Origin of the sequence: Schlegelella aquatica (assembly GCF_026013905.1) — a bacterium.
Taxonomy (GTDB): Bacteria; Pseudomonadota; Gammaproteobacteria; order Burkholderiales; family Burkholderiaceae_C; genus Caldimonas; species Caldimonas aquatica.
The window spans coordinates 1469557-1524849 of record NZ_CP110257.1 but is presented as its reverse complement, the minus strand read 5'-3'; the positions used below and the strand labels follow the sequence as shown (position 1 = coordinate 1524849).

54 protein-coding genes, 4 tRNA genes and 1 pseudogene (2 of these 59 cut by a window edge) are annotated in these 55293 nt (G+C 68.4%); 22 read left to right on the top strand and 37 right to left on the bottom strand.

Going from position 1 to position 55293, the window contains the following annotated elements; all coding sequences use genetic code 11:
• On the top strand, window positions 1-687 hold the end of the coding sequence (gene ligD / locus OMP39_RS06865; protein ID WP_264894214.1) for a DNA ligase D. It extends 1851 nt beyond the left edge of the window; the window shows 687 of its 2538 coding nt (coding positions 1852-2538); its start codon lies off the left edge, out of view; it ends in the stop codon at window positions 685-687.
• A gap of 39 nt (window positions 688-726) precedes the next feature.
• Here ligD and OMP39_RS06860 read toward each other — a convergent pair whose 3' ends face one another.
• The 3 genes from OMP39_RS06860 to OMP39_RS06850 all read right to left on the bottom strand — a co-directional run bounded on the left by OMP39_RS06860 (window position 727) and on the right by OMP39_RS06850 (window position 2127).
• Window positions 727-1140, bottom strand: coding sequence for an SET domain-containing protein (locus OMP39_RS06860; protein WP_264894212.1), 414 nt, complete (start codon window positions 1138-1140; stop codon window positions 727-729).
• Window positions 1141-1237: 97 nt separating this feature from the next.
• Window positions 1238-1834 (bottom strand): acyloxyacyl hydrolase, encoded by a 597-nt coding sequence (locus OMP39_RS06855; RefSeq protein WP_264894210.1) that lies wholly within the window; start codon window positions 1832-1834, stop codon window positions 1238-1240.
• An 86-nt stretch (window positions 1835-1920) separates the two neighbouring features.
• Window positions 1921-2127, bottom strand: a complete 207-nt coding sequence (locus tag OMP39_RS06850; RefSeq protein WP_264894209.1) for a hypothetical protein — start codon at window positions 2125-2127, stop codon at window positions 1921-1923.
• Between the two features lie 95 nt (window positions 2128-2222).
• On the opposite strand from OMP39_RS06850, the gene OMP39_RS06845 reads away from it, so the two are divergent.
• Window positions 2223-2299, top strand: a tRNA-Pro gene (locus OMP39_RS06845).
• Between the two features lie 88 nt (window positions 2300-2387).
• A complete protein-coding gene (locus OMP39_RS06840) occupies window positions 2388-2759 on the top strand; it encodes a hypothetical protein (RefSeq protein ID WP_264894207.1) in 372 nt (123 codons plus the stop codon).
• Between the two features lie 187 nt (window positions 2760-2946).
• On the opposite strand, the gene hrpA is transcribed toward OMP39_RS06840, so the two are convergent.
• Complete coding sequence (hrpA, locus tag OMP39_RS06835) at window positions 2947-6954, bottom strand: ATP-dependent RNA helicase HrpA (protein WP_264894206.1); 4008 nt, start codon at window positions 6952-6954, stop codon at window positions 2947-2949.
• A 76-nt stretch (window positions 6955-7030) separates the two neighbouring features.
• On the opposite strand from hrpA, the gene argA reads away from it, so the two are divergent.
• From argA to OMP39_RS06815, 4 genes are all read left to right on the top strand, one after another.
• Window positions 7031-8371 (top strand): amino-acid N-acetyltransferase, encoded by a 1341-nt coding sequence (argA, locus tag OMP39_RS06830; RefSeq protein ID WP_264894204.1) that lies wholly within the window; start codon window positions 7031-7033, stop codon window positions 8369-8371.
• 35 nt (window positions 8372-8406) lie between these two features.
• Window positions 8407-8679, top strand: a complete 273-nt coding sequence (locus OMP39_RS06825; RefSeq protein ID WP_264894202.1) for an oxidative damage protection protein — start codon at window positions 8407-8409, stop codon at window positions 8677-8679.
• A gap of 336 nt (window positions 8680-9015) precedes the next feature.
• A complete protein-coding gene (locus OMP39_RS06820; protein ID WP_264894201.1) occupies window positions 9016-10059 on the top strand; it encodes a Fe(3+) ABC transporter substrate-binding protein in 1044 nt (347 codons plus the stop codon).
• Window positions 10060-10260: 201 nt separating this feature from the next.
• A complete protein-coding gene (locus tag OMP39_RS06815) occupies window positions 10261-10566 on the top strand; it encodes an H-NS histone family protein (RefSeq protein ID WP_264894199.1) in 306 nt (101 codons plus the stop codon).
• Between the two features lie 70 nt (window positions 10567-10636).
• Here OMP39_RS06815 and OMP39_RS06810 read toward each other — a convergent pair whose 3' ends face one another.
• Complete coding sequence (locus OMP39_RS06810; RefSeq protein WP_264894197.1) at window positions 10637-11518, bottom strand: MBL fold metallo-hydrolase; 882 nt, start codon at window positions 11516-11518, stop codon at window positions 10637-10639.
• A 482-nt stretch (window positions 11519-12000) separates the two neighbouring features.
• On the opposite strand from OMP39_RS06810, the gene OMP39_RS06805 reads away from it, so the two are divergent.
• Window positions 12001-12390 (top strand): hypothetical protein, encoded by a 390-nt coding sequence (locus OMP39_RS06805; protein ID WP_264894195.1) that lies wholly within the window; start codon window positions 12001-12003, stop codon window positions 12388-12390.
• 157 nt (window positions 12391-12547) lie between these two features.
• Window positions 12548-13057, top strand: a complete 510-nt coding sequence (locus tag OMP39_RS06800) for a copper chaperone PCu(A)C (RefSeq protein ID WP_264894193.1) — start codon at window positions 12548-12550, stop codon at window positions 13055-13057.
• 300 nt (window positions 13058-13357) lie between these two features.
• Here the strand turns inward: OMP39_RS06800 and OMP39_RS06795 are convergent.
• The 8 genes and pseudogenes from OMP39_RS06795 to cysS all read right to left on the bottom strand — a co-directional run.
• A pseudogene (locus tag OMP39_RS06795) lies at window positions 13358-13573 on the bottom strand (transposase); the annotation flags it as partial.
• Between the two features lie 21 nt (window positions 13574-13594).
• Complete coding sequence (locus OMP39_RS06790) at window positions 13595-13984, bottom strand: VOC family protein (RefSeq protein ID WP_264894192.1); 390 nt, start codon at window positions 13982-13984, stop codon at window positions 13595-13597.
• Between the two features lie 454 nt (window positions 13985-14438).
• Window positions 14439-14531, bottom strand: a tRNA-Ser gene (locus OMP39_RS06785).
• A gap of 131 nt (window positions 14532-14662) precedes the next feature.
• Complete coding sequence (locus OMP39_RS06780; protein ID WP_264894191.1) at window positions 14663-15931, bottom strand: aspartate kinase; 1269 nt, start codon at window positions 15929-15931, stop codon at window positions 14663-14665.
• Window positions 15932-16045: 114 nt separating this feature from the next.
• Complete coding sequence (gene tilS / locus OMP39_RS06775) at window positions 16046-17413, bottom strand: tRNA lysidine(34) synthetase TilS (protein WP_264894189.1); 1368 nt, start codon at window positions 17411-17413, stop codon at window positions 16046-16048.
• Window positions 17413-18384: an acetyl-CoA carboxylase carboxyltransferase subunit alpha gene (locus tag OMP39_RS06770; RefSeq protein WP_264894187.1), complete on the bottom strand. Its 972-nt coding sequence runs from the start codon at window positions 18382-18384 to the stop codon at window positions 17413-17415. The genes tilS and OMP39_RS06770 overlap by 1 nt, the downstream gene beginning before the upstream one ends.
• Before the next feature lie 46 nt (window positions 18385-18430).
• Window positions 18431-19072, bottom strand: a complete 642-nt coding sequence (locus tag OMP39_RS06765; RefSeq protein WP_264894185.1) for a DNA-3-methyladenine glycosylase family protein — start codon at window positions 19070-19072, stop codon at window positions 18431-18433.
• Window positions 19073-19076: 4 nt separating this feature from the next.
• On the bottom strand, window positions 19077-20453 hold the full coding sequence (gene cysS / locus OMP39_RS06760; RefSeq protein ID WP_264894184.1) for a cysteine--tRNA ligase: 1377 nt from the start codon (window positions 20451-20453) through the stop codon (window positions 19077-19079).
• Between the two features lie 206 nt (window positions 20454-20659).
• On the opposite strand from cysS, the gene OMP39_RS06755 reads away from it, so the two are divergent.
• The 5 genes from OMP39_RS06755 (at window position 20660) to OMP39_RS06735 (ending at window position 24067) form a co-directional block, all read left to right on the top strand.
• Window positions 20660-21220, top strand: a complete 561-nt coding sequence (locus OMP39_RS06755) for a tetratricopeptide repeat protein (protein ID WP_264894183.1) — start codon at window positions 20660-20662, stop codon at window positions 21218-21220.
• A gap of 157 nt (window positions 21221-21377) precedes the next feature.
• Window positions 21378-21938 (top strand): peptidylprolyl isomerase, encoded by a 561-nt coding sequence (locus OMP39_RS06750; RefSeq protein ID WP_264894182.1) that lies wholly within the window; start codon window positions 21378-21380, stop codon window positions 21936-21938.
• A 2-nt stretch (window positions 21939-21940) separates the two neighbouring features.
• A complete protein-coding gene (locus OMP39_RS06745) occupies window positions 21941-22435 on the top strand; it encodes a peptidylprolyl isomerase (protein ID WP_264894180.1) in 495 nt (164 codons plus the stop codon).
• A gap of 25 nt (window positions 22436-22460) precedes the next feature.
• Window positions 22461-23279 (top strand): UDP-2,3-diacylglucosamine diphosphatase, encoded by an 819-nt coding sequence (locus OMP39_RS06740; protein WP_264894462.1) that lies wholly within the window; start codon window positions 22461-22463, stop codon window positions 23277-23279.
• Window positions 23279-24067, top strand: coding sequence for a M90 family metallopeptidase (locus OMP39_RS06735; RefSeq protein WP_264894179.1), 789 nt, complete (start codon window positions 23279-23281; stop codon window positions 24065-24067). Before OMP39_RS06740 ends, OMP39_RS06735 begins: the two co-directional genes overlap by 1 nt.
• A 20-nt stretch (window positions 24068-24087) precedes the next feature.
• Here the strand turns inward: OMP39_RS06735 and rlmD are convergent, their stop codons facing one another.
• From rlmD to surE, 6 genes are all read right to left on the bottom strand, one after another.
• Complete coding sequence (rlmD, locus tag OMP39_RS06730; protein WP_264894178.1) at window positions 24088-25452, bottom strand: 23S rRNA (uracil(1939)-C(5))-methyltransferase RlmD; 1365 nt, start codon at window positions 25450-25452, stop codon at window positions 24088-24090.
• An 8-nt stretch (window positions 25453-25460) separates the two neighbouring features.
• Window positions 25461-26249 (bottom strand): 3'-5' exonuclease, encoded by a 789-nt coding sequence (locus tag OMP39_RS06725; RefSeq protein WP_264894177.1) that lies wholly within the window; start codon window positions 26247-26249, stop codon window positions 25461-25463.
• Between the two features lie 71 nt (window positions 26250-26320).
• Window positions 26321-27361, bottom strand: coding sequence for an RNA polymerase sigma factor RpoS (gene rpoS, locus OMP39_RS06720; RefSeq protein ID WP_264894176.1), 1041 nt, complete (start codon window positions 27359-27361; stop codon window positions 26321-26323).
• Window positions 27362-27392: 31 nt separating this feature from the next.
• A complete protein-coding gene (locus tag OMP39_RS06715) occupies window positions 27393-28340 on the bottom strand; it encodes a peptidoglycan DD-metalloendopeptidase family protein (protein WP_264894175.1) in 948 nt (315 codons plus the stop codon).
• Window positions 28341-28450: 110 nt separating this feature from the next.
• Window positions 28451-29311 (bottom strand): protein-L-isoaspartate(D-aspartate) O-methyltransferase, encoded by an 861-nt coding sequence (locus tag OMP39_RS06710; RefSeq protein WP_425340672.1) that lies wholly within the window; start codon window positions 29309-29311, stop codon window positions 28451-28453.
• 32 nt (window positions 29312-29343) lie between these two features.
• Complete coding sequence (gene surE, locus OMP39_RS06705; protein ID WP_264894173.1) at window positions 29344-30102, bottom strand: 5'/3'-nucleotidase SurE; 759 nt, start codon at window positions 30100-30102, stop codon at window positions 29344-29346.
• A 137-nt stretch (window positions 30103-30239) separates the two neighbouring features.
• Here surE and OMP39_RS06700 point away from each other — a divergent pair, with 137 nt between their 5' ends.
• Both OMP39_RS06700 and OMP39_RS06695 read left to right on the top strand, forming a co-directional pair.
• Window positions 30240-31217, top strand: a complete 978-nt coding sequence (locus OMP39_RS06700) for an NADPH:quinone oxidoreductase family protein (RefSeq protein WP_264894171.1) — start codon at window positions 30240-30242, stop codon at window positions 31215-31217.
• An 83-nt stretch (window positions 31218-31300) separates the two neighbouring features.
• The gene (locus OMP39_RS06695) at window positions 31301-31999 is read left to right on the top strand and encodes a response regulator (protein WP_264894169.1); all 699 of its coding nucleotides are present in this window, start codon (window positions 31301-31303) and stop codon (window positions 31997-31999) included.
• Window positions 32000-32035: 36 nt separating this feature from the next.
• Here the strand turns inward: OMP39_RS06695 and OMP39_RS06690 are convergent, their stop codons facing one another.
• Together OMP39_RS06690 and OMP39_RS06685 are read right to left on the bottom strand one after the other, a co-directional pair.
• A complete protein-coding gene (locus tag OMP39_RS06690; protein ID WP_264894167.1) occupies window positions 32036-32242 on the bottom strand; it encodes a hypothetical protein in 207 nt (68 codons plus the stop codon).
• Between the two features lie 362 nt (window positions 32243-32604).
• Window positions 32605-33159, bottom strand: a complete 555-nt coding sequence (locus OMP39_RS06685; protein WP_264894165.1) for a DUF4124 domain-containing protein — start codon at window positions 33157-33159, stop codon at window positions 32605-32607.
• Between the two features lie 292 nt (window positions 33160-33451).
• Here OMP39_RS06685 and OMP39_RS06680 point away from each other — a divergent pair, with 292 nt between their 5' ends.
• Complete coding sequence (locus tag OMP39_RS06680) at window positions 33452-33640, top strand: hypothetical protein (protein ID WP_264894163.1); 189 nt, start codon at window positions 33452-33454, stop codon at window positions 33638-33640.
• Between the two features lie 409 nt (window positions 33641-34049).
• Here OMP39_RS06680 and OMP39_RS06675 read toward each other — a convergent pair.
• From OMP39_RS06675 to uvrC, 9 genes are all read right to left on the bottom strand, one after another.
• A tRNA-His gene (locus OMP39_RS06675) sits at window positions 34050-34125 on the bottom strand.
• Window positions 34126-34240: 115 nt separating this feature from the next.
• Window positions 34241-36124, bottom strand: coding sequence for a SurA N-terminal domain-containing protein (locus OMP39_RS06670; RefSeq protein WP_264894161.1), 1884 nt, complete (start codon window positions 36122-36124; stop codon window positions 34241-34243).
• A 214-nt stretch (window positions 36125-36338) separates the two neighbouring features.
• Window positions 36339-36414, bottom strand: a tRNA-Val gene (locus OMP39_RS06665).
• A 12-nt stretch (window positions 36415-36426) separates the two neighbouring features.
• Entirely contained in the window at window positions 36427-36699 is a 273-nt protein-coding gene (locus OMP39_RS06660) for an HU family DNA-binding protein (protein WP_264894159.1), read from the bottom strand.
• A gap of 207 nt (window positions 36700-36906) precedes the next feature.
• Window positions 36907-37998 (bottom strand): tartrate dehydrogenase, encoded by a 1092-nt coding sequence (locus OMP39_RS06655; RefSeq protein ID WP_264894157.1) that lies wholly within the window; start codon window positions 37996-37998, stop codon window positions 36907-36909.
• A gap of 89 nt (window positions 37999-38087) precedes the next feature.
• Window positions 38088-38933: a DMT family transporter gene (locus OMP39_RS06650; RefSeq protein WP_264894458.1), complete on the bottom strand. Its 846-nt coding sequence runs from the start codon at window positions 38931-38933 to the stop codon at window positions 38088-38090.
• A 41-nt stretch (window positions 38934-38974) separates the two neighbouring features.
• Window positions 38975-39541, bottom strand: coding sequence for a CDP-diacylglycerol--glycerol-3-phosphate 3-phosphatidyltransferase (pgsA, locus tag OMP39_RS06645; protein ID WP_264894156.1), 567 nt, complete (start codon window positions 39539-39541; stop codon window positions 38975-38977).
• A 157-nt stretch (window positions 39542-39698) separates the two neighbouring features.
• Complete coding sequence (locus OMP39_RS06640) at window positions 39699-40211, bottom strand: hypothetical protein (RefSeq protein ID WP_264894155.1); 513 nt, start codon at window positions 40209-40211, stop codon at window positions 39699-39701.
• A gap of 35 nt (window positions 40212-40246) precedes the next feature.
• A complete protein-coding gene (uvrC, locus tag OMP39_RS06635) occupies window positions 40247-42214 on the bottom strand; it encodes an excinuclease ABC subunit UvrC (RefSeq protein WP_264894153.1) in 1968 nt (655 codons plus the stop codon).
• 55 nt (window positions 42215-42269) lie between these two features.
• Between uvrC and earP the strand changes: the two genes are divergently transcribed.
• The 3 genes from earP to mnmC all read left to right on the top strand — a co-directional run bounded on the left by earP (window position 42270) and on the right by mnmC (window position 46042).
• Window positions 42270-43346, top strand: coding sequence for an elongation factor P maturation arginine rhamnosyltransferase EarP (gene earP, locus OMP39_RS06630; RefSeq protein WP_264894152.1), 1077 nt, complete (start codon window positions 42270-42272; stop codon window positions 43344-43346).
• Between the two features lie 84 nt (window positions 43347-43430).
• Entirely contained in the window at window positions 43431-43985 is a 555-nt protein-coding gene (gene efp / locus OMP39_RS06625; protein WP_264894151.1) for an elongation factor P, read from the top strand.
• Between the two features lie 116 nt (window positions 43986-44101).
• The gene (mnmC, locus tag OMP39_RS06620) at window positions 44102-46042 is read left to right on the top strand and encodes a bifunctional tRNA (5-methylaminomethyl-2-thiouridine)(34)-methyltransferase MnmC2/FAD-dependent 5-carboxymethylaminomethyl-2-thiouridine(34) oxidoreductase MnmC1 (RefSeq protein WP_264894149.1); all 1941 of its coding nucleotides are present in this window, start codon (window positions 44102-44104) and stop codon (window positions 46040-46042) included.
• A 21-nt stretch (window positions 46043-46063) separates the two neighbouring features.
• Here mnmC and OMP39_RS06615 read toward each other — a convergent pair whose 3' ends face one another.
• The 6 genes from OMP39_RS06615 to OMP39_RS06590 form a co-directional block, all read right to left on the bottom strand.
• The gene (locus OMP39_RS06615) at window positions 46064-47494 is read right to left on the bottom strand and encodes a DNA recombination protein RmuC (protein WP_264894457.1); all 1431 of its coding nucleotides are present in this window, start codon (window positions 47492-47494) and stop codon (window positions 46064-46066) included.
• 26 nt (window positions 47495-47520) lie between these two features.
• The gene (locus OMP39_RS06610; RefSeq protein WP_264894147.1) at window positions 47521-48543 is read right to left on the bottom strand and encodes a 2-hydroxyacid dehydrogenase; all 1023 of its coding nucleotides are present in this window, start codon (window positions 48541-48543) and stop codon (window positions 47521-47523) included.
• 64 nt (window positions 48544-48607) lie between these two features.
• Window positions 48608-50023 carry a sodium:proton antiporter gene (locus OMP39_RS06605; protein ID WP_264894145.1) on the bottom strand — a complete coding sequence of 472 codons (1416 nt, stop codon included), beginning with the start codon at window positions 50021-50023 and terminating at the stop codon, window positions 48608-48610.
• Between the two features lie 158 nt (window positions 50024-50181).
• Window positions 50182-50625, bottom strand: coding sequence for an acyl-CoA thioesterase (locus OMP39_RS06600; RefSeq protein WP_264894143.1), 444 nt, complete (start codon window positions 50623-50625; stop codon window positions 50182-50184).
• Window positions 50606-51565, bottom strand: a complete 960-nt coding sequence (locus OMP39_RS06595) for a histone deacetylase family protein (RefSeq protein ID WP_264894141.1) — start codon at window positions 51563-51565, stop codon at window positions 50606-50608. Before OMP39_RS06595 ends, OMP39_RS06600 begins: the two co-directional genes overlap by 20 nt.
• Before the next feature lie 270 nt (window positions 51566-51835).
• Window positions 51836-52816 (bottom strand): IS5 family transposase, encoded by a 981-nt coding sequence (locus OMP39_RS06590; RefSeq protein WP_028915768.1) that lies wholly within the window; start codon window positions 52814-52816, stop codon window positions 51836-51838.
• Between the two features lie 206 nt (window positions 52817-53022).
• On the opposite strand from OMP39_RS06590, the gene OMP39_RS06585 reads away from it, so the two are divergent.
• The gene (locus OMP39_RS06585) at window positions 53023-53574 is read left to right on the top strand and encodes a phasin family protein (RefSeq protein ID WP_264894139.1); all 552 of its coding nucleotides are present in this window, start codon (window positions 53023-53025) and stop codon (window positions 53572-53574) included.
• Window positions 53575-53785: 211 nt separating this feature from the next.
• On the opposite strand, the gene OMP39_RS06580 is transcribed toward OMP39_RS06585, so the two are convergent.
• Window positions 53786-54583, bottom strand: coding sequence for a patatin-like phospholipase family protein (locus OMP39_RS06580; RefSeq protein ID WP_264894137.1), 798 nt, complete (start codon window positions 54581-54583; stop codon window positions 53786-53788).
• Between the two features lie 295 nt (window positions 54584-54878).
• Here OMP39_RS06580 and OMP39_RS06575 point away from each other — a divergent pair, with 295 nt between their 5' ends.
• Window positions 54879-55293 carry the 5' portion of a sulfite exporter TauE/SafE family protein gene (locus OMP39_RS06575; protein WP_264894136.1) on the top strand. It continues 353 nt past the right edge of the window, so the window shows 415 of its 768 coding nt (coding positions 1-415); the start codon lies at window positions 54879-54881; the stop codon falls past the right edge of the window.

Here is a 55293-nt window from a genome sequence, read left to right as displayed (position 1 = left end):
GACGGTGTCGTGGCGGTCGAGGTGCCCTCCAGCGAGGGGCCCGACACCCAGGTGGCGGTCACGAGCATCGAGGGCGTGATCGCCCTCGCGCAGTACGGCAACGTCGAGTTCCACACCTGGGGCGCACGCATGCCCAGGCCCGATCGTCCGGACCGCCTCACCATGGACCTCGACCCCGACCCCGACCTGCCCTGGTCGTCGGTGGTCGAGGCGGCCCAGTTGACGCGCGTGCTGCTGGAGGAACTCGGCCTCGTGGCCTTCTTGAAGACCACCGGAGGCAAGGGTCTGCACATCGTGACGCCCATCCGGACCACCCGAGGCTGGGACGAGGTGAAGGCCTTTGCCAAGGCCGTGGCCTCGCGGCTGGCGACGGTGGCGCCCCAGCGCTTCACTGCCCGCCTCACCAAGACCAGGCGCGAAGGCCGCATCTTCGTCGACTACCTGCGAAACGGACGGGGGGCGACGGCCGTGGCGGCCTACTCGCTGCGCGCCAGGCCCGGTGCCCCGGTGTCGATGCCGCTCGCCTGGGAGGCTCTCGACCCGCGAGAGGACCTGCGCGGCGAGCACTTCAACATCCGCAATGCCCTCGCCCACGCACCCGGGGCCGATGCCGCTTGGGCAGCCTACGAAGAAAGCCGCCGCACCCTCACGGTGAACATGATGCGAGCCCTCGGACTCGACGGGTGATCGCCGTCGCTCTCGAGAGGCCGCCGACTCACGAGAGCCCTAGATGCGGCCCTGGCAATTGGGCGCGCCGCACCGGCACGGCAAGGTGCCTTCGTGATGGGTCTCGCCGTAGTTGGCGGTCAGCTCCTCCCCGGGAGCGATCGGGCGCAAGGCATAGAACTCGACCCGCCCCTGGCGAATGCGCAGCACGGTGTTGGGCGAGCATGAGTGGTTGGTGTAGCGCATGGCGTCTTGGGATTGCGACGCATCGATCGCCCGCTTGTCGGACACCTCGACGATCATGATGCGCTGCTGCCGCTTGGCTCGCCGACGCGCCTCCCGCACGCTGATCGACTCGCCACGCAACTCTCCGATCTTCTTGTACGCGGGGATCGGCTCCGCTGCGAACACGCCCATCCCGTCGATGGGACTCGGCTGCACGACGACGGCGAACTTCGGAACGGATGGATTCATGTCGGACAGGCTCCCGAGCGGCCCGGCACGGCCTTCGGGGGCCTCAGCGCATGCGCTCGTGCCGCGACGATAACAAACCGGCCGTGGCGTCGGTCGCTCAAAAAGCCCGGGTGTAGCGCAACTGAATGAAGTCCTCCCCGGGGTTGGGATGCCGGATGCCGCCATTGGAGACGTGCTGCACGCGCAGCGAGAGCTGATGCTCGCCCTGCCCTCCGAAATGGCGGCCCACGGCCAGCTGCTCGTTGAAGTTGAAGGTGGTACTGAACCGCTTGCGGGGATTGCGGTAGATGGGCGCGATGAAGGTGACGCCCACGCCGGCCTCGAAGAACCACGGCGAGCGGTCCTTCTGATAGCGGAACACCGGCGTGACGCCGAACTGCGTGACCCACGCGCGGTCTCGCCCGTCCGTGCCGTCGGTGCTCCAGCGGCCGAGCGCGGCCTCCCAGTATCCGGACCACGCGCCGCCGGCCCAAAGCCACGATGACCGCCAGGGCCAAAGGACGCCCACCGTCCAGGTGCGCGTATGCTGCTCCGCCCACCCACCTTGAAAGAACCACATGCGCGGCTGCCAAGTCTGCGCCTGGGCCGGCGCGGGGATGGCGCTCGCCAGCAGGGCGATCAGCACCGCCGCCGCGATCCACCTTGCTCGCACCGAGGCATGGACGAACCATCGCCAGGCGCAATACAGCCCCATGTCGACCTCCTCGAAGCGGCCCGCACCTCACCGGGCCCGCGCAAGCCACGGCAAGCCGCGTGCCGTGGCCTTGGCGCGAGCGAGGCTCAACGGTCCAGATCGAGGAAGGCCGCCAGGCCCGACGAGACGGCGGCAGCCGCGGGAATCGCCACCAGGGCGAGCAGCAGTTCCGGCATGGCCTCCTCGAGCGCGATGGCGATCAGGCCGAGCACCAGCCCCACCAGGGCCCCCAACTTCAGTCCCATGGTCCAGGTCCACATCGCCGTCTCCTCCATGCCGATGTTGGGAACCATCGTACGAAGCGCCGTGGCGTCGGCGCGTCGGTGCCCGAGGCGACCCTGCTGTCGGCGCCGTCCTACGCGCCGTGCGCCGTACAATGCCTTCCATGCGGGGTGTAGCGCAGCCTGGTAGCGCAACTGCTTTGGGAGCAGTGGGTCGGACGTTCGAATCGTCTCACCCCGACCATTCCCTTCGAGGGCCGACCGTCGTGGTCGGCCCTTTTTGCTTTCTGGGCGCGGCCTCGGTCGCGCCGGTGCAGCGGGAGTAAGACGCCATGGCGACGAACGACTTCGGCAACAGCCACTGGTCGATGATGATCGAGCAGTTCTCCGGCACCTCGCGCCCCGCCCCGGCGGCCAAAAGGCGCCCGTCCCCGCCGCGATCCCAGCGAGGGGCCGGTGCCGTCGAAGACGACACTGCCCCCGCGACCGCCGAGCAGGCATTGCGGCAGCGGCTGCTGACGGTGGTGCAGCACATGCGCCAGCGCCGGATGGATCTGATCGACGAAGGCGAACTCGGACCGCTGCTGGCACTGGACTGGCTCGAATGGCACGGCGGCGCACTGAAGCTCACCATCACCGGCCGCAACGTCTGCGACCAGATGCGGGCCTATGCCCCCGCCGAGGTCGAGGCAGACCCCGAGTGACGCACCCAGAGGGCGGCGGCGAGCCCCGCACCTCCACCCTCACCGGGCATGCCGGCCTCGGCAGCGATCCACGACCTCGAGGCCGCAACGAGCGCGCGCGTCCATGGGCGGCCTTATGTCTTTGCCCCCGGGGCGTGCGCCCTACCTCCCCCACGGGGGTCGCGGCCCGGCTTCGGGCGGCCGGGCCTCAGGTCGAGATCTGCGCCCAGACCTTCTCGAGCCGCTTGGCGGACACCGGTTGAGGTGTGCGCAGCTCCTGCGCGAAGAGGCTCACCCGCAACTCCTCCAGCAACCAGCGGAATTCCTCCAAACGCGAGTCGTGCTGGCCCTTGAGCTCCGCGAGGCGGCGCAGATACCGCTGCTCCAGGGGCCGCAGTTCGGCCATGCGCTGCGCGTCCCGGGCCGGATCGCTGCGCAGCTTGTCCAGCCGCATCTGCACAGCCTTGAGGTAGCGGGGGTAGTGCTGCAGCTGCGCATAGGGCGCCCCGGCCAGGAAGCGCTTGGGCATCAGACGCTGCAACTGCGCCGCCACGTCGTCCGCCACCTCCTTGGGGGGGCGCGCGTCCTTCAGCTTGCGCGCGGCGGCCTGGTATTCGGCCAGGATGGCGCCGGCGAGCCGGGCCACTTCCTGGGCGATCAGATTGAGCCGGGTGCGCCCTTCGTCCACCCTCGCCTTGAAGCTCGCCTCGTCATGCGGCAAGGGCTCCTGCAGGAACGCGCGGTCCATCGCCACCTCGATGATCTGGTCGCGCAATTCCTCGGCCGTGCCCAGCCCCATGTAGGCCACCGCCATCTTCTGCAAGTCGGGCAGGTTCTTCTCCAGGTACTTGAGCGGCTCGCGGATCTGCAGCGCCACGAGCCGGCGCAGCCCCGCGCGGTGTCGCGCGGCGGCCACCTCGGGTTCGTCGAACACCTCGATCTCGACATGCGTGCCCTTGTCCACCACCGCCGGGAAACCGACCATGCGGCCGATCTCCATCAGCTCGGGCAACTCGCCGAAGGTCCACGCCGTGTGGCGCGCGCTCGTCGCGCCCGCGGCTGGCGCGCGAGCAACCGCGGCCCCGGCGGCCTCGGCGGCCCCGGCGGGCACAGAGGTGCCGCCCGCCTTCGAGGACGACGAGGGCGGCGAGGCCGGGCGCTTCGCGGCGGGCGCCGCCTCGGGCACGTCGGCCGCCGGCTTCAGGCCCGCGACCTTGAGCGCTGCCAACGCCTGGAACGCGCTGCGCGCCTGCCCGCCCAGTTCGGCCTTCAGGGTGGCGAGCTGCCGCCCCATGCCCAACTGGCGTCCATGCTCGTCCACCACGCGGAAGTTCATGAACAGGTGCGGGCTCAGCGTCTCGAGCTTGAAGTCGGCGCGCTTGACGTCGAGCTGGGAGCGTTCGCGCACGGCCTTGAGCAGCGCCTCGATCAGGCTGCCCTGCCCGAACGGCACACTGGACAGGAACGCGTCCGCGAACTCGGGCAGCGGCACCAGTCGCGCACGCGGCTTCTGAGGCAGGCTCTTGAGCAGCGCGAGCACCTTGTCCTTCAGCATGCCGGGCACGAGCCACTCGCAGCGCTCCTCGCTCACCTGGTTGAGCGCGTAGATCGGCACGGTCACGGTCACCCCGTCCTTCGGGTCGCCGGGATCGTGCAGGTAGGTCGCAGAGCAGTCGACACCGCCGAGCCGGATCGTCTTCGGGAAGGCCGCCGTCGTGATGCCCGCCGCCTCGTGGCGCATCAGCTCTTCCTTCGTGAGCATGAGCAGCTTGGGCTGGCGACGGCTTTCCTCCCGGTACCAGCGCTCGAAGCCGTGTCCGCTGTGCACGTCGGCAGGCACCTGCTGGTCGTAGAAGGCGTAGATCAGCTCCTCGTCCACCAGCACGTCCTGCCGGCGCGACTTGTGCTCCAGCTCCTCGACCTGCCGCACGAGGTTCTGGTTGTGGGCGAGGAACGGCAGCTTGGTCTCCCACTCGCCGTGCACCAGCGCCTCGCGGATGAAGATCTCCCGCGCCGCCGCCGGGTCCACCTTGCCGTAGCTCACCCGTCGGTTGTTGTAGACCACCAGCCCGTAGAGCGTCGCGCGCTCGAGGGCCACCACTTCAGCGGGCCTCTTCTCCCAGTGCGGCTCCAGCAGTTGCTTCTTGAGCAGATGCCCAGCCACCCACGGAATCCACTGCGCCTCGATGGCAGCGATACCGCGCGCATAGAGCCGCGTCGTCTCGACCAGCTCGGCCGCGACGATCCAGCGGCCCGGCTTCTTCGACAGGTGCACGCCCGGGTGACGCCAGAACTTGATGCCGCGCGCCCCGAGATACCACTCGTCCTCGTCGCTCTTGACGCCGACGTTGCCCAGCAGCCCGGCAAGCATGGCGAGATGAATCTGCTCGTACGTCGCCGGCGTGGTGTTGAGGCGCCACCCGTGCTCGGCGACCACCGTGTGCAACTGCGAGTGGATGTCGCGCCATTCCCGCACCCGGCGCGGCGAGATGAAATGCTCGCGCAGCAGTTGTTCGTACTTGCGGTTCGAGAGCTTCGGGGCTTGCTCACGGGCGCCGGGCGCGACGTCCGCCCCTCGCGGGGCCCCGCCGCGCGACTCCTCCAGCCACTTCCACAGCTTGAGGTAGCCCATGAACTCCGACTTCTCGTCGTCGAATTTGCGGTGCTTCTCGTCGGCGGCCTGGGCCTGCTCCATCGGCCGGTCGCGCACGTCCTGGCCCGACAGGGCCGCCGCGATGATGAGAACCTCTGCGAGCGACTGGCGCTCGCGTGCCTCCAGGATCATGCGGCCCACCCTCGGGTCCAGCGGCAACTTCGCGAGTTCCCGCCCGATCGGCGTGAGCTCGTTGTTCTCGTCCACCGCATTGAGCTCGGCGAGCAGTTGGTAGCCATCGGCAATGGCACGCCGGGGCGGCGGCTCGAGGAAGGGGAAGTCCTCCACCGCGCCCAGGCCGAGCGATTTCATGCGCAGGATCACGCCCGCCAGCGACGAGCGCAGGATCTCCGGATCGGTGAAGCGGGGCCGGGAGGCGAAGTCCTGCTCGTCGTAGAGCCGGATGCAGATGCCGTTGGCCACGCGCCCGCAGCGGCCGGCACGCTGGTTGGCCGCCGCCTGGCTGATCGGCTCGACCTGCAGCTGCTCGACCTTGTTGCGGTAGCTGTAGCGCTTGACGCGTGCGAGGCCCGAGTCCACCACGTACCGGATGCCGGGCACGGTCAGCGAGGTCTCGGCCACGTTCGTCGCCAGCACGATGCGCGGCGCGGCACCCGGCTCGAACACCCGGTCCTGCTCCTGTTGGCTGAGGCGCGCGAACAGCGGCAGGATCTCCACCCCCGGCGGATGGTGCTTGCGCAGATGCTCCGCGGCCTCGCGGATCTCACGCTCGCCGGGCAGGAACACCAGGACGTCTCCCGGACCTTCGCGCCAGAGCTCGTCCACGGCGTCGGCGATGGCGTCGTTCAGGTCGTAGTCGTCCGAGCGGCCGGCCTTGGCCGAGGCGCCGGGCGCCTGCCCCGCGGGGCGGGCCGCAGCGTCCCACTCGAACGGCCGCCAGCGCAGCTCGACCGGATAGAGCCGCCCTGACACCATGATCACCGGCGCCGGCCCGCGCCGGCTCGCGAAGTGCTCGGCAAACCGCTCGGCGTCGATCGTGGCCGAGGTCACGATCACCTTCAAGTCCGGGCGCCGCGGCAGGATCTGCTTGATGTAGCCGAGCAGGAAGTCGATGTTCAGGCTGCGCTCGTGAGCCTCGTCGATGATGAGCGTGTCGTAGGCTCGCAGCAGCGGATCGGTCTGCGTTTCCGCGAGCAAGATGCCGTCGGTCATCAGCTTGACCGAGGCGCCCGGCGAGAGCCGGTCCTGGAAGCGCACCTTGTAGCCCACATGCTCGCCCACAGGCGTGCCCAGCTCCTGCGCGATGCGCTTGGCCACGCTCGCGGCAGCGATGCGCCGGGGCTGCGTGTGGCCGATGAGGCCCGCACCGCCCGCGCCCAGCCCCCGCCCCATCGCCAGCGCGATCTTCGGCAGCTGGGTGGTCTTGCCCGAGCCCGTCTCGCCGCAGACGATGACCACCTGGTGTTCGGCAATCGCCCGTGCGATCTCCTCTCGCTTGGCCGACACCGGCAGCGACTCGGGGAAGGTGATGGGGGGGACGGGATGGGCCTGCGCCGCACCAGGCCGCCGGGGCGGCCGCGAAGGCCGCACGCGCTCGTTCATCGGTGCCTATCGTGCAAAATCCCGCATTATTTCAAAGCCCCCCGGGGCAGGCTCGCCTCCCTTCCTCCGCATCCCCATGAGTCTGGTCTTTCCCCACACCTTCGTGCCGTGGTTCCGCGCGGTGGCTCCGTACATCCACGCCTACCGCGGCAAGACCTTCGTGGTCGCGATGTCGGGCGAAGGCATTGCCGCGGGCCGACTGAACGCCTTCGTGCAGGATCTGTCCATCCTGCACGCGATGGGCATCCACATCGTGTTCGTCTACGGCTTCCGGCCGCAGATCAACGAACAGCTCGCCGCCAAGGGCCAGACCTCGCGCTTCAGCCACGGCATGCGCATCACCGACGCCGTCGCCCTCGACTGCGCACAGGAGGCCGCCGGCCAACTGCGCTTCGAGATCGAGGCGTCGTTCTCGCAGGGGCTGCCCAACACCCCGATGGCCAACGCCGCCGTGCGCATCATCTCGGGCAACTTCCTCACCGCCCGCCCCGTGGGCGTCGTGGACGGCGTGGACTTCATGCACAGCGGCATCGTGCGCAAGGTGGACGCCGCAGCCATCCGGCGGGCCCTCGACACCGGTGCCATCGTGCTGCTGTCGCCCTTCGGCTTTTCCCCCACCGGCGAGGCGTTCAATCTCTCGATGGAAGACGTCGCCACCAGCACGGCGATCGCCTTGCAGGCGGACAAGCTCGTCTTCCTGACCGAAGTGCCCGGCATCCGCGAGAAGCTGGACGACCCGGAAAGCCCCATCGACACCGAACTGGCGCTGGCCGACGCCGAGCGGCTGCTGGCTTCGCTGCCCAATCCCACGCAGCCCACGGACACCGCGTTCTACCTGCAGCACTGCGTCAAGGCTTGCCGCGCCGGTGTGGAGCGCTCGCACATCCTGCCCTTCGCGGTGGACGGCGCGCTGCTGATGGAGATCTACACCCACGATGGCATCGGCACGATGATCGTCGATGAGAAGCTCGAAAGCCTGCGCGAAGCGACGGCCGATGACGTGGGCGGCATCCTCCAACTCATCGAGCCGTTCGAGCGCGACGGCACACTCGTCAAACGTTCTCGCACCGAGATCGAGCGCGACATCGGCTACTACACCGTGATCGAGCACGATGGCGTGATCTTCGGCTGCGCGGCGCTCTACCCCTACCCCGAAGCGCGAACCGGAGAGATGGCCGCGCTCACCGTCTCGCCCGAGGTGCAAGGCCAGGGCGACGGCGAGCGCATTCTCAAGCGCATCGAGCAACGCGCCAAGGCGATGGGCCTCGAGAGCATCTTCGTGCTCACGACGCGGACCATGCACTGGTTCATCCGGCGGGGTTTTCAGCCCGTGGATCCCGACTGGCTGCCCGAGGCCCGCAAGCGCAAGTACAACTGGGACCGCCGGTCCCAGGTTCTGGTCAAACGCCTGGTCTGAAGGCGACGACGACGAAACGACTCAAGGAGTTCCCCATGCCCCGCACCGTCCAATGTGTCTACCTCAAAAAGGAAGCCGAGGGGCTCGACTTCCCGCCGTATCCCGGCGAACTGGGCAAGCGCATCTACGAGAACGTCAGCAAGGAGGCCTGGCAGACCTGGCTGCGCCACCAGACCATGCTGGTCAACGAGAACCGCCTGAACCTCGCCGATGCCCGCGCCCGTCAGTACCTTGCTCGCCAGATGGAGCGCTTCTTCTTCGGCGAAGGGGCCGACCAACCCGCCGGTTACGTGCCGCCGTCCAACTGACCCCACGTCGGTACCGGACTCGACCCTCGCAGCGAGTCCGCCCCCTCGGCGCCCGCACAGTCCGCCCCCTTGGCGCCCGCAGGCCCCCCCTTGGCGCCCCGAAGGGTCCCCCACTTGGCGCCCGCTGGTGCGCCCTCTCGGCGCCCGCATCTGCCGCGGGCAACAGCCCTTCCGCCCAATACCAGGGTGCGGCCCCTCGTCGCCGCGAATTGCATGCCCCTGGCCGTACTGATCTGACGCAAAGCCGGCGTTCGCATTCCCCGCACAGAACGTCATGCTTTTGAGAATCATTCTTGTTCGCGGCTACAATCTCCTCGCCTTTATCGAGGAGTCTGCATGTTCCAACGTATCGTTGCCCCGTTGACCATCGTGGCCGCCGTCCTCGCCGCGGCCCCTGTGGCGGCCCAAGACAACAAGGTCCTCAACCTCTATTCGGCCCGCCACTATCAAACCGACGAAGCCCTGTACGACAACTTCACCAAGGCCACCGGCATCAAGATCAACCGCGTGGACGCCGACGACGCGGGCATCCTCGCTCGCCTCAAGAGCGAGGGCGCAGCGAGCCCGGCCGATGTCGTGTTGCTCGTCGATGCCGCGCGGCTCTGGCGCGCCGAGCAGGACGGCCTCTTCCAGCCGGTCAAGTCCAAGCTGCTGGAAGACCGCATCCCGGCCACCCTGCGCGGCGACGACAAGGGCCAGGGCTCCCAGTGGTTCGGTCTCTCGACACGCGCGCGCGTCATCGTCTACAACAAAGCCAAGATCAAGCGCGACGACGTCGACACCTACGAGGAACTGGCCGACCCGAAGAACAAGGGCAAGGTCTGCACCCGCTCGGGTTCCCACCCGTACAACCTCTCCCTCATCGGTTCGCTGATGGAGCACCTCGGCCCCGAGAAGACCGAAGCCTGGGCCCGCGGCGTCGTGGCCAACATGGCGCGTGAACCGAAGGGCGGTGACACCGACCAGATCAAGGCCGTGGCCAGCGGGGAATGCGGCGTCGCCATCTCCAACAGCTATTACGTCGCCCGGCTGATGCGCTCGAACAAGCCCGAGGATCGAGAGGTGATGGAGAAGGTCGCCGTCGTCTTCCCCAACCAGCAGAGCTGGGGCACCCACGTCAATATCGCGGGCGGCGCGGTCGCGCGGCACGCCAAGAATCGCGAAGCGGCGGTCAAGTTCCTGGAATATCTCGCCAGCGACCAGGCCCAGGTGTACTTCGCCAACGGTAACAACGAATACCCCGTCGTGAGGACGGTCAAGGCGCCCAATCCGGCGCTGGAGAGCCTGGGAGAATTCAAGACCGAACTGATCCCGATCTCGGTGGTCGGCGCCAACCAGGCCAAGGTCCAGCAAATCCTCGACCGGGTCGGCTTCAAGTAATCAGCCGCAAATCATCCGACGATTTGTGAATCGCAACGCCGGCCGCGGGCCGGCGTTCATTTTTCAGGGCTGCGGCTGAAGGTCTGTTCGGACTTACCCGCGTTTCGCCACAAGGGTCGCGCGCGGGTTGCCGTCGCGCGAATGGCTGGGATATTATCGGCGCGCGTTTATCCCCGAATCCCAACCCCTATTCGAGCGCATATGCCCACCTACCAGGAACTCCTCGCCCAGAAGGCCGAACTCGAAAAGCAAATCGAAGCGGCCCGCAAACAGGAATTGGCCGACGCGATCGCGAAGATCAAGTCTCTGATGGCGCAATACGGCATCACGCTTGCCGACCTCGGCGGCAAGGCCCCGGCCAAGCCCGCGTCCACCAAAGGAAGCAAGGTGCCCCCCAAGTACCGCAACCCCGCCACCGGTGAAACCTGGACGGGCCGCGGCCGTCAACCCAAGTGGGTCGAACAGGCCCTCGCCTCGGGCAAGAAGCTCGAGGATCTCGCCGTCTGAGTCCGCGCCTGTCTCTGCCTTGCCCCCCTCAAACCCCGCCGTCGCGGGGTTTTCGCATCCCGCAGCGCTCTCAGCCGTCCCACCCCGGTGCGCCGAAGGCATTCAGTGGCAACTTGAGGTAGCGGCGGCCGTTCGGCTCCCGCTCGGGCAACTCCCCCGCGCGAATGTTCACTTGGATCGAAGGCAGCAGCAACGCCGGCATCTCCAGGGTGGCATCCCGGGCCGAGCGCATCGCCACGAACTCGTCCTCGCCGATACCGTCGCGCACATGGATGTTGTGCGCACGTTGGGCCGCCACGGTCGTGACGCCGCAAGGCGCGCGCTCGCCCGGCGGGTAGTCGTGGCACAGAAACAAGCGGGTTTCTCCGGGCAAGCTCAACAGGCGCCTGATGGAGCGGTACAGCATGTGGGCGTCACCCCCGGGAAAATCCGCGCGCGCCGTGCCGACGTCCGGCATGAACAGCGTATCGCCGACGAATACCGCGTCCTCCACCCGGTAGGCCACATCGGCAGGAGTATGACCGGGCACATGCAGCACTTCGATGCGCAGCGGTCCTGCTTCCAGCACCTGGCCGTCGTGGAACAAGGCGTCGAATGGGCGCCCGTCAGTGGCAAAGCCGGGCCCCAGGTTGAAGATGCCCGCGAATACCTTCTGCACCCGGCAAATCTCCGCGCCGATGCCGACCCGTGCACCAAACCGTTCGCGCAGCCAATGCGCCGCAGAAAGGTGATCCGCGTGCGCATGGGTTTCGAGCACCCATTCCAGCCGCAGCCCCTTCGACTGCAGATAGCCGCTCAGCCGCTCCACCGACTCCGTCCACACCCGCCCCGATTTGGAATCGAAATCGAGCACGGGGTCGATCACGACCGCCTGCGGCGCATCATTGGTGTGCACCACGTAACTCCACGTCGAGGTGCGCGAATCGAAGAAGGGCTCGATGTGTATCGTCATGGTTGGCGGCTTCGGTCTTCAATAACGGGAATGTCGCTCGGCTGTGCACCCACCCCTGGCAGTCTAGCGGCCCCACCCGTGCTCTTCCTCGGGTTGGGTCAATACCGCCCCTCGCGCGGCCCAGCCGGAACGCGCCGACCGCAGACGGCAGCGACGGCGCACGGGCATGAGGGCCCATGATCGACCCCGCAAGCAGCAACGGTTCGTCCGCCGGCAGCGCAAGTCGCCGCGCCAAGGCGCTTCGGGACCAGCAACCCTCACTGAGGCTCGGCGCGCCGATCCGCTGGCGCAGCGACTCTCTGCGGGCACCAGGTCCGAGCATCTTCGATGCCCGACGAACAGAGGGCGCGAGGGCCTGCCGGACCGCTTCATCCGGATCGCGTCATCTCGAACGGGAGGCCTACTCCGGGCGGTACCCCGAGTGAGGCTGCAGCGGTTCCGGCAGTTCTTGACGGCGCGTTCTTTTCGGCACAATGGCAAGCGTGATCCGTCGTGCGCGTTCCACCCTGGCCCGCTGGGCCACTTGGCTGGCGTGCCTGCTCGTGTGGCAGGCGGCCATGCCGGTCCTCGCGGCAGCGGCGGCTCGTGCGCAAGGACAGCCGCTGGTCGAGGTCTGCACCGTCTATGGCGTCCGCCTGATCGCTCCCGCCGCCGGCAACGACGACTCGCAAGACCCTGCGCCGGACTCCGGCTCCTGGAGTGACCCCTGCCCGCTCTCGGTGCTGGTGCTCGCCCCTCCGTCGGCACCGCTCACGCGGGCCGCACCCCAGGCTGGGCCCGGCGAGTACCGGCTGCACTCTTGCCCCACGCAAACTCTCGATCGGGTGCGGGCCTGGATGGCCGGCCGCCAGCAAGGGCCGCCCGCGGCCTGATGCCACCGGCGTCGCTACGCCCGCGCGTGCGAGGCGTGCCGTCGCCTTCGGTGCAGTGCACCTCATCGCCTGCTGCGAGCCGGCCGTCGCGCGAAGCCCTCGTCGCGCTTCGCGCGTCGTGCCCCGCGTTCCTTGTCTTCCAATTCCACACCACGACATGAATTCTTCGTTCATCCGCCCCTTCCGCACCCTCGCCGTTGTCCTGGTCGCACTGCTCGCGACCCATTCGATGGCGCACAGCTACCGCGCCGGAGACATCGAGGTGGGCCACCCTTGGGCACGGCCGACGGTGCCCGGCCAGCGCGCCGGCGGCGCTTTCCTCAGCCTCACGAATCGCGGCACCAGCCCCGACAAACTGCTTTCCGCCGCTTCACCGGTCGCAGCGTCCGTCGAGCTGCACACGATGACGCTGGAAGGCAACGTGATGCGGATGCGCGAGGTGGGCGCCATCGACATCCCGGCGGGCCAGAACGTGAAGCTGCAGCCCGGTGGCCTGCACATCATGTTCATGGGCCTCAAAGCGCCTCTCAAGCTGGGCGAGAGCGTGCCGATGACGCTTCGCTTCGAGAAAGCAGGCGAGGTGACCGTGGAGGTCAAAGTGGAAATGCCCCAAGCCGAAAACGGTGCACCGGCGCCTGGCGCGCACGGCGATCACAAGCACCAATGAACAGCAAAGCTTCGGCCGCCGAGTTGACCCTCAGCGCCATCGAGCAGCCCAGTTGTCCAGCTGCTGCAGGCGGTCAAGGACCACCTGGGCGTGCCGCCCGAGCAGGCGCTGGCCGACACGGGCTACAAGGCCGAAGCGGTGTTCGAGGCTCGATGAAAGGTCGAGCGAGCCCAGGGCGGCGGGGCCCGCAGTCGCCGGACTGTCCCCCGGCGCAGGCCGGTGGCCGCCGCCTCCTCCTTGATGTCCGGCGCCTGCGCGCCCCACCGCCCTGGGCCGGCACCGTCGTGCTGACAGGGCCGCTCAAGTCCCGGCCATCACGGCGGTCACGGGCATGGGCCGCAGATTCAGCGCCAAGCACAGGAGCTTCCGCTGGACTCGCACGCGGTGCAGCCCGCGCAGGCTGAACTGCCGCAATCCCGGCACTTTCTTGATCCAGCCGTTCGGTGGCTCGGCGATCCACTTGCGACGTTGGTACGCGGCTTGGCCTTCGTCGGTCTGTAGCTGGGAGGCCGTGGCGCGGGGTGGCGCCAGACGGCTTCAGTCTCGCGCCTCAGCAGGCCGGGGCTGCACCAGGTGCGCAACCGCACCGGTCGGATCGGCGACGGCGCACACACGACCAAACGCTGGTACGTCATGCGGAGCTACCAGCGTCCTCCCACCCAATGCCTGGGCACGTCGAGCACATTCGTCGACATCGTCCACGGCAATGTAGGAGTGCCAATAGGAGCCGGAACCCGAGGTGTCAGGCGTCGGGTTCATCATCCCTGCGACATCCCGACCATCGCTCTGGAACAGCGTGTAGACGCCGAAGGGCCCTGCGTCTACTTCCCTGGAGGTCCAACCGAACAACTCGCGAAAGAAGCTTCCGCTCGTCGGCTGATCGGGAGTGACCAACTCATGCCATATGAAGGGCGTCTCGTTCGACATACGTGCTCCTTGATTCCGGGGAATGCGTTCACGGTACGTCGGGACACGACCACCTCATTGACGAACGGCAAACGCTCCCGACACCCCCGTGGGGGGTGGGGCGCCCCCCCGGGGGCAAAGATATAAGGACGAGCGCCGGCACGAACCAGTCAAGATGACATCCCGGACGCCTACGTTCGGGTGAACACCCGAAACAACCTATTGAACCTTCAAATCTAGGGCGTAGCGAGGCTTCCTTCTGCGCCGGTAGCATCGACCAGCCGGGAGGTCCGCCCCTGGGTTGCGCTCGAGGCCACAGGCCCGGGCGTACCGGAAAGCGCGCGTGCCGGTCTGCCCCTCTTGCTGCCGGGTGTCAAACAGCGCAGCGGTCAAACGCGCACAAAAAAGCCCCGTTCGTCGGGGCTCTTTTGTAGAGGGTCTGGCCGTCTGTCACGGTCATTGCCGCGTCCAGGGTTGGCGGAGACGGAGGGATTCGAACCCTCGATGGAGCTTTTGACCCCATACTCCCTTAGCAGGGGAGCACCTTCGGCCTCTCGGTCACGTCTCCAGCCGGAAATCGGCGTGAGTCGCACATTCTAACCGCGAAACTCGCAACTGCGAAACCGGTTCGTGAACGCTTGGCGTGTACAAGCAGGCCGAAGATGCGAGATCCACACCCTTGGACGCGGCGCGTCACCTTCAGGCGGCGTCCTGGTCGAGGTCGAAGGCCTTGTGCAGCGCGCGCACCGCCAGCTCCATGTACTTCTCGTCGATCACCACGCTCGTCTTGATCTCGCTGGTGGTGATCATCTGGATGTTGATGCCCTCTTCGCTCAACGCACGGAACATCGTGGCGGCCACGCCCACGTGCGATCGCATGCCGATGCCGACGATCGAGACCTTGCAGATCTTGGGATCGCCCACGACCTTCTCGGCGCCGAGCGCCGGGACCACCTTGCTGTTGAGCAGGTCGATGGTCTTGGCGTAGTCGTTGCGGTGGACGGTGAACGAGAAGTCGGTCTTGCCCTCGTGCGAGACGTTCTGCAGGATCACGTCCACGTCGATGTTCGCATCCGCCACGGCGCCGAGGATCTGGTACGCAATGCCGGGCTTGTCCGGCACGCCCATGACGGTGATCTTGGCTTCGTCGCGGTTGAAGGCGATGCCCGACACAACGGCTTTTTCCATTTTCTCGTCTTCCTCAAAGGTGATCAGGGTGCCCGACTTGGCCTCTTCCTCGATCGGGATGTCCCAGGGCGTGAAGCTGGACAGCACGCGCAACGGCACGCGGTACTTGCCCGCGAACTCGACCGAGCGGATCTGCAGCACCTTCGAGCCCAGGCTCGCCATCTCCAGCATCTCTTCGAAGCTGATCGTGTGCAAGCGGCGCGCCTCGGGCACGATGCGCGGGTCGGTCGTGTAGACCCCGTCCACGTCGGTGTAGATGAGGCATTCGTCGGCCTTCATCGCCGCGGCGACGGCCACCGCGGAAGTGTCGGAGCCGCCGCGTCCCAGCGTGGTGATGTTGCCCTGCGCATCCACGCCCTGGAAGCCTGTGATGATGACGATCTTGCCCGCGGCCAGGTCTGCGCGCACCCGCGCGTCGTCGATGCTCTCGATGCGCGCCTTGGTGTAGGCGGAGTCGGTCTTGATCGGCACCTGCCAGCCGGCATAGCTCACCGCCTGCAGGCCCTCGGCCTGCAAGGCGATCGACAGCAGGCCCACGGACACCTGCTCGCCGGTGGCGGCGATCATGTCCAGCTCGCGGGCGTACTCGGTGGTGTGCGTGGCGGGTGCCAGCTCTTTGGCCAACGCCAGCAGCCGGTTGGTCTCGCCGCTCATGGCCGAGGGCACCACGACCATCTGGTGGCCGGCACGGTGCCACTTGGCGACCCGCTTGGCAACGTTGCGGATGCGCTCGGTCGAGCCCATCGACGTGCCGCCGTATTTGTGAACGATCAATGCCATGGGAGTTGGGTGCGCGGATGGGTGGACGAAGGGGTTCGCGCCGCGGTCGCGAACCGGCAATTGTAGCCTTGCAGTGCAGCAATCCAGCTGACGCGAGGCTGGCGCTCGGGCACGCTAGTCTTGCCCGAAGGGCTCCCAAGCGATGCACAGCCGGTGGGGACCGGGCAACGCCGCGGCCCGGGCGTCCACGCCGAGACCGGGGACGAACACCAGCAGATCGCCGGCATAGACCAACGGAGCCCGCCGCGCCCAGGCGGGCACGCCCGCCGCCTGGTACTGCTTCTTCAAGCTGCGGGGGGGGCGGCCCGGGCCGAGCTGGAACGTCTCGCCGCCTTGCCGGGGCCGAAGCTCCACGGTCTCGAGCAGCTCGCGCGGCACGCTGAGGGCCTTGTCCCCCTCGTCGCGCGGCGTGCTGACCGTCAGCCGCGCCACCCACTGCGGTAAGTCCACACTGCCCTGCGCCGCCAAGGGGACCTGCATCGGCAGCCCCGCTGCCGGTTCCAGCGCACGGTCGCTCCCACTCGCCGCGGCAGAAGCACCCTCGTGAAGGGGCTCCAGCGACCACCTGTCGCGATAGAGCCGGACCACGGCGGCGGGGAGCGTCCAGACGCGCGCGGACACTCCCTCGCCCGACTCGTGCCAGAGACGATCCAACGCCTGCGCAGGAAGCGGCACACCTGTGGCCTGCCGGTACCAAGCGCGCAAGGCGTTGCGCGCGCGCGCCGGCCCGAGCGCGACCAATGCCGAGCGCGACAGACCTTCCGCCCCCGAAACGGCTTGCAGATCCAAGGCCGCCAGCGCCTGCGCGCATTCGGCGGCCTCGGCGCACCAGGCGGCGGCGCGGGCCAGGCCCTGCTCCGCCTGAGGAAACGAGGCGGCCAGCGCCGGCCAGGCGTGCAGGCGCAGCCGGTTGCGGGCATAGCGAGGGTCGGCGTTGCTCGTGTCGTCGATGTAGCTCAAGCCGTGCAGCCGCACGTACGCCTCGATCTGCGAGCGGGGCCGATCCAGCCACGGCCTCAACCACCGCACCCCCTCGCGATCGACCTCACGCGGCATGGCCGCCAATCCAGCCACCCCTGCTCCGCGCAAAGCCTGCAGGAGGAAGGTCTCGGCCTGATCGCCTCGATGGTGGGCCAGCATCACCACACTCGCCCCGTGCGCCTTCGCCATGCGAGCCAGCGCCTCGTAGCGCGCGCGCCGGGCCTCGGCCTCCACACTCTGGCCTGGGCCGAGGTTCAGCGGCAGACGCTCATGCGCGAACGTGATCGGCCCGCCGCGCTGGCGCCAGCGCCGGCAGGTCTCCTCACAGTGGGAAAGCCACTCGTCCGCTGCGGGCTGCAGCCCGTGGTGCACATGAAGCGCCACCACCTGGTAGCCCTGCTCGCGGGCCACCCTCACGGTGGCATGCAGCAAGGCGGTCGAGTCGCGGCCGCCGCTGTAGGCCACCGCGACCGTAGCGGGCGCGGCGACCGGGGACGACATCAGTGCTCTTTGGTGTCGGTGAAGCGCCCGTAGCTCTGCAGCCGCTCGTAGCGGCGCTGCAGCAGCTCCTTGGTGCGCAAGTCGGCCACCTGGCGAAGCGAATCGCTCAGTGCGCGCTTGAGGTAGGCTGCCATCTGCTTGGGATCGCGATGCGCGCCACCGACGGGCTCGTTGACAATCTTGTCGATCAGACCAAGCGCCTTGAGGCGGTGCGCGGTGATGCCCAATGCCTCGGCCGCCTCGCTCGCGCGGTCGGCCGTCTTCCAGAGGATGGACGCGCAGCCTTCGGGAGAAATGACCGAATAGACCGAGTACTGCAACATGAGCACCTGGTCCGCCACGGCGATCGCCAGCGCGCCGCCAGAGCCGCCCTCGCCGATGATGGTCGCGATGATCGGGACTTCGAGTTGCGCCATCTCGAAGATGTTGCGGCCGATCGCTTCCGACTGACCCCGCTCCTCCGCGCCGATGCCTGGATAGGCGCCGGGCGTGTCCACGAAGGTGAACACCGGCAGGCCGAACTTCTCGGCCAGCTTCATGAGGCGCAGCGCCTTGCGGTAGCCCTCGGGGCGCGACATGCCGAAGTTGCGCATCGCGCGTTCCTTCGTGTCGCGGCCCTTCTGGTGGCCGATGACCATGCAGGCCTGCCCGTTGAAGCGGGCCAGACCTCCGACGATGGATTGGTCGTCGGCGAAATGGCGATCCCCGTGCAACTCCTGGAAGTCCGTGAAGATCTCGTTGACGTAGTCCAGGGTGTAGGGCCGCTGGGGGTGTCGCGCGATCTGCGTGACTTGCCAGGGCGTGAGCTTGGCGTAGATCTCCTTCGTGAGCTGCAGGCTCTTCTTGCTGAGCCTGTCGATCTCTTCGGAGATGTCGACTGCCGACTCGTTCTGCACGTAACGCAGTTCGTCGATCTTGGTTTCGAGTTCGGCGATCGGTTGCTCGAACTCGAGGAAGTGTTTCTTGCTCATCCCAAGTGATCCCCGTCAATGAAGACGAAGGCCTCGATGATCGTTGTCAATATTCCACCGGCAGTGGGTCGAGGCTGCGCCAAATGTACCATGTGGCCACCGAGCGAAACGGGGCCCAGGCCTCGCCCACCTCCCGGGCTTCGGCCCGCGAGACGGGCTCGCCGCTGAAGTAGTTCAGGCTGATACCGCGCAGCAGGCCCAGATCGTCCAGCGGCAGCACGTTCGGCCGCATCAGATGGAAGATCAGGAACATCTCCGCCGTCCAGCGGCCGATGCCGCGGATCGCGACCAGCTCCTCGATGATCTGCTCGTCGTCCATCGAGGACCACTGGCGCACGTGGACCGCCCCGCTGGCGAAGTGCGAAGCCAGGTCGCGCAGGTACTCCACCTTGCGCGCGGACAGCCCTGCAGCCCTCAGGGCCTCCAGCGGCAGATCGAGCACCTGGGCCGGCGAAATGCGCGTCGACGGCCCGGGCAGGAGCGCGGCGAAGCGGTCCCACACGGACTGCGCGGCCTTGACGGAGATCTGCTGACCGACGATGGAGCGGGCCAGCGTCGTGAACGCGTCGCCGCGGCTTTGCAGCCGTGCCTCGCCAAACTGGGGGATGAGCTTGCGCATCACCCGGTCGCGCTTGACCAAGTGCCTGCAGGCCTCGTCCCAATACTCCGGAGTGACGCCCTTGCGCATGTCGCTACGCCTTGACCCAGGTGGTGCCCGTCGGAGTGTCCTTCAGCACGATGCCCTGTGCCGCGAGCTCCTCGCGGATGCGGTCGGCCTCGGCGTAGTTCTTCTCGCGCTTGGCCTGGGAGCGCGCTTCGATGCGCGACTGGATGTAGGCCTCGTCCACCCCGGAGCCGCCTTGCAGGAACTCCCGCGGCGCGCCTTGCAGCAGTCCGAGGGTGCCGGCCAGCGCCTTGAGCAGGCCTGCCGTCTGCGGCGAGCGGGTCTTGTTCACCTCGGAGGCGAGGTCGAACAACACCGCGATGGCCTCGGGCGTGTTGAAGTCGTCGTTCATCGCCGCCCTCAGGCGCGCGGCGTGCGGTTCTTGCCAGTCGATGCCGACACCCTCGGCCGGGGGCACGGTGTCGAGCGCCGTGTACAGGCGGGTCAGGCCGTGCCGCGCGTCCTCCAGGCTCGTGTCGCTGTAGTTGAAGGGGCTGCGGTAGTGGGTGCGCAGCATCGCGAAACGCAGCGTCTGGCCGTCGTAGCGCTTGAGCACGTCGCGGATGGTGAAGAAATTGCCGAGCGACTTCGACATCTTCTCGTTGTCGACATTGAGGAAGCCGTTGTGCATCCACACGTTGACGAAGGGCTTGCCTGTGGCGCCCTCGCTTTGCGCGATCTCGTTCTCGTGGTGCGGGAACTGCAGGTCCATGCCGCCACCATGAATGTCGAAGTGTTCGCCGAGCAGCGCGCAGCTCATCGCAGAGCACTCGATGTGCCAGCCCGGACGTCCCCGGCCGAAGGGCGACTCCCACTTGGCTTCGTCCGGCTCGGTGGGCTTGGCCGCCTTCCAGAGCACGAAGTCCAGCGGATCTTCCTTGCCCTCGCCCACGGCCACGCGCTCGCCGGCACGCAGCTGGTCCAGCGACTTGCCGGACAACCTGCCGTAGCCGGGGAAGCGCCGCACCGCGAAATTCACGTCGCCATTGGAGGCGCGGTAGGCGAGCCCCTTGTCCTCGAGCTTGCGGATCATCTCGAGCATCTGCGGCACATACTGCGTGGCCCGTGGCTCATGGGTCGGCGGCTCGATGCCCAATGCCGAGATGTCCTCGTGCATCGCGCGGGCCATTTCCTCGGTGAGTTCGCGGATCGTGATGCCCCGTTCGATCGCCCGCCGGATGATCTTGTCGTCGATGTCGGTGATGTTGCGCACGTAGGTGACGCGGTAGCCCAGCACCTTGAGCCAGCGCTGCACGACGTCGAACACCAGCATCATCCGCGCGTGGCCCACGTGACAGTAGTCGTAGATCGTCATGCCGCAGACGTACATGCGGACATGGTTGGGCTCGATCGGCGTGAACGGCTCGACGCGACGCGTCAGGGTGTTGTAGATCGAAAGCGTCATGGGAGATGCAAAACGGAAGGGGCGCTCGTCGTGACGAGCCGGCTCAACAGGAGCCGACCAGGTGTGACGGCGCGCTGCGCGCAGGCGACCGGCGGGAGGATTTCAACACGGCACCGGGCCTCGCTCGATGCGGGTTTGCAGGGGTCGAGGCGCCTGTCGCCTCGTAGAATCGCCGCAGTATAGCGTTGCCACGCCCAAGGTACCCGATGCCCCCAGCCTCGCTCTTGCCCACCGTCCGGTGGTCGGCCGCCGTCCTCGTCCTGGCCCTTTGCGGGGGGGCTTTGCCCGCGCGCGCGGACGAATCGGCGCAGGTGCAAGCGCTGCTGCGGCAGGGGCAGACGGCCGAGGCCCTGCTGCGCGTGGAACGCGCACTGGCCCAACAGCCCACGGATCATCGACTGCGCTTCCTCAAGGGGGTGGTCCTCGCCGAGCAGGGCAAGTCGTCGGAGGCGATCGCGCTCTTTTCGCAGTTGGTGCAGGAGCGGCCCGAGCTGCCCGAGCCCTACAACAACCTGGGCGTCGTCCTCGCCCAGTCCGGACAACTCGACAAAGCCCGCGCTGCCTTCGAGATGGCGGTGCGCCTGAAGCCCGATTACGCCACCGCTCACGAGAATCTGGGCGATGTGCATGCCAAGCTGGCGGCGCAGTCCTACGGACGGGCCGCGGATCTCTCACCGGGCCAACCCGGCGTGACTGCCAAGCTCGAGGCGGCCCGCAAGCTGGCCAGCGGGCGGGTCACGGCGCTCCCGCCCTCGGGAGCGCGGTAGCCGGCATGCCGAGACCGGCGCCTCCCCGCCGGCGCCGGCTTCCCGCCCCCTTCGCGGAGCGGGCCCGATGGCACCAGGCCGTCGCGCCTTTGGCGGGTCGTCTATCCTCTCGGCTGCACGTCTCTTCGTTCCAAGGTCATTCAGGAGTCCGACAACGATGATTTCCCTACGCCTGGCCGCCACCGCCGTGGCCTTCGCGGCCACCATCAGCGTCGCGTCCGCCCAGACGGTGCGCCTGAACACCACGGCCGGCGACATCGTCGTGCAACTCGATGCGGCCAAGGCGCCGAAGACGGTCGAGAACTTCCTCGCCTACGTCAAGGCCGGCCACTACGACGGCACCATCTTCCATCGCGTGATCGACGGCTTCATGATCCAAGGCGGCGGCTTCACGCCCGACATGAAGCAGAAGCCGACCCAGCCGCCCATCCCGCTCGAAAGCCGCAACGGCCTGTCCAACCAGCGCGGCACCCTCGCCATGGCACGCACCATGGACCCGAACTCGGCCACGGCCCAGTTCTTCATCAACGTCAGCGACAACGCTTTCCTCGACGCCGCCAACGCGCGCGACGGCCACGGCTACGCGGTGTTCGGCAAGGTCGTGCAAGGCATGGAGGTGGTCGACAAGATCAAGTCCGTGCGCACCACCACGCGGGGCATGTACGAGAACGTGCCGGTACAACCGGTGGTCATCAAGAAGGTCACTCTGGAGAAATGAACATGGCAGTCGAACTGCACACCAACCACGGCGTCATCAAGCTCGAACTCGACGCCGACAAGGCGCCCAAGACGGTCGAGAACTTCCTCAACTACGTGCGCCGCGGCCACTATGACGGCACCATCTTCCACCGCGTCATCGACGGCTTCATGATCCAGGGCGGCGGGTTCGAGCCGGGTATGAAGCAAAAGCCGACCGACCCGCCGATCGAGAACGAGGCCAACAACGGCCTGAAGAACGACCGCTACACGATCGCGATGGCCCGCACGCAGGCGCCGCACTCCGCCACCGCGCAGTTCTTCATCAACGTGGCCGACAACGAGTTCCTCAACTTCCGCTCCGAGAGCTTGCAGGGATGGGGCTATGCCGTTTTCGGCAAGGTGGTGGAAGGCACCGAGGTGGTGGACAAGATCAAGGGCGTCAAGACGGGCCGCCGCGGCTTCCACGACGACGTGCCGAACGAGGACGTGGTGATCCTCAAGGCCGTCGAGGTCTGAAGGCGCACCGACGCTCGTGTCGCTCATGCCTGTCGCGCCCGAGGCGCCGGCCTCTGCCGTGCCGCACCCGGCGGAGCTGATCGCTCCCGCGGGCTGGCACCGCATCGACCTGCTGTCGGATCTGCACTTGCACGCCGGGCTGCCGCGCACGGCTGCGGCCCTGCGCGACCATCTCCTTCACACGCCGGCGCAGGCGGTGCTGATCCTGGGTGATCTTTTCGAGGCCTGGGTGGGCGACGACGCGGCCGACGAGGGCTTCGAGCACGAGGTGGGCCTGTGGTTGCGCGCTGCGGCGCGGGGGCGGTGGATCGGCTTCATGGCCGGCAACCGCGACTTCCTCGTCGGCCCGGCCTTCCTGGGGGCGTGCGGCATCCATCCGCTGGCCGACCCCACGGTGCTCCACGCCTTCGGACGGCGTTATCTGCTCACCCATGGCGACGCGCTGTGTCTGGCCGATGTGGACTACCAGCGGTTTCGCGCCGAAGTGCGCACGGCGGTCTGGCGCAAGCGGTTCCTCGCGCAGCCCCTCGGGGTGCGCCGGCAGATCGCGTGCCAGCTGCGGGCCGCCAGCGAGGAGCGCAAGCGCCGCCTGGGACGCGAGGCGTATGCCGACGTGGACCGCGACGCCGCGCTGCGCTGGCTGGAGGCTGGCGCTGCTGACGCGCTCATCCACGGCCACACGCACCGTCCGGGCGACGGCCCGCTGGACGATCGGCGGCTGCGTCATGTGTTGAGCGACTGGGATCTGGACGAGGACGGGACCGGGCACGCCCCCCGGGCGGAGGTCGTGCGGCTCTCCCCCGCCGGCCTGGAGCGCATCTCGCTGGTGGACGGAGGCCGCTGATGTGGCCCACGTGGTGGCGACGCTGGCAAGCACGCCGGCAGGAGCGCGTGCTCCAGTCGCGCCCGATTCCCGACCCCCTGTGGCATGCGGTGCTCGATCAGTTTCCCTTTCTGAGGCAGCGCGCTCCTGGGGACGTGGATGAGCTGCGCCGGCTGGCCACGCTCTTTCTCGACCGCAAGGAGTTCACCGGCGCCGGCGGCTTGACGATCACCGACGAGATGGCCGTCGCCATAGCCGCCCAGGCCTGTCTGCCGGTGCTCAAACTCGGCTTGCACCTCTACGACGACTTCGTCGGCATCGTCGTGCACCCGGATGAAGTGGTGGCGCGGCGCGAGGTGATGGACGAGGACGGCGTCGTCCACCGCTACGACGAGGTGCTGGCCGGCGAGGCGATGGACCGCGGCCCGGTGATGCTCTCCTGGCGGGACGTGCGCGAGGCGGGTGCCGGTGCCGAGGGGGCCTACAACGTGGTGATCCACGAATTCGTCCATAAGCTCGACATGCAAGACGGCGAGTCCGACGGCGTTCCTCCGCTGCCGCCCGCCGCGCGAGCCGCATGGATCGACGTGATCGACGCGGAGTTCGAGCGCTTCTGCACCGACGTGGACGAAGGCCGCGAGACGTTCCTGGACCCCTATGGGGCGCAGGGCTGCGACGAGTTCTTCGCGGTCGCCGCGGAAGCCTTCTTCGTCGCCCCACTCGCCTTTCGAGCGGAGCACCCCGCGCTCTACGAGCAGTTCAAGAGCTACTTCAGACAGGACCCGGCGGCCACCGCGGACAGCCCGTGACCCTCGCGCGGGGCCTCGCGTCACCGCCGCTCGAAGACGGCGATGCTCTCGACGTGCGCGGTGTGCGGGAACATGTTCACGGCACCGGCCGCGACACAGGTGTAGCCAGCCTGATGCACCAGCAGCCCCGCGTCGCGCGCCAGCGTCGCCGGGTTGCACGACACGTACACGATGCGCCGGGGCGCCTGCCAGCCGCTCAGGCCCCCACTCAGGCCCCCTTGCTGGTGCACGTCGGCCAGCGCCTTGGCCAGTGCGAACGCCCCCTCCCTGGGCGGATCGACCAGCCACTTGTCAGCGCTGCCATAGCGCAGCAGATCCTGCGGCTCCAGCTCGAAGAGGTTGCGCGCCTCGAAGGAGGTACGCGCTTCCAGCCGGTTGAGGCGCGCGTTGTCCTGCGAGCGCTGCACCAGCGCCTCGCTGCCTTCCACACCCAGCACCTGCCGTGCTCGCCGCGCGATCGGCAGCGTGAAGTTGCCCAGGCCGCAGAACCAGTCGATCACCCGCTCATGCGGCTGCGGGTCGAGCAGGCGCACGGCGCGCCCGACGAGCATCCGGTTGATGTGATGGTTGACCTGCGTGAAGTCCGTCGGCCGGAACGGCATGCGCACGTCGAACTCGGGCAGCGAATACGCCAGCACCGGACCGCCTTCGTCGAGCCGATGGATCGAATCGGGCCCCTTCGGTTGCAGCCACCACTGCACCCCATGTTCCTCGGCAAACCTGCGCAGGCGGGCGATATCGGCCTCGCTCAGCGGCTCCAGATGCCGCAGCACGAGCGCCGTCGCCCGGCCCTCGTCATGCTCGCCCACGGCCACCTCGATCTGCGGCAGGCGATCGGGCCGGTCCATCGACGAGATGAGGTGACGCAGCGGCACCAGCATCGCGCTCACGTGCGGCGGCAGCACCTGGCAGCTCGTCATGTCGGCCACGTAGCTCGACTTGCGCTCATGAAAACCGACCAGCACGCCGCCCTTCTTCGGCACCATGCGCACCGACAGCCGCGCGCGAAAGCGGTAGCCCCAGGTCGGCCCCTCGATCGGCCGCAATATCGTCTCGGGCCGCACCTTGCCGAGGTGCCAGAGGTTGTCCTCGAGCACGCGCTGCTTCACGGCCACCTGCGCCGAGATGTGGAAATGCTGCATCTTGCAGCCGCCGCACACGCCGAAGTGGACGCAGCGCGGCACCACACGCTGCGAGCTCTCCTTGCGCAGCGCGACCACGCGCGCCTGCTCCCAGTTGTTCTTGCGCCGCGTGACGGCGACCTGCACTTCTTCGCCCGGAAGGGCGCCCTCGATGAAGACGACCTTGCCTTCCGCGTCGTGAGCCACGCCCTGGGCCTCGAGGTCGAGCGACTCGACCTTCAGCCACTCATTCGCTTGTGTCATGGGCGGAATTATCCGCCCCAGGCTTGCAGGTACTCGCGCCAATGCGGCTCGTCCCAGCCGGCCAGCGTGCTGCGCACGTGGTCGATTTCACGCTGGTATTCCGCCTCGGTGAAGCCGCCGCGCATCTGCTGAAAGCGGCAGTACAGCAGATAGGTGTTCATCACGTCGGTCTCGCAGTACCGGCGGATCTCCTCCAGCTGCCCGGCGCGGTAGGCCCCGTACACGGCCGAGCCGTCCATGCCCAGCTTGCCGGGAAAGCCGCACAGCTTGGCCATCGCATCCAGCGGTGCGTTGGCCCGCGGCTGGTACATGGCCAGCAGGTCCATCAGGTCCAGGTGCCGCATGTGGTAGCGGGAGATGTAGTTGTTCCACTTGAACTCGCGGTCGTCTTCGCCCAAGTCCCAGTAGCGGCTCGCCACCACGCCATGCCGCAGGCCACGGTAGTGCAACACCGGCAAGTCGAACCCCCCGCCGTTCCAGCTCACCAACTGCGGCACGTGCTTCTCGATGCTGTTGAAGAACGCCTGGATGATGCGTCCTTCCTGGCTTGCGCCGTCGGTCTCGCGGTCCACGAAGGAATGCACCCGCAGCCCCTCGGCATTGCGGAACACGCAGCTGATCACCAGCACCCGTTGCAGGTAGTGCGGCAGGAACTCGCTCTGCCCCGCCTGAGCCCGCTCGGCCATGACCTTCTCATAGAGGTGGTCGTCATCGAGCTCGGGCGCACCGTGGAGCGCGCGCAGCCCGGCGAGGTCGGGGATGGTTTCGATGTCGAAGACGAGTACGGGCCAGGCCATGGATGCTCGCAGCGAAGAATCGGACCCGCATTATCGGCGGCGGCCGCCAGCGCATGAGCGATCCGCCTCGATCAGAAGATCGAATCGCGGTCCACACCCTGCCGGATCATGCGGCGCTTGAGCTTGACGAGCGCTTCCTGCTGGATCTGGCGAATGCGCTCCCGTGTGAGGCCGAGCCGCGCGGCCAGCACCTCGAGCGTCTCCGGCTCCCGGTCGTGCAGACCGTAGCGGCCGGCGAGCACTTCGCGCTCGCGCTCGCTCAACTCCCCCAGCCAGGTGTCCAGCAAATGCTCGACCTCGTGGTTCAGCGTGAGACCCATGGGGTCGACGGCCTGCTCGTCGGCCACCATGTCCATCATGGACTCCGCGTTGTCGCGTTCCAGGGGCGCGTCGAGTGAGGTGGGCAGCTCGGCGAACTTGAGCAACTGCGCCACCTCCTGGACGGGACGGCCGAGCCGCGCGGCCACGTCTTCCACGCGCACCTGCGCCTCTTGCGAGCCGTTGGACCGCTCCGACTCCAACTGCCGGCGCACCTTGAGCACCTGGTTGAGTTCGCGCACGACGTGCACGGGCAGGCGCACGAGTCTCGCCTGATGCATGATCGCGCGTTCGATGCTCTGCCGGATCCACCAGGAGGCATACGTCGAGAAGCGAAAGCCCCGCTCGGGCTCGAACTTCCCGATGGCGTGCATCAGGCCCAGGTTGCCTTCTTCGATCAGATCGGTGAGCGGCAATCCCCGACCGAGATAGTTCTTGGCGATGCTGACCACGAGCCGCAGGTTGTGCTCGATCATCGCCTGGCGCGCCTCGAAGTCGCCCTGTCGCGCCCTGCGTGCGGTCTCGAACTCCTGCTCGGGTGTCAGCAGCGGCGTGCGTCGGATGTCGCGCAGGTAGGTCTGCAGCGTATTGCCGACGTCCGCCTCCCCCGCCTCCAGGGCGGACTTGTCTCCCGCATCCCCGGCCGACGGAGCGGCCTGCGCAGGGTCGTTGAGGTCCGCCGGGGGGAGGGTGCCGAGGGGATTCAAACCCTCGAGCGCCGGGTCGGTGCCGCCGGGTTCGAGCGGGTCGGGAAGCGATCCGGCCTCATGCTCGTTTGGCTTCCACCCGCTCACGACGGCCTCCTCGGCTCAGTGCCTCATGGTGTCAACGAGGCGGCAGGAACCTGGTCGGGTCCACCGGCTTGCCCTGTCGGCGGATCTCGAAATGCAGCTTCACCCGGTCCGAATCGGTCGAACCCATCTCGGCGATCTTCTGCCCGCGCCGCACACTCTGGTCCTCCTTGACCAACAGCGTCTGATTGTGCGCGTATGCCGTCAAGTAGTTGTTGCTGTGCTTGACGATGACGAGGTTGCCGTAACCCCTCAGGCCCGAGCCGGCGTACACCACCCGACCATCGGCCGCAGCCAGGATGGGATCGCCGGCCTTGCCCGCGATGCCGATGCCCTTGTTGCGGGACTCGTCGAACGGCGCGATCACCGGCCCGCTGGCGGGCCAGGCCCAGGTGATGTTGTCTTCCTCGGCTTCTCTCGCAGCTGCCGGCGGGCTGGCGGCCGGCGGAGCCGCCGGCGAGGCGGCCGGCGCGGCACCAGGCACGGTGGCCGGCACTGCAGAGGCCGCCGGCGCGGACGCCGTGGCCCCCGGTGCAGCAGAGACCGCAGGGCCGGCAGCGGAGGCCGCAGGCGAGGAGGCCGGCGCAGCCGGCTTGCTGTCCAGTGGACGGGGCTCGACCTTCGCAGTGGTCACAGGGCGCGTCGACACCCCTGTCGGGTCGGCAGCCGGCGGCACGACGCGCAGCACCTGCCCGACTTCGAGCAGGTTCGGGTTCTCGAGGTTGTTCCAGCGGGCGATGTCGCGCCAGTTCTGCCCGGTATCCAGGCCGATGCGAATGAGCGTGTCGCCCGGCTTGACGGTGTAGTAGCCGGGCTTGCCGGCATTCTCGATGCCGGGAGGAGGCGGCTTCGGTGCCTCTGCCGGGGCGGCGCCCACGCGCTGCGAAGCGTTGCGCTCCTCCACCGGGGCCCGGTGCCGCGGCGATGCGCACGCGGCCAACAGGAGGGCGATGGCAATGCACGCGCCCGTCTTGAAACTCATCAAACCTCCAGTGTGCGTCACGATGAGAGAGGGAGTTTCGGCACGCCCCGCTTCAAGCCGTCCGCGCGGGAGTCGAGGCCGCGGCGGCAAGCGGCCGCGCGGCGCTTGTTTCAGGTCGTGCCAGATTTTAAAGGGACAAAGTGAACGGCCTCGTGTTCCGTGTGCACCAGGCCGCGCTCGGTGCGCTCGACGAGCACCAGCACTTGCCCGCCGCCGCGCACCACCGGCGCCACCAGCCGGCCTCCCACGGCCAGCTGATCCAGCCAGGCCGCGGGGAGTTCATCGCCTCCGGCGGCTGCGATGATGCCGTCGTAAGGGGCGTTCGGCCCATGGCCGAGCCGTCCGTCGCCGTAGACCAGCCGGACGTTGTGGAGCCGCAAGGGGGCCAACAGTTCCCTCGCCCGATCGTGCAGGGGCTTCAAACGCTCGACCGAGATCACCTGCCTCGCCAGTTGCGCGAGCACGGCCGCCTGGTAGCCACAGCCCGTCCCGATCTCGAGCACGCGCGACAAGGGAGCCGCGCGTCCGCCGCACATCAGCTCGATCATCCGAGCCACGACCGAAGGCTTGGAGATGGTCTGCCCCAGCCCGATGGGCAGCGCCGTGTCCTCGTACGCCTGATTCGCCAAGGCCGAGTCGACGAACGCATGCCGAGGGATCTTCAGCATCGCCGCCAGCACCTGTTCGTCGCGCACCCCCTGCTGACGCAGCCGCTCGACCATGCGTGCACGTACGAGGTCCGAGTCGAGCCCGAGCCCCACCGGCCGCACCTCACGGAAGCGCTCGCGCAGGGCGTCCTGGACGGGTCGTTGAGGCGAGATCAGGCCCGGTGTCGGCTTCTTCGCAGGCGCAGCGGGGGGCGTCCCCCCTGGCCCGGAGTGACGGCTCGGCGGGGCGACACGGTCGAGGCTGAGCGGAAAGCGCGCGCTGCCACTGCCTCCCGATTCCGCACGGGCAGGCCGCTGCGGCAGCACCGCAGTCGCCTTGGGACGCGCGGGAGGCTTCACGCTGCGCCCCCCTGCCCCCACCACTGCTGCCACAGCGGCATGCGCGCGTGGTCGGTCAGGTCGACCTGCAACGGCGTGACCGACACCGCGCCTTGCGAGACGGCGTGGAAGTCCGTTCCCTCGCCGGCCTCCCGAGCGGAGCCGGCCGGGCCGATCCAGTAGATGGGCTCTCCCCGGGGATTCGTCTGGCGGATCACCCCCTCGCTCGCATGCCGGCGCCCCAGGCGGGTCCAGCGCACCGGCCCCAGCTCCGCATACGGGCGGTTGGGGATGTTGACGTTGAGCAGGTAAGGACCGGCCGGGGCAGGTCGTGCCACGATCTGGCGCAGGATGTCGCGCGCCACCCGGGCCGCGCTGTCCAGGTGTTCCCATCCCTTGTCCACCAGCGAGAAGGCGACGGCCGGAATGCCGAACAGATAGCCCTCCATCGCCGCAGCGACAGTGCCCGAGTAGAGCGTGTCCTCGCCCAGATTGGCGCCGTTGTTGATGCCCGAGACGACCAGATCGGGCGGGTGGTCGAGCAGACCGGTGAGCGCGACGTGCACGCAGTCCGAAGGGGTGCCATTGATGAAGCGAAAGCCGTTGGGCGCGCGAAACACCGACAGCGGGCGGTGCAAGGTCAGGGAGTTGGACGTGCCGCTCGCATTCTGCTCCGGGGCGACCACCTCCACCTCGGCGAGTTCCCGGCACACCTCGACCAGCGCTTGCAGGCCGGGGGCGAGGTAGCCATCATCGTTGGCGACAAGTATGCGCATGCCCCCCGATTGTAGGGATGCGTATGGAGACGTCACCTCGGTGACGTTCTCCTACAGGCCGGCTGCCTATCATGCGTCAAGCTTCACGGCCCGAGAATGACGGCCGGCGAGACGCTCATCCACGAGGAGAACACGACATGCACGCATGGATCTGCGAGGACCCGGTCGGGCCGCAAGCCTTGACCTGGAAGGAGGTCCCCACACCCTCGCCGGGCAAGGGCGAGGTCCTGGTGTCGATCAAGGCGGCCAGCCTCAACTTCCCCGATCTGCTGATCGTGCAGGGCAAGTATCAGATGAAGCCCCAGCCGCCATTCGTGCCCGGGGCGGAGTTCGCGGGGGTGGTGGAGGCGGTCGGCGAAGGCGTGGCCTCGCTCAAACCTGGCATGGCGGTGGCCACCTTTGCAGGACTGGGCGGCTTCGCCACGCACGCCTGTGTGCCCCAGGCCGTGGTGATGCCTGTGCCCCCAGGATTCCCGTTCGCCGATGCCGCCGCCTTCCTGTGCACCTACGGCACCACCTACCATGCGTTGATCGACCGCGCCAGCCTCAAGGCCGGCGAGACCGTCCTGGTGCTCGGCGCCGCGGGAGGTGTCGGGACGGCCGCGATCCAGATCGCCAAGGCCGCCGGCGCCACGGTGATCGCGGCCGCATCCAGCGACGAGAAGTGCGCGCTGTGCCGCCAGCTGGGGGCCGACGCCACCATCAACTACAGTCGCAGCAACATCCGTGACGAGATCAAGACCCTGACCGGCGGGCGAGGCCCGGATGTCGTCTACGACCCGGTCGGTGGCGATCTGGCAGAGCCGGTGTTCCGCTCGATCGCGTGGCGGGGCCGCTACCTGGTGATCGGATTCGCACAGGGACAGATCCCCGCCCTGCCGCTCAACCTGCCCCTGCTCAAGGGTGCGTCGATCGTGGGCGTTTTCTGGGGCGAGTTCGCACGCAGAGAGCCGCAGCACAACGCTGCGGCTCTCGCCCAACTTGCCACCTGGTACGGCGAGGGCAAGGTCAAACCGGTGATCGAGCACCAGTTGCCGATGCAAGAGCTGCCCCGTGCGTTCGAGCTGATGGCTTCACGGCAGGTGCGCGGCAAAGTGGTGCTGACAAACCCCTGAACCTCGCCTGCCGCGCTACCATAGCCGCAGCGCGGACGAACTGGCCGACCGGTGCCGGACAGCCGCGGCGCCGGAGTTCACCCATGGCCGTTCGGGTCCTGATCGTCGAAGACAACGCCGTTGCGCGCGCATTCTTGGCGCGCGTCGTGCGCGACAGTTTCAGCGAGCCGCTGGAAATCGTCGAAGCCGGTGATCTGGAATCGGCCCGTCGTCTCCTCGGGCTGCATCCTCAGGCCGCGGGCCACGCGGGGGTGTTCAAGCTCGCGCTGCTCGACATGGAATTGCCCGACGGCAGCGGACTGGACTTGCTGATCCGCATGGCGCAGTACCCCGCCTTGAAGGTCGTCACCACGCTGTACTCGGACGACGAACACCTGTTCTCCGCATTGCAATGCGGTGCTCAAGGCTACTTGCTCAAGGAAGACCGCTACGAAGTGCTGGTGGAGGAGTTGCAGCGCATCGTCAAGGGCGAACGCCCCGTCTCCGCGTCGCTCGCGCGCAGGCTGCTCGCCCACTTCCGGCTCCCGGGGGACCGCCCCTCCCGGTTCGGCGATTCGGCGCTCGGCGGGTTGGCGCCCCCCACCTCCAGCGACGACGCCGACCGCCTCTCGCCGAAGGAGGTGGAAGTCCTCACGTACCTCAGCAAGGGGTTCACGCTCAAGGAGATCGCCAGCCTGATGGGCATCAAGTGGTTCGCCGTCAACGACCACATCAAGGCCATCTACCACAAGCTCTGGGCGTCGAGCGGGATCTCGGCGGGCGCCGCGCGCAGTGCGGGCTGAGGCGATCCGCTCACCGGGCCCGCGCGCGCGTCGCACTCATCCGTCGCTGAAGCGCTCGTTGCGAGCCGCTCGGTACTCGCGCTCACCATCGGCGGTCAAGGTGACCTGATCGCCTTCACGACGCAGCAAGCCCTGCCGCACGTAGTCGTCGATGCGCTCGGGGCCGACGAGCTCCACCTGCCCCTGCAGCAGGAAGTCCACGGCCTCGCTGAATGCGATGCGCTCGGCTGCCGTCTTCCACATGGCCGCTCCCCTCAACGCCGCCGCCCGGCGCGACGCAACTCGAAGAAGCTGCCGCGGCAGGCCCGGCACTGCATCGGGGCCGGCTGCTCCCGCGCGAACAAGTACCCCAGCCCGCAGACCGAGCACCTCCATGCCCGGCTGCGTGCGACGGGAGGGGCCCAGCCCGAGGGCTGTCCCAGCAGGTCGGCAAGGCGACGGCGTACTTCTTCCGGCTCCATGCCACACCGGCAGCAAGCACAGTGCCTGCCCGGAAGGGCCGAATGCAGGCCGATTCGAGGGACCCAGTCGCAGAACAGCCCGCCGGCATCCGTGGGCGGGCTCTAAGGGAAGCGAGTCGTGGCGGGCCGCGGGCCTCGTCGGCGTCAGCGGCAGTCGGCTGCCTGCCGGCGCAGCGCTTCGTACTGGGAGCGCGCCGTCTCGCTGGCCCATCGCGACGACGCGCTGGTCTCGGCATTGCGCAGCTCCAGCGAGGAGGGGCACGGCGGCCGCACGCGGCCCGTGTCGCGGTTCTGGATGGCCGTCACCTGCCCGCCTTGCGTGTACACATAGTAGGTGCGGTCACCTCGCCGATAGATGCGCTGCTCCATGGCGCCGGCGCCGTAGTTCGAGACGTTGACCCGCTCGGGCAGACCGAGCACCTGCTGCAGCTGCTCGGCGGTCATGCCCACCGCGGGCTCGCCGCTCTCGGCGGCCAGGCGAATCGCGGTGCGTCGGTCGATGTCCAGGCTGGCCGCCGTCGCGCCCCCCAGCATCGTGCCGCCCAGCTCGGGCAGCGGCTTGACGTCCAGCTCTTTGCCGCCCACGCAGGGCTGCTGCTGGAACACCTTCTGCCCGCCCGGGCCAGGGCACTGGTACACCTGGGCGCCGGCTGCCGAGGCAGCAGTGGCCAGGACAAGAGCGATGGCAAGTGCGCGCATGCGGGGCTCCTCCAGGGTCCGCCAAATGCTACCGGTCTGCCACGTCCGTCGGGACCCCTCTGTAGGGGGACCGGCCGGGCGCCCTCTCACACCTCGATGACTTCGACCGCCAAGGCCGGGGCCTCACCCTCGATCCCGCCGGCGCACACGAACACGCGGTCTCCGACGCTGCCCTGCCCCCGCCTGCACACGCCCGCCGCCCGGCAGCTCCACGGTGGCACGGGCCACGCGCTCGACATCCGCCTCGCCTCGGGCGATGGCTATGATGTCGTACCGGATCTTGGGATCTGCCATGGCTCTACCACCACGTCACGAAAGCCCAGCTGGGCTGGCGTTCCGCACGGCCGCCGCGCTGATGGGCATCGGCGTGTTCTTCATGCCCGCGCTTGGCACAGGGGCCGGGCTCGCGCTCATCGCGCTGGGCGCTGCACTGGGCATCGCGACCTTCGCGTACGCCGTCTGGCGCATGCTCACGGCTTGAGGGCCTCGTGGCTCGCGCGCCGGCGAGCGGCCGCAGCGGGCCCACTCTCGGCGGGCGCGGCGCCTGGCAGCCTCTCGAGACTCGCCCGCAGCACGTCGAGCACCGCGACCGCCCCCCGGCTGCATGGCCGACTCGAACACCAGCACCGGGCGGACCAGCAGATTCGGCAGTCGCTTCAGCTCCGAGCGCGTCGGCGCGTGGTTGAAGTGCATCTTCGCCAAGCGGTCGCCCGTCGTGCTGGCGGGCAGGCCTTTCATGCCGAGGGCGGACAGCACCTCCAGTGGCGCCGCGAGCTGCACCGAGGCCGTTGGACAACAACGCCTACACCGCGCGCGGGTTGAAGACCTCGTGGCAACGGTGTCGAGAGCTACAAGCAAGTAGGCCCTCACGCGGAGGGCCTAGGAATTCTTGGGGTGGCTGATGGGACTCGAACCCACGACAACCAGAATCACAATCTGGGACTCTACCAACTGAGCTACAGCCACCATTCGATCTCCCGACGCTGCCGGCAAGCACCAAACATCATCGAAAGAGCCTGAAAGTATAACCGAATCTTTCTCCGCCGAGGAAGAGGCTCCTCGCACTGGCGGGCGCTTGCTCTCAGGGGGCCGGCGCCTTCGCGGTGAACTGCACCTTGTACCGCTTCTTCAGGAGCTCGTAGTAGGCATCGAGCTCGGCAGAGCGCCAGGCTTGCACTACCTGCCCTTCCAGCTGGGCGGCAGGGACGGCGTCGTCGCGGCCGAGGACCTTCGTCACCTGCACCAGGGCGTGCCCCTGAGCACCGAGATCCACGCTCACCCATGCGGGCAACGCGTCGTCCTTGACTTTGAGTGCCGCATCGACCACCTCGCGCGGCTGGCCGGCCGGTTGTACGCGGGAAACCTTCAGCACCTGGCCGGCGGTGGCCTGGCCCGGGTTCTGGCGCCATTCGGCCAAGCGCGCCTCGGCCTCCTTGCGCGCGAGTTCGGCCGCCAGCTGGGCCGCGACCCGCTCGCGTACGCGGTCCTTCACCTCGTCGAGCGGCAAGGTACGCGCCGGTTGGTGCTCCACCACGCGGGCCGAAACCAGCCGGTTCGGTGCAACCTCCACCGCCTCGATGTTGCGCTTGTTGCGCAGCGACTCGGCCTCGAAAAGCGCCTCCAGCACCTTCGGGTGGGCAATCGCCGCGTCCGCAGTCGGGCCTGCCGAGCGGGTGAGCTGGTCGACGCGCCGCACCTGGAGCTTGAGCTTGTCGGCCACCGGCTGGAGGCTGTCCGGCTGCTCGTACACCATGTTCGAGAACTGGTCGGCCGCCTCGGCATAGCGCTGCTGGGCCAGCTGGTTCTTGACCTCGTCCTCGATCTCGGCACGCACCGCCTCGAAGGGCTTGCGCTCGCCGCCGCGCACCGCGGCGAGCTTGATGATGTGGTAGCCGTGCTCCGTCTCGACCACGTTGCTGATCTCGCCCGGCTTGAGCGCGAAAGCGGCCTCCTCGAACGGTTTGACCATCATGCCGCGACGGAAGAAGTCGAGGTCGCCGCCGTTGGGGGCCGAACCCGGGTCCTGCGAATGCTTGCGCGCCAGATCGGCAAACGCCTCGGGGTTCTTGCGCAGCTGGGCCAACAACTCCTCGGCGCGTGCCTTGGCCTTGGCGCGCCCATCGGGCGCCGACGCATCGGGCTGGATGAGGATGTGGCTCGCCCTGCGCTCCTCGGGGGCGGTGTAACGAGCGGCGTTCTGCTCGTAATACTTGTGCAGTTCCTCCTGCGCGACGGTGATCGTCTTCTTGATGCTGTCGAGGTCGAGCACGACGTACTCCGCCTTGATCTGCTCGGGCGTCTGGAACTGCGCTTCATTGGCCTTGTAGTACGCCTCGATCTGCGCATCGGTGGGCTGTACCTTGCCGAGGTAGTCCTTGGCGTCGAAGCGCACGACGCGCACCTCGCGCTGCTGCAGGAAGGCATCGAGCGCCCGATTGCTCACGCTCTTGCCCACCAGCGCGCTGTCGGCCACGCCACGCAGCACCTGTTGAGCCGAGAGGTCGTGCCGCAGGCGCTGCTCGAACATCTCCACGCTCATGCCCTGGGCCGAGAGGAGGTCTTTGTTGACCGAGCCGTCCGGCTTGCGCAGGAACGCGAACTGCGGGTCGTTGACGAACACACGGTGCAGGCGCTCGTCGCCGGTGAGCAGCTTCAGGTCCTCAGCGGCCTGCGCCAGCACACGCTCGCGCACGAGCATCTCCAGCGTCTGCCGCTTCATCTGCGGCGAGTCGAAGAGCTTGGGATCGACATTGGGCATCTGCGCCCGGGCGCGCTCGACCTGGTTGCGATGCGCTGCGTCGAGTTCGGCCACGGTGATCGTATGGCCCGCCACCTTCGCCACGCCGTCGGCGCCCTCTCGGAACTGGCTGTAGCCCTGCACGCCGAAGAAGACGAACGAAGGGATGATCAACAACAGCAGCACGAAGAACAGGATGCGGGTGTTGTTGCGGACGAAATCGAACATCAACGAACCTCGAGCGTGTCGAAGGAAGGGCCTTTCGGCCTGGGGCAGACACAAAAAAGGCGAACCGCGGTTCGCCTCGTCATCGGAGAGGGGCCACGGGCCGCCGCGATACACAGGGCTGCGGAATCCCGGCGGCCCGTGCGCCAATCAGGCATTCTAGCGACAGCCGGCGACCGCGCCGCGCCGCCGCCCTGCGGCCCGTAGTGTCCCGAGATGGTGGGTGCTGAGGGGCTCGAACCCCCGACCTACGCCTTGTAAGGGCGCCGCTCTACCAACTGAGCTAAGCACCCGGGAACGATGGGTCAGTTCAATGCGTCTTTGAGGGCCTTGCCGGGACGGAACTTCGGAATCTTGGCTGCCTTGATCTTGATGGCGGCGCCCGTGCGGGGGTTGCGGCCGCTTCGAGCCGCGCGCTTGCCCACCGCGAAGGTGCCGAAACCGACGAGCGACACGGTGCCGCCCTTCTTCAGCGTCGTCTTGACACCGCCCAGCATCGCCTCGAGCGCACGAGTGGCCGCGGCCTTGGAGATGTCGGCCTGCTTGGCGATGTGCTCGATCAACTCGGTCTTGTTCACGAAGTACCCCCTCTCTCAGGTCTCACGAGATGGATTTGGTGTGCCGCGAGCACGGGACAGACCCGTGGATCGGCAGCGTGAAACCCCGCACCCTCCGCAAGGCCGCTGCCCGGCCAAATTACAGCGAGGGGTCTAGGCAGTGTCAAGCGCGAGGGCGGATTCTAAGTGGAATCACCCTCGCGCAGTGTGCAGGACTGCCGTAGACCGTCATCGCACGGCCTCGGCGATGGCTCGACCGAGGTCCTCGGTACGCGCCGAGCCGCCGAGATCGGGGGTGCGAGGCCCGCCCGAGGCGGGGTCCAGCACCTGCTCTATCGCGCGGACGATCGCATCGTGCGCCTGCCGGTGACCGAGGAAGTCGAGCATCAGGGCGCCCGACCAGATCTGTCCGATCGGATTGGCGATATGCCGCCCGGCGATGTCGGGCGCCGAACCGTGCACCGGCTCGAACAGCGACGGGAAGCGCTTGTCGGGGTTCAGGTTGGCCGAAGGGGCAATCCCGATCGTGCCGGTGCACGCCGGCCCGAGGTCGCTCAGGATGTCGCCGAACAGGTTGCTCGCCACCACCACATCGAAGTGCTCCGGCCGCTGAACGAAGTGAGCGGTGAGGATGTCGATGTGGAACTTGTCGACGCGCACCTCGGGGTACTCGCGGGCCATGGCCTCCACGCGCTCGTCCCAGTACGGCATGGTGATCGAGATGCCGTTCGACTTGGTCGCGGACGTGAGGTGCTTCTTGGGGCGGGATTGCGCCAACTCGAACGCGTAGCGCAGCACGCGATCGACTCCGGTGCGCGTCATCACGGTCTCCTGGATCACCACCTCGCGCTCGGTGCCCTCGAACATGCGCCCGCCGATGCTGGAGTACTCGCCCTCGGTGTTCTCTCGCACGATGAGCATGTCGATCTCGCCCGGCTGGCGCTCGCTGCCGTCACGGCGCACCAGTGGCGAGCGAATCCCGGGCATGAGCCGTGCGGGGCGCAGATTCACGTACTGGTCGAACTCGCGCCGGAACTTGAGCAGCGAGCCCCACAGCGAGACGTGGTCGGGGATCTTCTCGGGCCAGCCCACGGCGCCGAAGTAGATCGCATCGTGACCCCCGATCCGATCCTTCCAGTCGTCGGGCAGCATCTGGCCGTGGCGCTCGTAGTAGTCCCAGCTCGAGAAGTCGAAATGGTCGAACGCGACGCCGATGCCGAACCGGCGCGCCGCGGCGTCCAGCACACGCAGGCCCTCGGGCATCACCTCCTTGCCGATCCCGTCGCCCGGGATCACGGCGATGCGGTAGGTCTTGCTCATCGTCACTCCTTGAAGAACACGCGGATGTCGTCGCGCGGCGCGGCGAGTGGGCACACCGGCGCAAGATCCTCGCGGCGGTGCGCCCCGGGCTAGCGAGTCGGCCGCACGACCAGCAGCACGCCGAACACGGCGAGGCCCATACCCACGAGGGTAAGCACAGTCAGGGGTTCGCGGAAGAGAAGCCACGCCATCAGCGCCGTGCAAGGCGGCACGAGGTAGAGCAGGCTCGTCACCGCGGTGGCCGCCCCCCGTTGGATCAGGAGGTACAGCAGCGAGCTGCCCCCGAGGGTCAGCCCGAGCACCGACCACGCCATCGCACCGAGAAGATGCGGGTGCAGGACGACGGGCTCGCTCTCCCACCAGGCCACCGGCAAGGAGACGAGCCACGCCGCGGCCAGTTGGACGGTGTTGGCGGTGCGCACGTCGCAAGGCTGCACGTGGCGCTTCTGGTAGAGCGTGCCGGTGGTGATGGCCAGCAGCGCGAACACCGCGAGCCCGAGATTCAGCGGGTTGATCTCCCCCACGCCCAGCTTGCCGTGCACGACGAGCACCAGCCCGCCGAAGCCGAGCGCGAGCCCCATCCATTGGCGCGCGGTCACGCGGTTCTGCGCATCGCGCGCAGTGAGCCAGACAGCGGTGAGCACGGGCTGCAGGCCGACGATCAGGGCAACGGTGCCTGCCCCCATGCCGGCCTTGACGGCCGCCCACACGCCCCCCAGGTAGCCCGCATGCATCAGGACGCCCGTGACGGCCAGGTGCCCCCATTGGGCGGCCCCTCGCGGCCACTGGGCCTGCGAGAGCCCCACCCACACCAGGAAGCACAGGATCGACAGGCCGTACCGCCACGTGAGGAACGTGATCGGTGGCGAGTAGGGCATGCCGTAGCGGGCGACGATGAAGCCCGTGCTCCAGACGAGCACGAACACCCACGGCATCGCGCGCAGCAACGCGTCGCCACGGCCGTGCGCGACGGTATTCACTGGGCCTTGGCGCGGATCTCTGGCAGCGCCTTCTGCAGGTAGTACACCATGGACCAGATGGTGAGCACCGCCGCCAGGTAGATGAGGCCGGTGCCCCAGATCCTCGTATCCACCCGACCCAGCACGACACCGTCATAGAGCAGGAAAGGGATCGCGATCATCTGGGTGGTCGTCTTGAGCTTGCCCAGCATGTGCACCGCCACGCTGCGCGAGGCGCCGATCTGGGCCATCCATTCGCGCAGCGCGGAGATGGCGATCTCCCGCCCGATGATGACGAGCGCGACGAGGGCGTTGACACGATCGAGTTGCACCAAGACCAGGAGCGACGCGCACACCAGGAACTTGTCGGCCACGGGATCGAGGAAGGCCCCGAAAGCGGAGGTCTGGTTGAGCTTGCGGGCGAGCCACCCGTCCAGCCAGTCCGTCAGCGCGAAGACGACGAACAGCACGGTCGCGATCAGATTGCGGGTGCTTCCCTCCAGCGGGAGGTAGAACACGGCCACGATGAGCGGGATCGCGACGATGCGCGCCCAGGTGAGCAGCGTCGGCAGATTGAAGAACATGGCGCGGATTGTGTCTCAAAGCCGCGCCGGGCTCGTGACAGAGTCCGGCCGGGGGCGGTCGGCCGGTGCACGGGCCTTCCATCTTCGCCCCCCGGGGCTGGCGCCCCACCCCCCATGGGGGTCGCGGCCCGGCTCCGGGCGGCCGAGCGCCCGGCCTTCAGTCCAGCGTGCGCGGCTTGAAGCGGCGGTCGTCGCGGAACAGGAACGTCTCCGGGAACTTCCACGGTTTGGGCAGGTGCGCCACGCTGCCGAAGGGCGCGGCGCGCCGCACGGCGTCGATGGCGATCTGGGTGGTGTCGCGCGCCTGCCCCGGGTAGCGCAGCACTTCGATGCGACGGATGCTGCCGTCGGCATTGAGCTCGATCTCGAGCACCGGGATGGCCAGCAGAATGTCCGGCGGGGCGTCGAGGTAGACGCGCTCGGCGTTGACTTCAGCCAGACGCTGGGCGACGCGCAGCCGGTACTCGGCCCAGTTGCGGGCCGGCCCCAGGGTCGGTCGCGTCGGGCCGGTGGGCGCACCGGCTGCCGGCAGCTTCGCGGCGGGCGGCGCCTCGCCCGGGCCGCGCGGTGCCTGGGCACAGCCGACCAGAAAGGACGCGGCACCCGCCACCATGCCGGACCACGCCAGCACTCGCGCGCGCCAGCCCTTGTTGCGATCGCCATTCGTCATTGCCGTGTGTTCCTTCCCCGTGGGGCGCCGCGCGCTCAGTGCAGCGCGCGGTAGATCTCTTCGGCCAACTCGCGCGAGATCCCCTCCACCGAGGCGAGATCGTCCACGCTCGCAGCCGCCACGCCTCGCAATCCGCCGAAGCGCTGCAGGAGTCTAGCCCGCTTCTTCGGTCCGACGCCGGGGATGTCCTCCAGCCGCGAGCTTCGCGTGCGCACGGAGGCGCGGCGCGCCCGCATGCCGGTGATGGCGAAGCGATGGGCCTCGTCGCGAATCTGCGCGATGAGCATCAGCGCGGCCGAGTCCTTGCCGAGAGACACCTTCTCGCGGCCGTCGGCGAACACGAGCTCTTCCAGGCCCACCTTGCGCCCCTCGCCCTTCTCCACGCCGACGATCACGCCCAGATCCAGGCCGAGTTCCTCGAACACCTCGCGCGCCACCGACACCTGCCCTCGCCCGCCGTCCACCAGGACGAGATCCGGCAGCCGCGCCTCGCCCTTTTGCACGGCTTCGGCGAGCTTGGCATAGCGGCGGGTGAGCACCTGCCGCATCGCGGCGTAGTCGTCCCCGGGCGTGATGCCGTCGATGTTGAAGCGGCGGTACTGCGAAGGCTGCATCCGGTGGTTCTCGAACACGACGCACGAGGCTTGCGTCGCCTCGCCGGCGGTGTGGCTCACGTCGAAGCACTCGATGCGGAAGCTATCGAGGCTTTCCGGCGAAAGGTCCAACGCCTCCACCAGCGCGCGTGTGCGAGCTTGTTGGGAGCCTTCCTCCGCCAGCAGCCGCGCCAACGCAAGCTCGGCCCCCTTCTGCGCCATCTCGAGCCAGACGCGGCGCTGCTCGCGCGGCTGGTGCACGGCGGTGACCTTCACGCCACTGTGCTCGGTGAGTACTTGCAGCAAGCCGCCGCTCACCGGGTGACTCAGGACGAGCAGGCCCGGCACGGGACTCTCGAGATAGTGCTGCGCGATGAACGCCTCCAGCACCTGCACCTCGATCGGCGCGTCGGGTGCCTCGCCTTCGGTGTCCTCCCCCTCCTCCGCGCGGACGGACGCAGCGTCCTCGACGTGTGAGGGGAAGTAGGCCCGGTCCCCGAGGTGCCGGCCCCCGCGCACCATCGCCAGGTTGACGCAGGCCTTGCCCCCTTGCACCCGCACCGCGAGGATGTCCGCATCCTTGTCCGAGCCGATGTCGACCGCCTGCTGATGCAGCACGCGCGAGAGCGCCGAGAGCTGGTTGCGGATCTCGGCCGCCTTCTCGAACTCCAGCCGCTCTGCATGCGCCATCATCTGCGCCTGCAGCGCCTCCATCACCTCCTGCTGCTCGCCGAGCAGGAAACGCTCGGCGTGGGCGACGTCGCGCGCGTAGTCGTCCGGCGAGACCAGGCCCACGCAGGGCCCCGAGCAGCGCTTGATCTGGTAGAGCAGGCAAGGCCGGGTGCGGTTGCAGAAGACGGTGTCCTCGCAGGTGCGCAGGCGGAACACCTTCTGCAGCAATTGGATCGTCTCCTTGACCGCCCATGCGCTCGGATACGGGCCGAAGTAGCGGTGCTTGCGGTCCACCGACCCGCGGTAGTAGGCCACGCGCGGGTAGGCGTGGCTCGCGATCTTGAGATACGGATAGCTCTTGTCGTCGCGGAACAGGATGTTGAACCGCGGGTTGAGCGTCTTGATCAGGTTGTTCTCGAGCAGCAGCGCCTCGGCTTCGGAGCGCACGACCGTCGTTTCGAGTCGCGCGATCTTGGTCACCATGTGGCCGATGCGCGTGCCGCCGTGGTTCTTCTGGAAGTAGCTCGACACGCGCTTCTTCAGGTTGCGTGCCTTCCCGACGTACAGCACCTGCCCGTCGGCGTCGTAGTAGCGGTAGACACCCGGCAGGCTGGGCAAGGCCGCCACTTCGGCCAGCAACCGATCGCGCGGAGCATCCGACGCGGAGGCGCACGCAGGCGCAGCGGGCCGCCTCTGTTCGGGCCCGCTGGTCGGCTCGCTCGTCGGTGAATCACTCATTGGGCAAATTGTGCCAAGCGGCGCGGGACTCCAGGCACGCCGGGATAATGCCGGCATGCGCTGGGATGTGTTTTGCCGGGTGATCGACAACTACGGCGACGTGGGCGTGTGTTGGCGGCTGGCGTGCGACCTCGCAGGGCGGGGCCATGCCGTGCGGCTGTGGCTGGACGACGCCGCCGCGCTCGCGTGGATGGCACCGGCCGGCGCCAGCGGTGTGGAGGTGCTTCCATGGGACGGCGCGGCCGACTGGCCGCAGCCGGGAGATGTCGTCATCGAAGCTTTCGGGTGCGAACTGCCGCAAGGCTTCGTTGCCCGCATGGCGGAGCGCCCCGCGCCGCCCCAGTGGATCAACCTGGAGTACCTGAGCGCGGAAGACTACGTCGAGCGCTGCCACGGCCTGCCCTCGCCGCGATACGTGGAGCCGGGAGCCGGCCTGATCAAGCGCTTCTTCTACCCGGGTTTCACGCCGGCCACGGGCGGGTTGCTGCGCGAACCCGGCCTGCTCGAGGCGCGCGCCGCCTTCGACCGCGAGGCCTGGCTGCAACGCCTCGGCCCGGGGCGGCGCCCGCGTGAGCGTGTGGTGAGCCTCTTCTGCTACCCGAACCCGGCCGTGCCCGCGTTGCTCGGCGAGTTGGCGGAGTCGCCCCACCTGCTGCTCGTCACGCCCGGCCATGCCGCGCGAGCGGTGGGCGAGGCGCTGGGCCGTGTGCCGCAGCCCGGTGCCGTCTTCGAAGTCGGGCTGGCGCGCGTCGCCGGCCTGCCGGCCTTGCCCCAGCCGGAGTTCGACCGCCTGCTGTGGGCCTCGGACCTCAATCTCGTGCGAGGAGAGGATTCGCTGGTGAGGGCGGTGTGGGCCGGCCAGCCTTTCGTCTGGCAGCTCTACCCCCAGAGCGACGACGCTCATCGCCTCAAGCTCGAGGCCTTCCTCGGCCGTCTGGCGGGCACCTCGGACCACGAGGCGGCCCGTACGCTGCGCCAGGCCTTCTTGGCCTGGAACGGCTTCGCCACAGGATTCTCGGCGGCCGCCCTCCAGGAGGTTTGGCCTCGTGCCACGGCGGGCTGGCGTGACGGGCTGCTCGCACAGGACGACTTGACGACGCAGCTCGTCCGCTTCGTCTCCCGGACGGGGTAGAATTATGGGCTTTGCGCGTTCTTGCGAAGGTTCTCTAGACGAGTGCGCGCAAGCCACGTCGACGACACCCGCAGAGGGACTGCCATGAAACTCGCTCAGGAAATCCGCGCCGGCAACGTGATCATGCACGGCAAGGACCCGATGGTCGTGCTCAAGACCGAATACAGCCGCGGTGGCCGCAGCGCCGCCACCGTTCGCATGAAGCTGAAGAACCTCCTCAACGGCTCCAACGCCGAAGTCGTCTTCAAGGCCGACGACAAGATGGACCAGATCATCCTGGACCACAAGGAGTGCACCTACTCCTACTTCGCCGACCCGATGTACGTCTTCATGGACGCCGAGTACAACCAGTACGAGGTCGAGGCCGAGAACATGGGTGACGCGATCCACTACCTGGAGGACGGCATGGCCGTGGAGGTGGTGTTCTACGACGGCAAGGCCATTTCCGTGGAGTTGCCCACGACCGTCGTGCGCGAGGTCACCTACACCGAGCCGGCCGTCAAGGGCGACACCTCGGGCAAGGTGATGAAGCCGGCCAAGCTGGCCACCGGCTTCGAGATCCAGGTGCCCATCTTCGTCGAGACCGGCGACAAGATCGAAATCGACACCCGCACGCACGAGTACCGTAAGCGCGTGTGACGCGCTTTCGACTCCCGGTGCATGGAGCGATCCGCCGCCCCCGCGACATGGGGCTGCGGCATGAGTGACGAGCCGGCCCGCGGGCCGGCTCTTGCTTTGGGGGCCGGGCCGCGCCGATGAACACGAAGCCCATCCGCCCTGCCGAGATCGAGCTGCGCGAGGGCGTGCCGTTCGCCCCGGCATTCGGTGACGTCTATCACACGCGCGCCGGAGCGCTGGCGCAGGCGCAGCACGTGTTCCTGCGCGGCAACGGCCTGCCCGAGCGCTGGCGCGGCCGGCGCGAGTTCGTCGTGCTGGAGACAGGCTTCGGGCTGGGCAACAACTTCCTCGCGACCTGGCACGCCTGGCGCGCCGACCCCGCGCGTTGCGAACGCCTGGTGTTCCTCTCGATCGAGAAGCACCCGCTGCGGGCGAGCGATCTCGCCGCCGTCCACCGCGAGCACCCCTGGCCCGAGCTCGTCGGCGAACTCCTCGCGCGGTGGCCGGTGGCCACACCCAACCTGCACCGCCTGGAGTTCGAGCACGGGCGGGTGCTCCTGATTCTCGCGCTCGGCGACGTCGAGGACCTGCTGCCGGAGCTGCAGGCCCGCGCCGATGCCCTCTACCTCGATGGCTTCGCGCCGGCGAAGAACCGAGAGATGTGGTCGCCCTCGGTCTTTCACCAGCTGGCGAGGCTGGCAGCGCCGGGCGCGACGGCCGCCACCTGGAGCGCGGCGCGAGCCGTGCGCGATGGACTGTCGGCCGCGGGCTTCGACGTGGAGACCGCGCCCGGTTTCGGCGGCAAACGCGACATGACCGTCGCCCGCCATGCCCCTCGCCATCAGCCCCGCGGCCCGGTGGCGCTCCAGGGGGCCGACGTGGCCCGGCGAGAGGCGCTGATCGTCGGCGGCGGTCTGGCGGGCGCCTCGGTTGCGGCCGCGCTCGCGGTGCGCGGCTGGGCCTGCACGGTGTTCGACCGGCATGCCAGCGCGGCCCAGGAAGGCTCCGGCAACCCCGGGGGCCTGTACCGCGGCATCGTGAACCGACAAGACGGCCCCCATGCCCGCCTGCACCGCAGCGCGGCGCTCCACTTGGCGGCCCTGGTCGACCGCCTCCGCCCCGCACTCGTCGGGGGCTTCGACGGGCTGCTTCGCCTGGAAAGCCTCCTCGCCGGTGACGAGGAGGCAACGCTCGGGCAGATGCGAGCCCTCCTCGACGCCCTGGGATTGCCGCCTCGGTACGCGCAGGCCCTCGACGCGGGCCTTGCCAGCGAGATGGCGGGGATCCGGCTGACCTCGCCCGCCTGGTTCTTCCCCTCCGGCGGATGGTTGCGCCCGGCCTCGCTCGTGTCCCACTGGCTGGGGACGCCGGGCGTGCAATGGCGCGGCGACGCCCGCGTGGAGGCGCTGCACGCGGTCCCGCAAGGATGGCAGCTGCGCGCGGCCCACGGCGAGGTGCTGGCGCAAGCACCGGTGGTGGTGCTCGCCAATGCCGCCGACGCGGCCTGGCTTGCACCGTCCCCGGCGTGGCGCCTGCGCGCGGTGCGGGGCCAGATCACGGGTGTTCCGGCGGACTCCCCGGGGTTGCGAGCACCGCACGTGCCGGTGGCCAGCGCAGGCTATGTACTGCCCGCGCACGACGGCTGGGTCTGGTGCGGCGCGACCGCGCAGGCCGACGATCCGGACGGCGCGGTGCGCGAGGCAGACCACCTCCACAACCTGGAGCAGCTGGCACGGCTCACGGGGCACCCGGTGCGCCCCTCACCCCTCGCGCTGCGCGGGCGCGTGGGCTGGCGCGCCGTCACCGAGGACCGCCTGCCGCTCGTCGGCCCGGTGCCCGACGACGAAGCGGCCCAGGCCTCGCCGCAGCGCCTGACTCAGCCGCGGCACGTGCCGCGGCGCCCGGGCCTGTATCTGTGCACCGGCCTCGGCTCCCGCGGCATCACCTGGTCGGCGCTCTGCGGCGAGGTGCTCGCTGCCTGGATCGACGGCAGCCCGCTGCCGGTGGAGGCCGACTTGCGCGACGCGCTGGACCCGGCCCGCTTCATCAGCCGCGCAGTGCGCCGGGCGCCTCGCTGAGGGGCCAGCGCCCCGGCGGCTTCAGTCCACCTCTTCTGCGCTCGCCGCGGGCAGGAGGGCGAGCGATTCGGCCTCGGGCAGCGCCTCGACGGTCTTGAGCGCACGCCCCATCACGCGGGTGCGACGCTCGGCCGCCTCGATCACGTTGCCCGCCTCCTCGATCTTCTTGCGCGTCTTGGCCAGCGCGTCGCCGAACTTCAGGAACTCCGTCTTGACCGCGCCGAGCACCTTCCACACCTCCGACGAGCGCTTCTCGAGCGCCAGCGTGCGGAAACCCATCTGCAGGCTGTTCAGCATCGCGAGCAAGGTCGTCGGCCCCGCCAGCGTGACGCGGTGCTCCCGCTGCAGCGACTCGAGCAGGCCCGGGCGCCGCAGCAACTCCGCGTAGAGGCCCTCGGTCGGCACGAAAAGCACGGCGAAATCGGTCGTATGCGGGGGCGCCACGTACTTGGCCGAGATGGTCCGCGCCTCCTCGCGGATGCGCAGCTCCAGCGCTTTCGCTGCGGCTTCAGCCCCCTCGCGGTCCGCCCGCTCCTGCGCATCGAGCAAGCGCTCGTAGTCCTCTCGAGGGAACTTCGCATCCAACGGCAGCCACACGGGGGCGCCGTCGTCGCCCTTGCCAGGCAGGCGAATGGCGAACTCCACCCGCTCGCGGCTGCCGGGCACGGTCGCCACGTTCGCCGCGTACTGCTCGGGCGTGAACACCTGCTCGAGGAGGGCTGCCAGCTGCATTTCGCCCAGCACGCCGCGCGTTTTGACGTTAGAGAGGACGCGCTTGAGGTCGCCCACGCCCTGCGCCAGGTTCTGCATCTCGCCCAGGCCCCGGTGCACCTGCTCCAGCCGCTCCGCCACCTGGCGGAAGCTCTCGCCCAGACGCTGCTCGAGCGTGGCGTGCAGCTTCTCGTCCACCGTCTGGCGCATCTGCTCCAGCTTCTTCTCGTTGTCGGCCGCCAGCGCCGCCAGCCGCGTCTCGACGGTGGCGCGCACCTCGGTCAGTCGGCGCTCGTTGCTCTCCGTCAGCTGGCGCACCTGCTCGCCGAGCGCCTCGCCGAAACGGCGCAACGCCGCATCCTGGCTCTCACGGGCGGCCTGGGACTGCGCTGCGAGGCCCGCCGTCGCGTGCCGCAACGCATCGCCGACCGCCTGCTGCATCGCCGCCAGCTGCGCGCGGAAGCTGTCGATCTGCTCGTTCTGCGTGCGCGCCACGTCGCCTTGCTGCGTGAGCAGGGTCTGCTGGAAGAGCGCGAGGGTGGTCGCGAGCTCCTGGCGCGTGGCCTGGCCGGTTCGTGCCACCTCGTCGCGCAACTCCCGCTCCATCCGGGCACCGGCTTCGTTCTGCATGCGGGCCAGGGTGTGCAATTCGTCGCGCCAGGCTTCGGCGCGGGAGAGGGCCTCGCGCGAACGCAAGGTGGCCAACAACCACCACGACAAGGCCAGGTTGGCCGCCAGCATGCCCGCCAGGGCGATCCACTCCCAGCTCACGAGCCGGCCCTCCCCTCGCCCGCGGCCGTGGACGACAGCACCTCGGGGTTGAGGGGCGTCGGCGGTCGGCCCGCCTGCGGGCCGCAGCCCAGGCCGGCGATGAGGTTGTCGGCGGCGAGCTCGGCCATCGCCCGGCGGGTGGTCTCGGTGGCGCTGGCGATGTGCGGCGTGAGCACGACGTTCGGCACTTGCAGCAAGTGCGGATGCACGCGCGGCTCGCCCTCGAACACGTCGAGCGCAGCGGCGGCGATGCGCCCGTCGCGCAGGGCCTGGGCGAGCGCCGCATCGTCGACGACGCCGCCGCGGGCGATGTTCGTCAGCGTGGCGGTGGGTCGCATCAGCGCCAGCTCGGCGGCACCGATGAGGTGGTGCGTCTGCGGGGAGTACGGCACGACCACGATCACATGATCCGCCTCGCGCAACAGCGTGTCCTTGTCCACGTAGCGAGCGCCGTACTGGGCCTCCACGGCCTCGGGCAGGCGCGAGCGGTTGTGGTAAAGCACCCTCATGCCGAAGCCCAACGCCGCGCGCCGGGCGATCGCCTGGCCGATGCGGCCCATCCCCAGGATGCCCAGCGTGGTGCCGTGCACCTCACGGCCCATCATCATGTGCACGGACCAGGTCTGCCAGCGGCCTTCCCGCAGGAAACGCTCGGCCTCCGTCACCCTTCGCGCCGCCGCAAGGACGAGAGCGAAGCCGAAATCGGCCGTGGTCTCGGTCAGGACATCGGGTGTGTTCGTGCACAAGACGCCGCGGGCGGTGCATGCGGCCACGTCGATGTGGTTGTAGCCCACGGCCATGTTGGCCACCACCTTGAGCCTGGGGCATGCGTCGAGCAAGGCGACGTCCACCCGCTCCGTCGGCGTCAGAAAGACACCGTCCTTCTCGCGCAGGCGCTCGGCCAGCGCCTGCGGGCTCCAGAGCCGGTCGGCTTCGTTGTACTCGACATCGAAGTGCTGGCGCAGACGCTCCACCACTTCGGGGAAGATGCGACGCGTGACGAGGACTTTGGGCTTCATGGCCCCATTGTCGGGCAAGCGCCCGGCCGCCGCACCGGGGCCTGCCCCATGCGCCGCGCGCAGCTCAGCGCATCCAGATCCAGGTCACCAGCGCGAACAGCGGCAGCAGGATGAAACCCGACCACGCCATGTAGCCGAAGAAGCTCGGCATCCGGATGCCGCGGTCCTCCGCGATCGCCTTCACCATCAGGTTGGGGGCGTTGCCGATGTAGGTGTTGGCGCCCATGAACACGGCCCCCCCGGAAATCGCCGCGAGGACGGGTGCCAGGCTCGTCATCAGCACCTGAGGCTCCCCGCCGGCAAGGTTGAAGAAGACGAGGTAGGTCGGCGCGTTGTCGAGGAACGAGGACAGGAGCCCCGTCGCCCAGAAATACATGGCGGGAACCGGCTGCCCGTCGGCCCCGGTGACGGCTTGCACGATGGGAGCGAAAGGCCCCTGGAGACCCGCCTTGAGCATCGCCAGCACCGGGATGATGGTGAGGAAGATGCCGGCGAAGAGCTTGGCCACCTCGACCATCGGGGCCCAGCCGAACTGGTTCTGCTCGCGCGCCTGCCGCGGCGTCACCGCGAGCGAGACGAAGATCACCGCCACCAGCGCGAGGTCACGCATCAGTTGGGGCAGTCCGACGGCGGTCCCGAAAACGTCGAACTCCACCGAAGACTTCCACACACCGCTCAGCAGCACCAGCCCGACGATGACCAGCAGCAACAGCAGGTTGACCTTGCCCTCGATGCCGACGTCGCGCGAGTCCGGGGTCGGATCGACGGGCTGGACGCCCTCCTTGCGGTAGTAGTAGGAGTCGATCACGTAGAAGAGCGCGAGCAAGGCCGCGACGAGGAAGAGCGTCTCCGGGAAGATCACCCGCGCCGTCCAGAAGAAGTCCACCCCCTTCAGGAAGCCGAGGAACAGCGGCGGGTCGCCCAAGGGGGTGAGAGAGCCCCCGATGTTGGAGACGATGAAGATGAAGAAGACGACCACGTGGGCGACGTGCTTGCGGTTGTCGTTCGCCCGGATGAGCGGGCGGATCAGCAGCATCGAGGCGCCGGTGGTGCCCATGATGCTCGCCAGCCCCGCCCCCACTGCCATCAGGCCCGCATTGAGCCCCGGGCTGCCGTGCAGGTTGCCGCGGATGTAGATGCCGCCGGCCGTCGTGAACAGCGCGGTGAGCAGGATGATGAAGGGGACGTACTCGGCCACCAGCGCATGCACGAAGCCCGCCGCGGCCGTCCCCGGCCCGAACACGGCGGCAAACGGCAGCAGGAACGCCAGCGCCCAGCCCGCGGTGATCTTGCCGTAATGGTGATGCCAGAAGAACGGCGCGATGAGCGGAACGAACGCGATCGACAGGAGCATGCCCGCAAAGGGAATGGCCCACCACACGGCCAATTGGCTGCCGTCGATGTCGGCTGCATGGGCGAGACCGGGCAGCAGCGCACTGGCGAGGGTCAGCACTGCCCCTCGGATCACGAAGCGATTCATGGGAGGACTCCGGCAGACGAGCCCTGCGACGCCCGGGCTGGGCGCGGCGGGGCGTCGGGATCGCGTCGCCCACGGACGCCCGCGGGCGGCGCGATTATAGGAACCGGAGCGCCCCCGACCTTGCGATTGGCTGAAATCGCGCAGCGTTCGCGACGCCGTCAACCCGGCGCGCGTCTCAGCGGCTCGAGTGCCGCCACCAGGGCTTGCGGCAACGCGGCCGGGCGGCGGCTCCCGCGGTCGACGTACACATGCACGAAGTGCCCCTTCGCCGCGGTGAGCGGTTCGTCGTCCGCGAAGAGACCCACCTCGTACCGCACGCTCGAATGGCCCAGTTGCGCCACACGCAGCCCCGCATGCACGAGCTGAGGGAACGCGATCGAGGAGAAGTAGTTGCACTGCGTCTCGACCACGAGGCCGATGGTCTGGCCCTGGTGGATGTCGAGCACACCCCGCTCGACGAGGTAGCGGTTGACCACGGTGTCGAAGTAGCTGTAGTAGACGACGTTGTTGACGTGGCCATAGACGTCGTTGTCCATCCAGCGTGTCGTGATGGGCAGGAAGTACGGATAGGCGCTGCGAGGCTCAGGTTGCGGTCTCGACATGGGGATGTGCAGGAGAACGTGGATGAACGGCGACGGCCTGCGCGATACGCAGGGTCTCCAATTGGATCGCGACGGTCTGATGGATGTCGTGCCCGTAGCCGCCGGCCATGGTCACGACCACCGGCACCCCCCGCTCGCGCATGGATGCGAACACCCTGCGGTCGCGCTCGGCAAGGCCGGCCGCCGAGACCTTCAGCCGGCCCAGACGATCCCCCTCGTGGGGGTCCGCTCCGGCCAGGTAGAACACCAAGCCCGGAGGCCGGTTCTCGTGGTGCCGCCACACCGCGCGCAGGGCCTCGTCCAGCGCGTCGAGGTACGGCTCGTCGGTGCACCCGTCGGCCAGCTCGACGTCCAGGTCGCTGCGTTCCTTGCGAAAGGGGAAGTTGCGTTGGCCGTGCAAGGACACCGTGTAGACCGTCGGGTCGTCCGCGAAGATGGCCGCCGTGCCGTTGCCCTGGTGCACGTCCAGGTCCAGCACCAGCACCCGCAGCAGAGCCCGGTGTCTGCGGTGCCACTCGGCCTGCATCAGCCGGGCCGCCACCGCGACATCGTTGAACACGCAGAAACCGCCCCCGCGATCGGCGTACGCATGGTGCGTCCCCCCGGCGAGGTTCGCCCCGACCCCGTCGTCCAGCGCTGCCCGGGCAGCGGCGATCGTCGCGCCGACCGAACGGCGAGCGCGCTCCGCCATCGCGGGCGACCATGGAAACCCGATCTCCCGCTGCTCCTGGGACGTGAGCCACCCCTGCGCCACGGCGCTCACGTACCGCGGGTGATGGGCGAGCGCGAGTTCGCCGTCGGACGCCGGCTGGGCCTCCTCCAGCCGCACCTGCGGCAACTCGGCCGCGACCCGGTCGCGCAGCAGGCCGTACTTCTGCATCGGGAACCGGTGCCCCGGCGGCAGAGGCAGCACGAAATGGTCGCAGTAGAAGGCTCTCATGAAGGGGTGGGCCAGGCGCCACCAGCCTGGCAGGCCGGCCTGGAGCCCTGGGCCGATTGTGCCGCGCGAACGTCGGCCGTCACGTCACGCGGGTGTCACCTGCGGATGCCAGGATGCCCTGCCCTCGTCCACTGCGCACAGCCTGGCCCGTTAGGGAAGGTCTGAACAACCCGCTCTGCCGCCCGGATTGCGGCATCGTGGCGCCGGCCTGGCGTCGCTTTCGAGCCGGATTTCGCCCGTGCAGGGCGGTTTTTGGCGGGTTTCCCCGCCTTACGGACGCACTGCTCCCGTCGTCGGCAACAAACGCCGGCGCGCCATCCACAGGTTCGACAGCGCGAACAGCGTCAGCACCTGCGCCGCGTTCTTCGCCAGGCCGCGGTAGCGCACCTTCGTGTAGCCGAACTGCCGCTTGATCACCCGGAACGGGTGCTCCACCTTCGCCCGCAGACTGGCCTTGTAGCGCTCCCACCGCTCGGCGTAGCGCCGCTCGCGCTCGTTCTTCATCGCACGCAGCTTCGACGGCTTCTCCGCGATCAGGAATCCGGCGTCCACGTCCTGCAGCTCCTCGCGCTTCTCGGCACCCGTGTAGCCGCTGTCGCCGCACACCGTGTCTTCCCGGCCGTGCAGCAGCTTGTACACCTGCGTCACGTCGGCCACGTTCGCCGCCGTGCATTCCACGTGGTGCACCAGACCGGACGCGTCATCCACGCCGATGTGCGCCTTCATCCCGAAGAACCACTGGTTGCCCTTCTTGGTCTGGTGCATCGCCGGATCGCGCTCGCCCGCCTTGTTCTTGGTCGAGCTCGGCGCACTGATGATCGTGGCATCCACGATCGTGCCACTGCGCAGGCTCAGGCCCTTGCGCTGAAGATGGGCGTTGACCTGCTCGAAGAGCTTCTCGGCCAGCCCGTGCGTCTCCAACAGCCGGCGGAAGTTGAGGATCGTCGTCTCGTCCGGGATGTCGGCAAGCCCGCCCAACTGCGCGAAGCGGCGCATCACCGGCGTGTCGTACAAGGCTTCTTCCATCGCCGGGTCGCTGAGCGCATACCACTGCTGCAGGAAGTGGATGCGCAGCATCGTCGCCAACGGATAGGGCTGGCGACCGGGACGGCCCATCTTCGGGTAGTGCGGCTCGATCAGACCCAGCAGCGCCTGCCACGGCACCACCTGCTCCATCTCCGCCAAAAACACCTCGCGCCGCGTGCGCTTGCGGCTCCCCAGACCCTCGGCATCACCGAACGACAGCTGCATCGCACTCACCCCGATCACGGTGAGGCATTGTCGCGCAATCGGGCGGAGTTGTTCAGACCTTCCTTAGAGGACCGCCCCTAATTTTGCTGCATCGCAACAACGAAGGCTTGCAATGCCCGCTCCAGTCCTTATACTGAAGTCATGCTGCAGCGCAACATACAGTCAACAAGCGCTGAGCACATCTAACCTGCCATGGAGGTATTCACATGTTGACCGCTGAACAAATCATTGCTGCCCAGAAAGCCAACGTCGAGACCGTGTTCGGTCTCACCCAGAAGGCCCTGGAAGGCGTCGAGAAGCTCGTCGAGCTGAATGTCCAGGTTGCCAAGACGTCGCTGAAGGAAGCCGCCGACCACGCCCAGGCCGTCCTGTCGGTCAAGGACGCCCAGGAACTGCTAGCCTTGCAAGCCAGTCTGCTCCAGCCCGTCGCCGAGAAGGCCGCTGCCTACAGCCGCCACCTCTACGACATCGCCTCGTCCACCAACGCCGAGGTCGGCCGCGTGGCGGAGGAGCAACTGGCGGACATGCAGCGCAAGTTCCTGGCTGTGGTGGACACGGCGATCAAGAACGCGCCCGCCGGCACCGAGAACGCCGCCGCGCTGGTGAAGTCGGCCGTGACCGCCGCCAACAACGCGTTCGAGAGCGTGCACAAGGCCGTGAAGCAAGCGGCGCACGTGGCCGAGGCCAACATCCAGGCGGTGACGAACACCGCCGTGAAGGCGGCCGAGGCGGCCAAGCCCAAGCGAGCCGCGGCCTGAGGAGTAGGTAAAACTTTGTATAGGGCTTGAACTTCGAACCGGTAGCCCTATCTACAGGGTAGCCGTGATGCTTCACGGTCTCCCTGAAAGGTTGTCTCCTCGGTACCTTTCGAGATCCCCTTCAAGGTACCTTCGGCCCGGTGGTCCTCCACCGGGCTTTTTTTTTGCTTCTGCCGCCCGGCCTCGATCCGCCCGTCCGCCCGCAGGGCCCTCAATGGGCCTTCGCGCCGGCGATCTTGGCTTTGATCTCGGCAATGGCGGCCTGGGCGGCCTCGCGTCCTGCCTGGATGGACCGTGCCCGCGCGGCGAAGTCGGCGCTGGACACGCCGTTCAGCTTGGGCCGGATCACGACGTCCGCCTCGCGCAGTTCGAACTGGTTGATGCTGCGCCCCATGATGGCGAAGGTCTGGAGCAGCAGCCTCACCGCGTCGCTCACCGGGTTGCCCTGCGGCACGGCGGAGATGTCCACGGCGATGACGACGTCCGCCCCCATCTGGCGCGCGAACCGCACGGGCACCGGCGAGACCAGGCCGCCGTCGACATACTCCCGCCCATTGATGCGCACCGGCTGGAACACCGCCGGGACCGCGCTCGAGGCCCGGACGGCCGTGCCGGTATCGCCGCGCTGGAACAGGATGGGCTCGCCTGTGCCGAGGTCGGTCGCCACCACGCCGAGGGGCACGTTCATCTGCTCCAGGCGTTTGCCGCCCACCTGCTGGTTCACATAGCGTGCCAAGGCCTCGCCACGGATCACACCGCGCAGCGGGTACGACCAGTCGCTGATGGTGTACTCGTCCATCGACGCCGCGAGGCTGGCCAACTGGGCCGGGGTCTTGCCGGCCGCGTACAGCGCCGCGACCACGCTACCGGCCGAGGTCCCCACCACCAGATCGGGGCGGATCCCTTGCTCCTCCAGCACCTGCAGCACCCCGATGTGCGCGAAGCCCCGGGCCGCCCCGCCGCCGAGCGCGAGCCCAATGCGCGGCGGTCGCGCGGGAGGCGTCGGCACCGTCGCGGATGGCGGCTGCGGTGGGGGCGGAGTGACGGTGGTGGTCGAAGAGCCGGGGGGCACGGTCTGGCAGGCGGCCAAGGCCGCGCAAAGCAGAACCGTCGCGGCCCGCCGAGGGACGAGCGTTCGGAAAGCGCCGACGAGCACGGGGATCATGGGCCCGGCATTCTAGGACCCACCAAATAACTGAACGCGATAACCAATCAACGAATTTGTAGTTCCAATATATATAGCGTCCTCCTACAGTGCGTCTTCACTCGTCGCCAGTCGGCGGCCTCGGGTACGAAGGGCAGGTATGGATTGGATTGCGGTGATCAGCGGGTTCGGTGTCGGTGCCATCGTCGGGATGACCGGGGTGGGCGGAGGCTCGTTGATGACGCCGCTGCTGATCTCGGTGTTCAAGCTGAACCCGGCTGTCGCCATCGGGACCGATCTGTGGTTCGCCGCCCTGACCAAGATCTCCGGCTCCGTGGCTCACCAGCGGCACGGCAACGTCGATTACCGCATCGCCGGACTGCTGCTGGCCGGCAGCATCCCGGCCACGCTGGCCATGATCGGATTGATGCACGCCACGGGCATCACCAAGGGGTGGGCCAGTGCCTTGACCTTGTCTCTGGGCATCGCGCTGCTGCTCACGGCGGTGACCGTCGCCTACAAGCAGGCGTGGCACCGCGTCGCGCTGAAGCTGCAACGCTGGCTCCCGGAGCACC

Coding starts and splice junctions, on each gene's coding strand:
- OMP39_RS06840 (WP_264894207.1), top strand. CDS start 2,388: ATGGCGACGAACGACTTCGGCAACAGCCACTGGTCGATGATGATCGAG.
- OMP39_RS06780 (WP_264894191.1), bottom strand. CDS start 15,931: ATGGCATTGATCGTTCACAAATACGGCGGCACGTCGATGGGCTCGACC.
- OMP39_RS06655 (WP_264894157.1), bottom strand. CDS start 37,998: ATGAGCAAGACCTACCGCATCGCCGTGATCCCGGGCGACGGGATCGGC.
- OMP39_RS06790 (WP_264894192.1), bottom strand. CDS start 13,984: ATGTCGAACGAGACGCCCTTCATATGGCATGAGTTGGTCACTCCCGAT.
- OMP39_RS06695 (WP_264894169.1), top strand. CDS start 31,301: ATGGCCGTTCGGGTCCTGATCGTCGAAGACAACGCCGTTGCGCGCGCA.
- OMP39_RS06770 (WP_264894187.1), bottom strand. CDS start 18,384: ATGAGCAAGAAACACTTCCTCGAGTTCGAGCAACCGATCGCCGAACTC.
- OMP39_RS06685 (WP_264894165.1), bottom strand. CDS start 33,159: ATGCGCGCACTTGCCATCGCTCTTGTCCTGGCCACTGCTGCCTCGGCA.
- cysS (WP_264894184.1), bottom strand. CDS start 20,453: ATGACGCTTTCGATCTACAACACCCTGACGCGTCGCGTCGAGCCGTTC.
- OMP39_RS06690 (WP_264894167.1), bottom strand. CDS start 32,242: ATGTGGAAGACGGCAGCCGAGCGCATCGCATTCAGCGAGGCCGTGGAC.
- OMP39_RS06715 (WP_264894175.1), bottom strand. CDS start 28,340: ATGAGTTTCAAGACGGGCGCGTGCATTGCCATCGCCCTCCTGTTGGCC.
- OMP39_RS06595 (WP_264894141.1), bottom strand. CDS start 51,565: ATGAGAGCCTTCTACTGCGACCATTTCGTGCTGCCTCTGCCGCCGGGG.
- OMP39_RS06745 (WP_264894180.1), top strand. CDS start 21,941: ATGGCAGTCGAACTGCACACCAACCACGGCGTCATCAAGCTCGAACTC.
- OMP39_RS06700 (WP_264894171.1), top strand. CDS start 30,240: ATGCACGCATGGATCTGCGAGGACCCGGTCGGGCCGCAAGCCTTGACC.
- OMP39_RS06735 (WP_264894179.1), top strand. CDS start 23,279: ATGTGGCCCACGTGGTGGCGACGCTGGCAAGCACGCCGGCAGGAGCGC.
- argA (WP_264894204.1), top strand. CDS start 7,031: ATGAGTCTGGTCTTTCCCCACACCTTCGTGCCGTGGTTCCGCGCGGTG.
- OMP39_RS06605 (WP_264894145.1), bottom strand. CDS start 50,023: ATGAATCGCTTCGTGATCCGAGGGGCAGTGCTGACCCTCGCCAGTGCG.
- OMP39_RS06755 (WP_264894183.1), top strand. CDS start 20,660: ATGCCCCCAGCCTCGCTCTTGCCCACCGTCCGGTGGTCGGCCGCCGTC.
- pgsA (WP_264894156.1), bottom strand. CDS start 39,541: ATGTTCTTCAATCTGCCGACGCTGCTCACCTGGGCGCGCATCGTCGCG.
- OMP39_RS06815 (WP_264894199.1), top strand. CDS start 10,261: ATGCCCACCTACCAGGAACTCCTCGCCCAGAAGGCCGAACTCGAAAAG.
- OMP39_RS06820 (WP_264894201.1), top strand. CDS start 9,016: ATGTTCCAACGTATCGTTGCCCCGTTGACCATCGTGGCCGCCGTCCTC.
- OMP39_RS06855 (WP_264894210.1), bottom strand. CDS start 1,834: ATGGGGCTGTATTGCGCCTGGCGATGGTTCGTCCATGCCTCGGTGCGA.
- mnmC (WP_264894149.1), top strand. CDS start 44,102: ATGAACACGAAGCCCATCCGCCCTGCCGAGATCGAGCTGCGCGAGGGC.
- OMP39_RS06850 (WP_264894209.1), bottom strand. CDS start 2,127: ATGGTTCCCAACATCGGCATGGAGGAGACGGCGATGTGGACCTGGACC.
- OMP39_RS06765 (WP_264894185.1), bottom strand. CDS start 19,072: ATGCGCAAGGGCGTCACTCCGGAGTATTGGGACGAGGCCTGCAGGCAC.
- OMP39_RS06650 (WP_264894458.1), bottom strand. CDS start 38,933: ATGCCGTGGGTGTTCGTGCTCGTCTGGAGCACGGGCTTCATCGTCGCC.
- OMP39_RS06810 (WP_264894197.1), bottom strand. CDS start 11,518: ATGACGATACACATCGAGCCCTTCTTCGATTCGCGCACCTCGACGTGG.
- rlmD (WP_264894178.1), bottom strand. CDS start 25,452: ATGACACAAGCGAATGAGTGGCTGAAGGTCGAGTCGCTCGACCTCGAG.
- OMP39_RS06750 (WP_264894182.1), top strand. CDS start 21,378: ATGATTTCCCTACGCCTGGCCGCCACCGCCGTGGCCTTCGCGGCCACC.
- OMP39_RS06825 (WP_264894202.1), top strand. CDS start 8,407: ATGCCCCGCACCGTCCAATGTGTCTACCTCAAAAAGGAAGCCGAGGGG.
- OMP39_RS06640 (WP_264894155.1), bottom strand. CDS start 40,211: ATGACGAATGGCGATCGCAACAAGGGCTGGCGCGCGCGAGTGCTGGCG.
- OMP39_RS06800 (WP_264894193.1), top strand. CDS start 12,548: ATGAATTCTTCGTTCATCCGCCCCTTCCGCACCCTCGCCGTTGTCCTG.
- OMP39_RS06585 (WP_264894139.1), top strand. CDS start 53,023: ATGTTGACCGCTGAACAAATCATTGCTGCCCAGAAAGCCAACGTCGAG.
- uvrC (WP_264894153.1), bottom strand. CDS start 42,214: ATGAGTGATTCACCGACGAGCGAGCCGACCAGCGGGCCCGAACAGAGG.
- OMP39_RS06740 (WP_264894462.1), top strand. CDS start 22,461: ATGCCTGTCGCGCCCGAGGCGCCGGCCTCTGCCGTGCCGCACCCGGCG.
- hrpA (WP_264894206.1), bottom strand. CDS start 6,954: ATGAACGAGCGCGTGCGGCCTTCGCGGCCGCCCCGGCGGCCTGGTGCG.
- efp (WP_264894151.1), top strand. CDS start 43,431: ATGAAACTCGCTCAGGAAATCCGCGCCGGCAACGTGATCATGCACGGC.
- OMP39_RS06600 (WP_264894143.1), bottom strand. CDS start 50,625: ATGTCGAGACCGCAACCTGAGCCTCGCAGCGCCTATCCGTACTTCCTG.
- surE (WP_264894173.1), bottom strand. CDS start 30,102: ATGCGCATACTTGTCGCCAACGATGATGGCTACCTCGCCCCCGGCCTG.
- OMP39_RS06725 (WP_264894177.1), bottom strand. CDS start 26,249: ATGGCCTGGCCCGTACTCGTCTTCGACATCGAAACCATCCCCGACCTC.
- OMP39_RS06860 (WP_264894212.1), bottom strand. CDS start 1,140: ATGAATCCATCCGTTCCGAAGTTCGCCGTCGTCGTGCAGCCGAGTCCC.
- tilS (WP_264894189.1), bottom strand. CDS start 17,413: ATGTCGTCCCCGGTCGCCGCGCCCGCTACGGTCGCGGTGGCCTACAGC.
- OMP39_RS06615 (WP_264894457.1), bottom strand. CDS start 47,494: ATGCTGGCGGCCAACCTGGCCTTGTCGTGGTGGTTGTTGGCCACCTTG.
- OMP39_RS06610 (WP_264894147.1), bottom strand. CDS start 48,543: ATGAAGCCCAAAGTCCTCGTCACGCGTCGCATCTTCCCCGAAGTGGTG.
- OMP39_RS06670 (WP_264894161.1), bottom strand. CDS start 36,124: ATGTTCGATTTCGTCCGCAACAACACCCGCATCCTGTTCTTCGTGCTG.
- OMP39_RS06680 (WP_264894163.1), top strand. CDS start 33,452: ATGGCTCTACCACCACGTCACGAAAGCCCAGCTGGGCTGGCGTTCCGC.
- OMP39_RS06590 (WP_028915768.1), bottom strand. CDS start 52,816: ATGCAGCTGTCGTTCGGTGATGCCGAGGGTCTGGGGAGCCGCAAGCGC.
- earP (WP_264894152.1), top strand. CDS start 42,270: ATGCGCTGGGATGTGTTTTGCCGGGTGATCGACAACTACGGCGACGTG.